Origin of the sequence: Sphingopyxis sp. YR583 (assembly GCF_900108295.1) — a bacterium.
In the GTDB taxonomy this organism is placed as follows: Bacteria; Pseudomonadota; Alphaproteobacteria; order Sphingomonadales; family Sphingomonadaceae; genus Sphingopyxis.
On sequence record NZ_FNWK01000002.1, the window covers coordinates 171,764 to 229,309 of the forward strand.

52 protein-coding genes and 2 tRNA genes (2 of these 54 only partly in view) are annotated in these 57,546 nt (G+C 63.2%); 35 read left to right on the top strand and 19 right to left on the bottom strand.

Annotated features, from left to right (window positions below):
• The 11 genes in view from nuoH to BLW56_RS12865 are tightly spaced (at most 17 nt apart) and all read left to right on the top strand, a layout consistent with a single transcriptional unit that may run on beyond the window.
• Positions 1-642 carry the 3' portion of an NADH-quinone oxidoreductase subunit NuoH gene (gene nuoH / locus BLW56_RS12815; protein WP_093511086.1) on the top strand. 402 nt of this gene lie to the left of the window's left edge, so the window shows 642 of its 1,044 coding nt (coding positions 403-1,044); the start codon falls outside the window, past its left edge; it ends in the stop codon at positions 640-642.
• Complete coding sequence (gene nuoI / locus BLW56_RS12820; protein ID WP_093511087.1) at positions 639-1,127, top strand: NADH-quinone oxidoreductase subunit NuoI; 489 nt, start codon at positions 639-641, stop codon at positions 1,125-1,127. The genes nuoH and nuoI overlap by 4 nt, the downstream gene beginning before the upstream one ends.
• A gap of 12 nt (positions 1,128-1,139) precedes the next feature.
• A complete protein-coding gene (locus tag BLW56_RS12825) occupies positions 1,140-1,751 on the top strand; it encodes an NADH-quinone oxidoreductase subunit J (RefSeq protein ID WP_093511088.1) in 612 nt (203 codons plus the stop codon).
• A complete protein-coding gene (gene nuoK / locus BLW56_RS12830) occupies positions 1,748-2,053 on the top strand; it encodes an NADH-quinone oxidoreductase subunit NuoK (RefSeq protein WP_003051614.1) in 306 nt (101 codons plus the stop codon). Before BLW56_RS12825 ends, nuoK begins: the two co-directional genes overlap by 4 nt.
• Positions 2,054-2,057: 4 nt before the next feature.
• Complete coding sequence (gene nuoL / locus BLW56_RS12835) at positions 2,058-4,115, top strand: NADH-quinone oxidoreductase subunit L (RefSeq protein ID WP_093511089.1); 2,058 nt, start codon at positions 2,058-2,060, stop codon at positions 4,113-4,115.
• The gene (locus BLW56_RS12840) at positions 4,112-5,665 is read left to right on the top strand and encodes an NADH-quinone oxidoreductase subunit M (RefSeq protein ID WP_093511090.1); all 1,554 of its coding nucleotides are present in this window, start codon (positions 4,112-4,114) and stop codon (positions 5,663-5,665) included. The genes nuoL and BLW56_RS12840 overlap by 4 nt, the downstream gene beginning before the upstream one ends.
• On the top strand, positions 5,662-7,095 hold the full coding sequence (gene nuoN, locus BLW56_RS12845) for an NADH-quinone oxidoreductase subunit NuoN (protein WP_093511091.1): 1,434 nt from the start codon (positions 5,662-5,664) through the stop codon (positions 7,093-7,095). Before BLW56_RS12840 ends, nuoN begins: the two co-directional genes overlap by 4 nt.
• 17 nt (positions 7,096-7,112) lie before the next feature.
• Positions 7,113-7,817 carry a biotin--[acetyl-CoA-carboxylase] ligase gene (locus tag BLW56_RS12850; protein WP_371262248.1) on the top strand — a complete coding sequence of 235 codons (705 nt, stop codon included), beginning with the start codon at positions 7,113-7,115 and terminating at the stop codon, positions 7,815-7,817.
• 1 nt (position 7,818) lies between these two features.
• Positions 7,819-8,604: a type III pantothenate kinase gene (locus tag BLW56_RS12855; protein ID WP_093511093.1), complete on the top strand. Its 786-nt coding sequence runs from the start codon at positions 7,819-7,821 to the stop codon at positions 8,602-8,604.
• Positions 8,601-10,235, top strand: a complete 1,635-nt coding sequence (locus BLW56_RS12860; RefSeq protein ID WP_093511094.1) for a ribonuclease J — start codon at positions 8,601-8,603, stop codon at positions 10,233-10,235. The genes BLW56_RS12855 and BLW56_RS12860 overlap by 4 nt, the downstream gene beginning before the upstream one ends.
• Positions 10,236-10,250: 15 nt before the next feature.
• Positions 10,251-10,511, top strand: coding sequence for a DUF1467 family protein (locus BLW56_RS12865; RefSeq protein ID WP_093511095.1), 261 nt, complete (start codon positions 10,251-10,253; stop codon positions 10,509-10,511).
• Positions 10,512-10,616: 105 nt separating this feature from the next.
• Here the strand turns inward: BLW56_RS12865 and BLW56_RS12870 are convergent, their stop codons facing one another.
• Positions 10,617-11,375 (bottom strand): HEAT repeat domain-containing protein, encoded by a 759-nt coding sequence (locus tag BLW56_RS12870; RefSeq protein ID WP_093511096.1) that lies wholly within the window; start codon positions 11,373-11,375, stop codon positions 10,617-10,619.
• A 119-nt stretch (positions 11,376-11,494) separates the two neighbouring features.
• On the bottom strand, positions 11,495-13,777 hold the full coding sequence (locus tag BLW56_RS12875) for a hypothetical protein (RefSeq protein WP_256203453.1): 2,283 nt from the start codon (positions 13,775-13,777) through the stop codon (positions 11,495-11,497).
• Positions 13,778-13,926: 149 nt separating this feature from the next.
• Here BLW56_RS12875 and BLW56_RS12880 point away from each other — a divergent pair, with 149 nt between their 5' ends.
• Both BLW56_RS12880 and BLW56_RS12885 read left to right on the top strand, forming a co-directional pair.
• Positions 13,927-14,223, top strand: a complete 297-nt coding sequence (locus BLW56_RS12880; protein WP_093511098.1) for an Hpt domain-containing protein — start codon at positions 13,927-13,929, stop codon at positions 14,221-14,223.
• Between the two features lie 188 nt (positions 14,224-14,411).
• Positions 14,412-15,731: a hypothetical protein gene (locus BLW56_RS12885; RefSeq protein WP_093511587.1), complete on the top strand. Its 1,320-nt coding sequence runs from the start codon at positions 14,412-14,414 to the stop codon at positions 15,729-15,731.
• Between the two features lie 74 nt (positions 15,732-15,805).
• On the opposite strand, the gene BLW56_RS12890 is transcribed toward BLW56_RS12885, so the two are convergent.
• Complete coding sequence (locus BLW56_RS12890; RefSeq protein ID WP_093511099.1) at positions 15,806-16,279, bottom strand: Lrp/AsnC family transcriptional regulator; 474 nt, start codon at positions 16,277-16,279, stop codon at positions 15,806-15,808.
• A gap of 184 nt (positions 16,280-16,463) precedes the next feature.
• Between BLW56_RS12890 and BLW56_RS12895 the strand changes: the two genes are divergently transcribed.
• The 4 genes from BLW56_RS12895 to BLW56_RS12910 all read left to right on the top strand — a co-directional run bounded on the left by BLW56_RS12895 (position 16,464) and on the right by BLW56_RS12910 (position 20,851).
• The gene (locus tag BLW56_RS12895) at positions 16,464-18,089 is read left to right on the top strand and encodes a histidine kinase dimerization/phospho-acceptor domain-containing protein (RefSeq protein ID WP_093511100.1); all 1,626 of its coding nucleotides are present in this window, start codon (positions 16,464-16,466) and stop codon (positions 18,087-18,089) included.
• 84 nt (positions 18,090-18,173) lie between these two features.
• Positions 18,174-19,151, top strand: coding sequence for a polysaccharide deacetylase family protein (locus BLW56_RS12900; RefSeq protein ID WP_256203454.1), 978 nt, complete (start codon positions 18,174-18,176; stop codon positions 19,149-19,151).
• 80 nt (positions 19,152-19,231) lie between these two features.
• A tRNA-Ile gene (locus BLW56_RS12905) sits at positions 19,232-19,307 on the top strand.
• Positions 19,308-19,375: 68 nt separating this feature from the next.
• The gene (locus tag BLW56_RS12910; protein WP_093511102.1) at positions 19,376-20,851 is read left to right on the top strand and encodes a M20 family peptidase; all 1,476 of its coding nucleotides are present in this window, start codon (positions 19,376-19,378) and stop codon (positions 20,849-20,851) included.
• A 17-nt stretch (positions 20,852-20,868) separates the two neighbouring features.
• On the opposite strand, the gene BLW56_RS12915 is transcribed toward BLW56_RS12910, so the two are convergent.
• The 3 genes from BLW56_RS12915 to BLW56_RS12925 form a co-directional block, all read right to left on the bottom strand.
• Positions 20,869-20,945, bottom strand: a tRNA-Pro gene (locus tag BLW56_RS12915).
• 16 nt (positions 20,946-20,961) lie between these two features.
• Positions 20,962-21,324: a hypothetical protein gene (locus BLW56_RS20650; RefSeq protein WP_177175965.1), complete on the bottom strand. Its 363-nt coding sequence runs from the start codon at positions 21,322-21,324 to the stop codon at positions 20,962-20,964.
• A gap of 204 nt (positions 21,325-21,528) precedes the next feature.
• Positions 21,529-22,914: a M28 family peptidase gene (locus tag BLW56_RS12925; RefSeq protein WP_093511588.1), complete on the bottom strand. Its 1,386-nt coding sequence runs from the start codon at positions 22,912-22,914 to the stop codon at positions 21,529-21,531.
• A 128-nt stretch (positions 22,915-23,042) separates the two neighbouring features.
• On the opposite strand from BLW56_RS12925, the gene ettA reads away from it, so the two are divergent.
• From ettA to BLW56_RS12965, 8 genes are all read left to right on the top strand, one after another.
• Entirely contained in the window at positions 23,043-24,722 is a 1,680-nt protein-coding gene (gene ettA, locus BLW56_RS12930) for an energy-dependent translational throttle protein EttA (protein WP_093511104.1), read from the top strand.
• 4 nt (positions 24,723-24,726) lie between these two features.
• Entirely contained in the window at positions 24,727-25,176 is a 450-nt protein-coding gene (locus tag BLW56_RS12935; protein WP_093511105.1) for a PaaI family thioesterase, read from the top strand.
• Positions 25,177-25,558: 382 nt separating this feature from the next.
• Positions 25,559-26,809, top strand: coding sequence for a lipoprotein-releasing ABC transporter permease subunit (locus BLW56_RS12940; protein ID WP_093511106.1), 1,251 nt, complete (start codon positions 25,559-25,561; stop codon positions 26,807-26,809).
• On the top strand, positions 26,802-27,479 hold the full coding sequence (locus BLW56_RS12945; RefSeq protein WP_093511107.1) for an ABC transporter ATP-binding protein: 678 nt from the start codon (positions 26,802-26,804) through the stop codon (positions 27,477-27,479). Before BLW56_RS12940 ends, BLW56_RS12945 begins: the two co-directional genes overlap by 8 nt.
• Positions 27,480-27,505: 26 nt before the next feature.
• Positions 27,506-27,982 carry a glutathione peroxidase gene (locus tag BLW56_RS12950; protein WP_093511108.1) on the top strand — a complete coding sequence of 159 codons (477 nt, stop codon included), beginning with the start codon at positions 27,506-27,508 and terminating at the stop codon, positions 27,980-27,982.
• A gap of 39 nt (positions 27,983-28,021) precedes the next feature.
• The gene (gene dnaE, locus BLW56_RS12955; RefSeq protein ID WP_093511109.1) at positions 28,022-31,507 is read left to right on the top strand and encodes a DNA polymerase III subunit alpha; all 3,486 of its coding nucleotides are present in this window, start codon (positions 28,022-28,024) and stop codon (positions 31,505-31,507) included.
• Between the two features lies 1 nt (position 31,508).
• A complete protein-coding gene (locus tag BLW56_RS12960; protein ID WP_093511110.1) occupies positions 31,509-31,919 on the top strand; it encodes a GFA family protein in 411 nt (136 codons plus the stop codon).
• Between the two features lie 143 nt (positions 31,920-32,062).
• Positions 32,063-33,667 carry a long-chain fatty acid--CoA ligase gene (locus tag BLW56_RS12965; protein ID WP_093511111.1) on the top strand — a complete coding sequence of 535 codons (1,605 nt, stop codon included), beginning with the start codon at positions 32,063-32,065 and terminating at the stop codon, positions 33,665-33,667.
• Here the strand turns inward: BLW56_RS12965 and BLW56_RS12970 are convergent.
• From BLW56_RS12970 to BLW56_RS12985, 4 genes are read right to left on the bottom strand one after another with little or no spacing between them, the layout of a single operon-like run.
• On the bottom strand, positions 33,664-34,752 hold the full coding sequence (locus BLW56_RS12970; RefSeq protein WP_093511112.1) for a PA0069 family radical SAM protein: 1,089 nt from the start codon (positions 34,750-34,752) through the stop codon (positions 33,664-33,666). The genes BLW56_RS12965 and BLW56_RS12970 overlap by 4 nt on opposite strands.
• A 46-nt stretch (positions 34,753-34,798) precedes the next feature.
• A complete protein-coding gene (moaB, locus tag BLW56_RS12975) occupies positions 34,799-35,323 on the bottom strand; it encodes a molybdenum cofactor biosynthesis protein B (RefSeq protein ID WP_093511113.1) in 525 nt (174 codons plus the stop codon).
• Positions 35,313-37,067 (bottom strand): lytic transglycosylase domain-containing protein, encoded by a 1,755-nt coding sequence (locus BLW56_RS12980; RefSeq protein ID WP_256203455.1) that lies wholly within the window; start codon positions 37,065-37,067, stop codon positions 35,313-35,315. The genes moaB and BLW56_RS12980 overlap by 11 nt, the downstream gene beginning before the upstream one ends.
• A gap of 12 nt (positions 37,068-37,079) precedes the next feature.
• On the bottom strand, positions 37,080-37,814 hold the full coding sequence (locus tag BLW56_RS12985; RefSeq protein ID WP_256203456.1) for a uracil-DNA glycosylase family protein: 735 nt from the start codon (positions 37,812-37,814) through the stop codon (positions 37,080-37,082).
• 171 nt (positions 37,815-37,985) lie between these two features.
• Between BLW56_RS12985 and BLW56_RS12990 the strand changes: the two genes are divergently transcribed.
• From BLW56_RS12990 to BLW56_RS13025, 8 genes are all read left to right on the top strand, one after another.
• On the top strand, positions 37,986-39,641 hold the full coding sequence (locus BLW56_RS12990; protein ID WP_093511115.1) for an electron transfer flavoprotein-ubiquinone oxidoreductase: 1,656 nt from the start codon (positions 37,986-37,988) through the stop codon (positions 39,639-39,641).
• A 196-nt stretch (positions 39,642-39,837) separates the two neighbouring features.
• Complete coding sequence (locus BLW56_RS12995; protein WP_093511590.1) at positions 39,838-41,295, top strand: tetratricopeptide repeat protein; 1,458 nt, start codon at positions 39,838-39,840, stop codon at positions 41,293-41,295.
• Positions 41,292-42,140 carry a 4-(cytidine 5'-diphospho)-2-C-methyl-D-erythritol kinase gene (locus BLW56_RS13000; RefSeq protein WP_093511116.1) on the top strand — a complete coding sequence of 283 codons (849 nt, stop codon included), beginning with the start codon at positions 41,292-41,294 and terminating at the stop codon, positions 42,138-42,140. Before BLW56_RS12995 ends, BLW56_RS13000 begins: the two co-directional genes overlap by 4 nt.
• Positions 42,137-42,868: an N-formylglutamate amidohydrolase gene (locus BLW56_RS13005; RefSeq protein WP_093511117.1), complete on the top strand. Its 732-nt coding sequence runs from the start codon at positions 42,137-42,139 to the stop codon at positions 42,866-42,868. The genes BLW56_RS13000 and BLW56_RS13005 overlap by 4 nt, the downstream gene beginning before the upstream one ends.
• A 59-nt stretch (positions 42,869-42,927) precedes the next feature.
• Entirely contained in the window at positions 42,928-44,787 is a 1,860-nt protein-coding gene (gene ilvD, locus BLW56_RS13010; RefSeq protein WP_093511118.1) for a dihydroxy-acid dehydratase, read from the top strand.
• Positions 44,784-45,173: a hypothetical protein gene (locus tag BLW56_RS13015; RefSeq protein WP_093511119.1), complete on the top strand. Its 390-nt coding sequence runs from the start codon at positions 44,784-44,786 to the stop codon at positions 45,171-45,173. Before ilvD ends, BLW56_RS13015 begins: the two co-directional genes overlap by 4 nt.
• 35 nt (positions 45,174-45,208) lie before the next feature.
• Positions 45,209-46,561 (top strand): NAD(P)H-hydrate epimerase, encoded by a 1,353-nt coding sequence (locus BLW56_RS13020; RefSeq protein ID WP_093511120.1) that lies wholly within the window; start codon positions 45,209-45,211, stop codon positions 46,559-46,561.
• Position 46,562: 1 nt separating this feature from the next.
• Positions 46,563-47,762 carry a class I SAM-dependent RNA methyltransferase gene (locus tag BLW56_RS13025; RefSeq protein ID WP_093511121.1) on the top strand — a complete coding sequence of 400 codons (1,200 nt, stop codon included), beginning with the start codon at positions 46,563-46,565 and terminating at the stop codon, positions 47,760-47,762.
• A gap of 14 nt (positions 47,763-47,776) precedes the next feature.
• On the opposite strand, the gene BLW56_RS13030 is transcribed toward BLW56_RS13025, so the two are convergent.
• The 5 genes from BLW56_RS13030 to BLW56_RS13050 form a co-directional block, all read right to left on the bottom strand.
• The gene (locus BLW56_RS13030) at positions 47,777-48,211 is read right to left on the bottom strand and encodes an MAPEG family protein (RefSeq protein WP_093511122.1); all 435 of its coding nucleotides are present in this window, start codon (positions 48,209-48,211) and stop codon (positions 47,777-47,779) included.
• A gap of 11 nt (positions 48,212-48,222) precedes the next feature.
• Positions 48,223-48,654, bottom strand: a complete 432-nt coding sequence (locus BLW56_RS13035) for an MAPEG family protein (protein ID WP_093511123.1) — start codon at positions 48,652-48,654, stop codon at positions 48,223-48,225.
• A gap of 66 nt (positions 48,655-48,720) precedes the next feature.
• The gene (locus tag BLW56_RS13040; protein ID WP_256203457.1) at positions 48,721-49,866 is read right to left on the bottom strand and encodes a CaiB/BaiF CoA transferase family protein; all 1,146 of its coding nucleotides are present in this window, start codon (positions 49,864-49,866) and stop codon (positions 48,721-48,723) included.
• A gap of 68 nt (positions 49,867-49,934) precedes the next feature.
• Positions 49,935-51,248, bottom strand: coding sequence for an MFS transporter (locus BLW56_RS13045; RefSeq protein WP_093511125.1), 1,314 nt, complete (start codon positions 51,246-51,248; stop codon positions 49,935-49,937).
• A 99-nt stretch (positions 51,249-51,347) separates the two neighbouring features.
• Positions 51,348-52,541: a type III PLP-dependent enzyme gene (locus BLW56_RS13050; protein WP_093511126.1), complete on the bottom strand. Its 1,194-nt coding sequence runs from the start codon at positions 52,539-52,541 to the stop codon at positions 51,348-51,350.
• Between the two features lie 242 nt (positions 52,542-52,783).
• On the opposite strand from BLW56_RS13050, the gene BLW56_RS13055 reads away from it, so the two are divergent.
• Both BLW56_RS13055 and BLW56_RS13060 read left to right on the top strand, forming a co-directional pair.
• The gene (locus BLW56_RS13055) at positions 52,784-54,442 is read left to right on the top strand and encodes an FAD-dependent oxidoreductase (protein ID WP_093511127.1); all 1,659 of its coding nucleotides are present in this window, start codon (positions 52,784-52,786) and stop codon (positions 54,440-54,442) included.
• A 55-nt stretch (positions 54,443-54,497) separates the two neighbouring features.
• Positions 54,498-55,238 carry a hypothetical protein gene (locus BLW56_RS13060; RefSeq protein WP_143043461.1) on the top strand — a complete coding sequence of 247 codons (741 nt, stop codon included), beginning with the start codon at positions 54,498-54,500 and terminating at the stop codon, positions 55,236-55,238.
• Between the two features lie 25 nt (positions 55,239-55,263).
• On the opposite strand, the gene BLW56_RS13065 is transcribed toward BLW56_RS13060, so the two are convergent.
• The 4 genes in view from BLW56_RS13065 to BLW56_RS13080 are tightly spaced (at most 17 nt apart) and all read right to left on the bottom strand, a layout consistent with a single transcriptional unit that may run on beyond the window.
• Positions 55,264-55,659, bottom strand: coding sequence for a hypothetical protein (locus BLW56_RS13065; protein ID WP_093511129.1), 396 nt, complete (start codon positions 55,657-55,659; stop codon positions 55,264-55,266).
• A gap of 8 nt (positions 55,660-55,667) precedes the next feature.
• Positions 55,668-56,840 carry a carboxynorspermidine decarboxylase gene (locus tag BLW56_RS13070; protein ID WP_093511130.1) on the bottom strand — a complete coding sequence of 391 codons (1,173 nt, stop codon included), beginning with the start codon at positions 56,838-56,840 and terminating at the stop codon, positions 55,668-55,670.
• Positions 56,841-56,857: 17 nt separating this feature from the next.
• Positions 56,858-57,208: a DMT family protein gene (locus BLW56_RS13075; protein WP_093511131.1), complete on the bottom strand. Its 351-nt coding sequence runs from the start codon at positions 57,206-57,208 to the stop codon at positions 56,858-56,860.
• Positions 57,205-57,546 carry the final stretch of an alpha/beta fold hydrolase gene (locus BLW56_RS13080; RefSeq protein ID WP_093511132.1) on the bottom strand. Its footprint extends 747 nt past the window's final position, so only the last 342 of its 1,089 coding nucleotides appear in the window; its start codon lies beyond the right edge, outside the window; the stop codon is at positions 57,205-57,207. The genes BLW56_RS13075 and BLW56_RS13080 overlap by 4 nt, the downstream gene beginning before the upstream one ends.

The following is a 57,546-nucleotide window of genomic DNA, read 5'->3' on the forward strand; positions in this document are numbered from 1 at the left end:
GGCGTGATCCTGTCGGGCTGGGCGTCGAACTCGAAATATCCCTTCTTCTCGGCGATGCGCGCATCGGCGCAGATGATCAGCTATGAAGTCTCGATCGGTTTCATCCTGATCGGCGTCGTGCTCTTCGCCGACAGCTTCAACATGAACGAGATCGTCAAGGCGCAGCAGGGTCACGGGCTTGGCTTCGTCAACGCCTTCGGCTTCAACCTGCTGCTCTTCCCGCTCGCGGTGATGTTCCTGATCTCGTCGCTCGCCGAAACCGCGCGCGCGCCGTTCGATTTGACCGAAGCGGAATCGGAACTCGTCGCGGGTTACCAGACCGAATATTCGTCGATGAGCTTCGCGCTCTTCTGGCTTGGCGAATATGCCAACGTCCTGTTGATGTGCACGCTCAACGCGGTGCTCTTCTGGGGCGGCTGGCTGCCGCCCTTCGATATCCCGATCCTCTATGCGGTTCCGGGTATCATCTGGCTGTTCGCGAAGATCTTGCTGTTCTTCTTCATCTTCAGCTGGGTCAAGGCGACGGTCCCGCGCTACCGCTATGACCAGCTGATGCGGCTGGGCTGGAAGGTCTTCCTGCCGATTTCGCTTCTCTGGATCTTCCTGATCTCCGGCTATCTGATGCTGACGAGGTATTCATGAGTACCATTGCCCACCTCATCAAAAGCTTCACGCTGTGGGAGTTTGTGAAGGCGCACGCCCTTACGCTGAAATATTTCTTCAAGCCGAAGGCGACGATCAACTATCCGTTCGAGAAGAACCCGCTGAGCCCGCGTTTCCGCGGCGAGCATGCGCTGCGCCGTTATCCGAACGGCGAGGAACGCTGTATCGCGTGTAAGCTGTGCGAAGCGGTGTGTCCGGCGCAGGCGATCACGATCGAGGCCGAGCCGCGCGACGACGGCTCGCGTCGCACGACGCGCTATGACATCGACATGACCAAGTGCATCTATTGCGGCTTTTGTCAGGAAGCCTGCCCGGTCGATGCCGTGGTCGAGGGGCCGAACTTCGAATTCGCGACCGAAACGCGCGAGGAACTGCTCTATGACAAGGCCAAGCTGCTCGCCAATGGCGACAAATGGGAACGCGCGATCGCGGCAAATCTTGCCGCTGACGCGCCCTATCGATAAGGGCGCGCGCACATGATCCAGCTCTTTGCCTTTTACCTGTTCGCGACCATCGTCATCGCCTCCGCGGCCATGGTGATTTTCGCGCGCAATCCCGTCCACAGCGTCATGTGGCTGATCCTCGCCTTCTTCAACGCGGCTGGCCTGATGCTGCTCGCGGGCGCCGAGTTCATCGCGATGCTGCTTGTCATCGTCTATGTCGGCGCCGTCGCGGTGCTGTTCCTGTTCGTCGTGATGATGCTCGACATCGATTTCGCCGAACTGCGCGCGGGTTTCGTGCGGTACCTGCCGCTCGGCGCGCTCGTCGCGATCATCCTGGCCGCTGAACTCGTGTTCGCGGTCGGCGCATGGAGCGCGGGCGGGGTCGACCTCGCCGCACGCGCCGCTCCGGTCGTCAGCGACAAGAGCAATATCCAGCAGATCGGCGAGTTGCTCTACACGCGCTATATCTTCCTGTTCGAGGCGGCGGGCATCGTCCTCCTCGTCGCGATGATCGGCGCGATCGTGCTGACGCATCGCCAGCGCGGCGGGGTCCGCACGCAGAATATTTCGGCACAGAACCGGCGCCGTCCCGAGGACGCGACGCGTCTCGTCGATCCGGGCGTCGGGCAGGGGATGGAATTGTGATTTCGGTCGGCCATTATCTCGCCGTTTCGGCGGTGCTGTTCACGCTCGGCGTGCTCGGCATCTTCATCAACCGCAAGAATATCATCGTCATCCTGATGGCGATCGAGCTGATCCTGCTCGCGGTGAACATCAACCTCGTCGCGTTCAGCGCGGCGCTGGGCGATCTCGTCGGGCAGGTGTTCTCGATGTTCGTGCTGACCGTTGCGGCGGGTGAAGCCGCCATCGGTCTTGCCATTCTCGTTATTTACTTCCGCGGCCGCGGCACCATTGCCGTCGACGATGCCAACCGGATGAAGGGGTAAACCGGTGATTCAGGCGATCGTTTTCCTGCCGCTGCTGGCGGCAATCATCGCAGGCCTCGGTCAGCGTGTGATCGGCAATGTGCCGTCCAAAATCATCACTACGGGCGCGCTGTTCACCAGCTGCGCCCTGAGCTGGCCGATCTTCCTGTCCTTCGTGACGGGCAGCGGCGAGGCGACGGTGACCCCGGTGCTCCACTGGGTTCAGTCGGGCGCGCTTCAGTTCGACTGGGAATTGCGCGTCGACACGTTGACCGCGGTGATGCTGGTCGTCATCACGACCGTTTCGGCGCTCGTCCATCTGTATAGCTGGGGCTATATGGAGGAAGACCCGGACCAGCCGCGCTTCTTCGCTTACCTCTCGCTCTTCACCTTCGCGATGCTGATGCTCGTGACCGCGAACAATCTCGTGCAGATGTTCTTCGGTTGGGAGGGTGTCGGTCTCGCATCCTATCTGCTCATCGGTTTCTGGTACAAAAAGCCGAGCGCCAATGCCGCAGCGATCAAGGCTTTCGTGGTCAACCGCGTCGGCGACCTTGGCTTCATGCTCGGCATCTTCGGCACGTTCCTTGTGTTTGGCACCGTCTCGATCCCCGAGATTCTGGCGGCCGCGCCGGGCATGGCGGGTTCGACGATCAGCTTCATGGGCATGCGTCTCGACACGATGACGATCCTCTGCCTGCTGCTGTTCATCGGCGCGATGGGCAAGTCGGCGCAGCTTGGCCTGCACACCTGGCTTCCCGACGCGATGGAAGGCCCGACCCCGGTGTCGGCGCTGATCCATGCCGCGACGATGGTCACCGCGGGCGTCTTCATGGTCTGCCGCCTGTCGCCGATGTTCGAGACCGCGCCGGTTGCGCAGGGCGTCGTGATGTTCGTCGGCGCCGCAACCTGCTTCTTCGCCGCGACCGTCGCGACGACGCAGTGGGACATCAAGCGCGTCATCGCCTATTCGACCTGTTCGCAGCTCGGCTACATGTTCTTCGCCGCGGGTGCGGGCGCTTATGGCGCTGCGATGTTCCACCTGTTCACGCACGCCTTCTTCAAGGCTTTGCTGTTCCTCGGCGCCGGTTCGGTGATCCATGCGATGCACCATGAACAGGATATGCGTTATTATGGCGCGCTGCGGAAATCGATCCCGCTCACCTATTGGGCGATGATGCTCGGCACGCTGGCGATCACCGGCGTCGGCATCGCGGGCGTTGCGGGCTTTGCAGGCTTCTATTCGAAGGACGGCATCCTCGAGGCGGCTTATGCGAGCGGCGGCGGCGGTATCATCGCGTTCTGGGTCGGCATTTTCGTCGCCTTCCTCACCAGCTTCTATTCGTGGCGCCTCGTGTTCCTGACCTTCTATGGCAAGGCGCGCTGGGAACAGAGCGAGCATATCCAGCACGCGGTCCATGACGATCACGGCCACGGCCATGACGATCATGCGCACGCTGCGCACGACGACCATCACCACGACGCACACCATGGCGCTTCTGGGGACGGCACCGCGGGTTATCACCCGCACGAAAGTCCGATCACCATGCTGATCCCGCTGGTCGTGCTGTCGATCGGTGCGGTGTTCGCGGGTATCGCGTTCCACCACCAGTTCATCTACCCCGAAGAGGGCATGGCGTTCTGGAAGGGTAGCCTCGCGTTCGACGAGCATCTGATGCACGCCGCGCATGAAGTCCCGCTGTGGGTGAAATGGACGCCGTTCACGGTGATGGCGATTGGTCTGTTCCTCGCGTGGAACAGCTACATCCGCAACACCACCTTGCCGGCGCGCTTCGTGGCGCAGTTCAAGCTGCTTCACCAGTTCCTGTACAAAAAATGGTATTTCGACGAGCTCTACAACATCCTTTTCGTGAAGCCCGCCTTCGCGATCGGCCGCTTCTTCTGGAAGCGCGGGGATGAAGGCACCATCGACCGCTTCGGTCCCGATGGCGCCGCCGCGCTCGTCGCTGGGGGGACCCGTCTCGCGGTCCGGCTGCAATCGGGTTATGTTTATGGATATGCGTTTGTGATGCTGCTCGGTCTTGTCGGCCTCGCCAGCTGGGCCATGGTGAATTTCCTGTGAGCAGCTTTCCGATCCTTTCGTTGATGCTGGCGGTCCCCGCGATCGCCGCCATCGCTTGCCTGTTCGTCGGCGACAAGATGTCGCGCTTCGTTGCGCTGGGCGCGACGCTCGCGACCTTCGTTCTCGGCTGCATCCTCTGGGCAAACTTCGACATCGGCGGCGCGCAGTGGCAGTTCACCGAACGCGCCGACCTGTTCGGCCGCTTCCAGTGGGCGCTCGGCATCGACGGTATGGCGCTGATGCTGATCATGCTCAGCGTCTTCCTGATGCCGCTCTGCATCCTCGCGAGCTGGGACGCGATCAAAGAGCGCGTCGGCCTCTACATGGCGATGTTCCTGATCATGGAAGTCGTGATGATCGGCGTCTTCATGGCGCAGGATTTGCTGCTATTTTACATCTTCTTCGAAGCCGGCCTGATCCCGATGTATTTCATCATCGGCATCTGGGGCGGGGCGAACCGCAAATATGCGGCGTTCAAATTCTTCCTCTACACGCTGCTTGGATCGGTGCTGATGCTGATCGCGATGATCGCGATGATTGCGGAAGCCGGCACGACCGATATCCCGACGCTGCTGAACTATAATTTCCCGCCTGCCATGCAGACGTGGCTGTGGCTCGCCTTCTTCGCCAGCCTTGCGGTCAAGATGCCGATGTGGCCCGTCCACACCTGGCTTCCCGACGCGCACGTGCAGGCGCCGACCGCGGGTTCGATGATCCTGGCGGGCGTGCTGCTGAAGCTAGGTTCGTATGGCTTCCTGCGCTTCATGATGCCGATGTTCCCCGACGCCTCGGCGCAGCTGATGTGGATCGTCTTTGCGCTGTCGATGATCGCGGTGGTCTACACCAGCCTCGTCGCGCTGGTGCAGAGCGACATGAAGAAGCTGATCGCTTACTCGTCGGTCGCGCATATGGCGATCGTCACGGCGGGCCTCTTCGCTTTCAACCAGCAGGGGATCGAAGGCGCGCTGATCATCATGCTTAGCCATGGTGTCGTGTCGGCTGCACTCTTCTTCTGCGTCGGCGTGATCTATGATCGGCTGCACACGCGCGAGATCGACCGTTACGGCGGCCTTGCGGTGAATATGCCGGCCTATGCGATCTTCTTCATGCTGTTCACCATGGCGTCGATCGGTCTGCCGGGTACCAGCGGCTTCGTTGGCGAATTCCTGAGCCTCGCGGGCATCTATGAAGCCTCGAGCTGGGTCGCCTTCGTGTGCACCACCGGGATCATCCTCGGCGCGGCATATATGCTTTATCTTTACCGCCGCGTCGTGTTCGGCGAACTGACCAAGGACGATGTGAAGGCAATGCCTGACCTCAATGCACGCGAATGGACGATCATGGTGCCGCTGGCTGCCGTGGCGCTGTGGATGGGGGTCTATCCCGAAAGCTTCCTCGCGCCGATGCGCGGCGACGTGACGACGGTCGTTGCCCGTCTTGCTCCGGCGAAGCCCGCGGGTGACGCGCATCTTGCCGCTGGCAAGCCGAAGCCCGCCAAGGCGCACGGTGAAACCGCCCACGGATCGAGCCATGCAGGAGGCGTCCAATGACCGCCGACCTGATGCTCATCTGGCCCGAACTGATCCTGACGATCGGCGGGCTCGTCACGCTGATGCTCGGCACCTTCTTCGGTGACCGGAATGTTGGCCTCTATCAGCTAAGCTCGCTCCTCACGCTCGCCGCCGCGGCGGCTGCGGTCGTCGCGCTGTTCGGCATCGAAACGACGGTCTTCTCGGGCACGCTCTCGGTCGACAGCTTCGGCGGCTTTGCCAAGCTCCTGATCTATGCCGCGAGCTTCGTTTGCATCGTCATCGCGCCGCGCTTCTTCAATGGCGGAATGCGTGCCGAATATCCGACGCTGATCCTGTTCGCGGCGCTCGGCATGGGCATCATGGCCTCGTCGCGCGACCTGATGACGCTCTATGTCGGGCTCGAGCTCAACAGCCTTGCGGCCTATGTGCTCGCCAGCTTCATGCGCACCGACGAGCGGTCGAGCGAAGCGGGCCTCAAATATTTCGTCCTCGGCGCGCTCGCGTCGGGCATGCTGCTCTATGGCATTTCGCTGCTCTATGGCTTCACCGGTACGACCGATTTCGCCGGCATTGCAAAGGTGCTCGGTGGAGAGCTGAACATCGGACTGATCTTCGGCATCGTGTTCGTGCTCGCGGGCATCGGCTTCAAGATCAGCGCCGTGCCGTTCCACATGTGGACCCCCGACGTCTATGAAGGCGCACCGACCCCGGTGACGACCTTCTTTGCCACCGCCCCGAAAGTCGCGGCGATGGCGTTGATGACGCGCGTCGTGATCGACGCGATGGGCCCCGCGGTCGGCGCATGGCAGCAGATCGTGATCTTCCTGTCGCTCGCTTCGATCATCCTCGGTGCGGTCGGCGCGATCGGGCAGAAGAATATCAAGCGCCTGCTGGCCTATTCGTCGATCAACAATGTCGGCTTCATGCTCGTCGGCCTTGCTGCCGGAACGCAGCAGGGGGTCGAGGGCGTGCTGACCTATCTGCTCGTCTATATGCTGACGACGCTCGGCGCCTTCCTCGTCGTGATCCAGCTTCGCGATGAGGCGGGCAATCAGGTCGAGAGCATTCCTGCGCTTGCCGGCCTTTCGCAGCGTCGCCCGGGACTCGCCGCAGCAATGGCGGTGTTCCTGTTCAGCCTTGCCGGCATCCCGCCGCTCTTCGGCTTCTGGCCGAAGTATCTGGTGTTCGAGGCTGCGGTGAACGCGAACCTCGTGCCGCTGGCGGTCGCGGGTATCGTCGCCTCGGTGATCGGCGCTTTCTATTATATCGCGATCATCAAGACGATGTACTTCGACGACAAGTCGGACACCGAATTTCCGAAGGGTGGCGGCGCGATCGTCGAGGATGCGGTGATTACGGCGAGCGCGCTCTGGCTCTCGGTCATCGGCTATCTCTTCATTCCCGTGCTGGCGGTCCTTTCGGCCAGCGCCGCGGCGGTGCTGTTCTGATACCGCCCATCGAGCGGATCGCGCAGACAGGTTCGACCAACGCCGACCTGCTGGCGCGGCTGGCAGGCGGTGAGCATGTCGGCGAAGGCCATTGGCTGGTCGCTGACCGCCAGACCGCCGGACGCGGCCGCTTAGGTCGCGGCTGGAACGACGGGCAGGGCAATTTCATGGGCTCGACCGTCGTTCATCTGACGATCGGCGATCCGTCGCCGGCAACGCTGGCGCTCGTCGCCGGGGTCGCGCTGGCGAAGACCGTCGACGCGCTTGCGCCGGGCATCCATGCGCAGCTCAAATGGCCGAACGACCTGTTAATCGACGGTGCCAAATGCGCTGGCATTTTGATGGAACGGACGGGAAATTCGGTGGTGATCGGCATCGGGGTCAACCTGACCGCTGCGCCCGAACTGCCTGACCGCCCGACCGCGACGCTTGCCGCTAACGGCGCCGCCATCGACCGCGATCATTTCGCCAATGCGCTGGGCATCGCGATGATCGATGCACTGTGGACCTGGCGGCAGGAAGGCGTGGCGAGCATCGTCCGCGCATGGACTCCGCAAGCCCACCCCGTCGGTACGCCGCTGCGCGTGTCCGAACAGGGCATCGACGGCTTCTTCGACGGGCTTGCCGAGGATGGTGCGCTGCGCTTGCGCCGCGAGGGCGGCGAGACCATGTTGGTCCATGCGGGAGACGTCGAGTTACGGCGCCCCGTGGAGGGGAATTGAGATGCTGCTCGCGATCGATGTCGGCAACACCAACGCCAAATTCGCGCTGTTTCGCGACGCCGAACTGCTTGCTCGCTGGCGCATCGCGACCGACGATCGCCGCACCGCCGATGAATATATGGTCTGGCTCGACCAGCTGATGCGGATCGAGGGCCATGACCGGAACGATGTCGAAGCCGTCATCATCTCGACCGTCGTGCCGCGCGCGCTCCACAATCTCCAATTGCTCGCGGTCAAATACTTCGGCGTCGATGCGCTGGTTGCGGGGCGCGAGCCGGTGACGTGGGGCATCGCGCTCAAGGTCGACGAGCCGCAGTCGGTCGGCGCCGACCGTGCGGTCAACGCGATATCGGCGCAGGCGGTCGAGCCCGGCAAGGACAAGCTGGTCATCAGCTTCGGCACCGCGACGACGCTTGACCATATCGGGCCCGAGGGTGCCTATCTGGGCGGTATCATCGCGCCCGGGGTCAATCTGTCGCTCGAGGCGCTCGTCGCCGCCGCCGCGAAACTGCCGCGCATCGCAATCGAAGCCCCGGCAACGAGCAGCGTTATCGGACGGACGACCGAAAGCCAGATGCTGATCGGCGTCTATTGGGGCTATGTCTCGATGATGGAGGGCCTGATCGCACGCATGAAGGCCGAAATCGGCAAGCCGCTCACCGTCATCGCTACGGGCGGCCTCGCGACACTTTTTCAGGAACAGGCGCACCTGTTCGACCGTATCGAGCCCGACCTGACGCTGAACGGGCTGATGCATCTTTATAATCAACGAAAGCCAACGACATGACGACTCCGGGCAAGGAGCTGCTTTTCCTCGCATTGGGCGGATCGGGCGAGATCGGCATGAACGCCAATCTCTATGGCTGCGACGGCAAATGGATCATGGCCGACCTTGGCGTCACCTTTGGCAGCCACGATTATCCGGGCATCGACATCGTCATGCCCGATCTCGAATTCATCGAAGATCGCAAAAAGGATCTGCTCGGCATCATCCTTACGCATGGGCATGAGGATCATATCGGGGCGCTGCCTTATCTCGCCGCCGACCTTGGCGTGCCGCTCTACGCCAACCGTTTCACCGCGGGGCTGATCGCGCACAAGCTCGCCGAAGAGGGGCTGGAAAACGACGTTGACCTGAAGGTCGTCGACATCGACGACAGTTTCCAGCTTGGGCCCTTCGGTATCCGCCTGATTCCGCTCGCGCATTCGATCCTCGAAATGAGCGCCGTGGTGATCGATACGCCTTATGGCCGCGTGTTCCACACCGGCGACTGGAAACTCGACGACGAACCGATCCTTGGCGTTCCAGCAACCGCCGCCGCGCTGACCGCAATCGGCGACGAGGGCGTGGATGTTCTCGTCTGCGATTCGACCAACGCGTTCAACCCCGAGGCATCGGGCAGCGAAGGCGGCCTCCGCAAAGGGCTGGAGCAGGCGGTCGGCGCGGCGAAGGGCAGGGTGGTCGTCACGACCTTCGCGTCGAACGCCGCGCGGCTTGCGACGCTGGGCGCGGTGGCGAAGGCGACGGGGCGCACGCTCTGCGTCGCGGGCCGCTCGCTCGACCGTATTCTCGGCGTTGCGCGTTCGGTCGGCTATCTCAAGGACTTCCCGCCAACGGTCGATTTTGACGAGGCGATGCGGCTGCCCCGCGACAAGGTTATGGTGATCGCGACGGGCGGGCAGGGTGAACCGCGCGCCGCGCTTGCGCGCATGGCGGCCGACATCCATCAGATCAAGCTCGAAGCAGGCGACACTGTCGTCTTCTCGTCGAAGCAGATCCCGGGCAACGAGGTCGCGATCGGACGGATCATGAACCAGCTCGCGGCGAAAGACGTGCTGACGGTCACCGAGAAACAGGCGCATATTCACGTCAGCGGGCATCCGGGACAGCCCGAACTCGCGGCGCTCTATGGCTGGCTGCGTCCGAAACTGGTCCTGCCGGTGCATGGCGAGATCCGCCACATGCACGAACAGGCGCGCTTCGCGCTCGAAACGGGCGTGCCGGACGCCTTGGTGCAGGAAAATGGCGATCTTGTTCGCCTGTCGCCGGGCGCGCCCCGGATCATCGAGCGCGTCCGCGCTGGCCGCCTGATCCTCGACGGCGATGTCATCCTTCCCGCTGATGGCGAGACGATCAACGAACGGCGCAAACTCTCGCTTCACGGCCACATCACCGTCGCGGCGATCTTTTCCGGCAAGCGCTTCGTGGAAAGCGCGATCAGCTATCGCGGCGTGCCGGTCGAGGATGAGCGCGAAGCCTTTATCGACGAGATGCGCGAAGCCGCCGAGCAGGCGGCAACAGGCCCCGCACGCGACGAGGAAAAGCTGCGCGAGGCGATCCGCCTTGGCGTGCGCCGCATCGCGACCGACTGGACAGGCAAGAAACCCGTCGTCGACGTCATGCTTGTCGATATCTGAGCCGGGAGCACTGCGATGAAATGGACTTCGGCGCTCGCCATCTATCTGCTCTTCTGGGCGTTCAGCGCCTTTTTCGTGCTGCCTTTCCATGGCCGACGCGCGAGCGATGACGCGACGCCGCTGGTCAAAGGGCAGGAACCGGGGGCACCGGCAAGTTTCCGGCCCGGACGCATCCTGTTGCAGATGACGATCGCCGCGACGATCGCCTTCGGGCTCTATTATACCGCCTATGTGAATGGCTGGGCCGATCCCGACGTCCTGACCGGACGGGCTTGAGCCAGCCGCGATATTGTCGTTCCGATATGTCTGCGCTGGGGTGGGGAAGCTGAATGGCTGCAATCGGCGATTATAGTGTCCAACCAGACGCCGCTGCGAAATAGTTTAAGGCTGGAGCGCTTTTAGAGCCTGAATAATATCGCTCGACGGCGTCTTTTCAGCATCCTTTGTATTCAGCAAAATTGCCGCTGCTTCTCGTGCGAATAGGTCTTCGGGATCGGCGCGCAGCATATCGATAATGAACTTTGTTGCGCGGTTGTCTCGGCGACGCCCCAAGCCAATCGCGGCTTCGTAGCGCACATCGGGATCCCCGTCGGCCAAGTTGTTGGCTAGCACATCCCGTATCTCATTTGAATCCTCCTCGCTCAATTGACCTAGTCCAAACGTCGCCCAATCGCGGACTTCGTCGTCTCTGTCATCCGATAGCGTTAATAGTGCCGAAATCGCAGGCGGAGTCTCCACCCCTCCCAAAGCGACGGCTACGGCATACCGAACTTTCGTATCTGCATGTTCCGCATAAGGCAGGACAAATGGCGCCGCTTGTTCGCGGTCTAGGTGCTGGAGGCCCATGATGGCTGCGGAAGTCACGTCAACGTCTTTATCCGAAAGCAATCTGAGCAGATTGTCGAAACACTGATCCGGGAACGTCCGGTCCGGAATGCCGAGTTGCCCGAGGATGTCTGCGGCCCGTGCCCGCTCTTTTGCATCGCTCGATCGGGAGAGAATGATGCTCCTCTCCAGAACTTCTTCGGTGCCGCGCCAGTGAAGAGCGGTCACGGCATCCCATGCCGCATCCCCCTCAAATCTCAAAGCGACCCGGAATAGATCATCGGTCGAGCGTGCGTCGTTGACTAGATCGGTCATCCGGACAGGTACTCATAACAAGGCAGGGCAGCAATGGCCGGTAGCGGGGATCAACTATTGAGCCACTTCATGACCGGCATCGGTCGTGAGCCGCCATGTCGACACGCTATCCGGTCTGATTAATTCCGCAGCCGGTCGATAGCCTGCGCCAGCGCGACATAGAGCTTACCGATATCGGACGAGAGCAAGGTCACGCTGATCGCCGATCCGTCGCGCGCACCGATCAGCACGCGCAGCATGGCTTCGAAGTCGTGGATGAACTGGTTCACCGACGCGTGGAAGCCGTCGTCGGCCTGATAAAGCCGCAGGATTTCCTTCGCCTCGCTATTCTCGATCAGCTTGACGGCGCGGCGCGCGAATACGCCGCGATCGCCCTTCAGATAGGCGTCCCAGGCGGTGTCGCTGACTTCGCTCGACAGGATCTTGGTCACGTCGATCGCGGTCGATTTCAGCGACTCTGTCAGCAGGCCGACCTGTTTCGCGAGCGAATCGCGATCGGACGCCGCGATCGCCTGTTCGGCTTCGCTGACGCGCTGTTCGACGCTCGCGCTGGTGTCCATGATCGTGATCAGCTGGCGCATCAACCGGTCGGCGGCACCATTGGCAGCGGCGACCGCGCGGGCCGAAGCGTCCTCGATCGCGGTCAGTTGCGCCATGACCTCGTTCTTGAAGGCCGCGTTGATGGCGTCGGTGGCGGTTGCCTGCATCGTCTCGCGGGCGCTCGTCACCAGTTTTTCGAGCGTCAGCCGGGCCTCGTTGGCCGCAGAATCGGCGGTGGCGCGAACCTCGCCCAAGGTTGCGATCATACGCGCGCCGCCCTGTTCGGCGAATTCGTCGGCGCCGTCGCGCAGCTTGGCAAGCGCCGCCTCGGCATCGGTGAGCGCGCCATTGATCCGGTCGACAAGTTCCTGCTGGCTCGTCGCATGGCCCGCCATCTGCTCCTCATTCGCCTTGAGCGTCGATTGCACGGCATTGACGTGCGACACCGTCGATTGCGCGACAAGTTCCGAGGCGTCGAGGAGGGGGCGCAGTTGCGACAACGCCGTCTGCGTCGTCTTGCCGTGCAGGGTGATGCGGTCGAGCGCATGCGGAAGCGTCTCGTCGAGTTCGCGGGTGACGGCATCGAGCGCGAGCAGCAGCGATTCGGCGTGGGTGATCAGCTGGTGTGCCGAAGCGTTGCCGCTCTGCACCTCTTGCATGAAGGCGGCGAGCTGCCCCTTGGTATCGTCGATCGCACGGCCGATCACGCCGGTGCTGGCGCTGACGCTGACGTCGAGAACCTCAAGCTGCTGCCCGACCTCGGCGACATGGGCGGTGATGCGCGACGCAAGGGCGTCGCTGGCGTCGGCGTGGGCGGTGAGTTGTGCGCCCATCGCATCGCCGGCATCGCGCGCGACCGCGAGCTTCGCATCCATCAGCGCGCCGGCATCGTCGACGCCTTCGCGGAACCGTCGCCAGCTTTGATCCATCCGCTCGGTTATCGTGGTGACGGTCGAGGCCATGTCGTCGCGCGCCGAAGCCGCGGTCTGCGTCATTCGCGCAAGGGCCAGGTTCTGGGCGTCGACAACCTGGGCGGACGTGGCGAGCAGGTCGGTTTCGGTTTCTTTCGTCTGTTCCTGCAGCGCGACGATGGCTTCGAGCATCGTCGCGGTCGACTCGGTGCCCGTCTGCGCGGCCTTTGCCGCTTCTTCGCCGAGAGCGGCAAGCTTGGCTTCGAGATTCGCGCCCTGTTGATGTGCGACCAGCCCGGCCTCGCGGAAATTGACCGCAAGTCGCTGCGCGACATCGTCGATCCGCGGCAAGCCGGCGAGAAGCCCATCCATCCGCTGCAATGCGACATCGCCCGAGCGCGCGAGTTGGTCATGCGCATTGGCGATGACCGAGGCGTTGCTAGCAAGCTTGTCGCTGCTCTCATTGAGGCGCAGGACGGTGTCGAGACCGAGTTGCTGGACGATCTTCGCCTGATCGCCCAGTTGCTTCTGCGCGTCGGCAAGATGAAGCCCGAGCGAGTGCATCGACTGGTTGAGCGCCATATTCTCTTCGCGAAGCGCGGTCGCGACGCGCGCGAAACGCGCCTGTTCGGACCGCCCAGAACGGAGCAGGATCATCCACAGCACGGCCAGCAAAGTCAGCGGCATCGCGATCGTTGCGACGAGCGTCGGCCAGGTGGACAGGGCAAGGCCGCGGGTAAATCCGTCCGTTGCTACGAACAGCGCGAACGCCATCCAGCCGATCGCAAGAAGAATGAGCGATGCAGGAGCGATACGGTCACGCCATGCCGATGCTCCGTCGACATTTCCTGTGTCGGCGAGGTCGGGATCGACGAGGGCGGACGTGTCGAGCCAATTCTGGTCGGGCGAAGTCTCTGCTTCGGGCGTGCGCACGGTTTCGGGCGCCTCCATTGCTGCCGGCTCCGCGCTGTCCGCTTCCTGGTTCGCCGCGGAATTCCGCCACAAACCGACGATTTTCTTTTCCCCCGTCATTCCGCCATCTTAGCATCAAATGGCCGCCATGAAACGGAAACTTAACTACAGGATGCCAATCCTGTGGAATGTCTTTCGACAGTGGACCCCTCGACCGATATCTCAGCGCGGCGTTCGGTGACGACCCCGTGATGGCGATGGACTTGCGCAGCGCCTTCACCGGCAGCGCGCGCGACCTGTCCGATCTGATGCGCCGATCGCGTTGCGACGCGAACTGGGAAATGGCGGCAATCCGCCTCAAAAGCCTTGCCGCAACCTTTGGTATCATCCCGCTGATCCAGCTTGCCGATGAGGCAATCGAGGGCGCGCCGGGGGATCCCGCCGTGTTGCGCCAGATCAATCAGGCGATCGACGCGATCGCCTGACGGCCGCTCGGGCCGCCGGTTTGCCGACCGGCAGAACGGGTTCAATTTCCGTTCAGCCGATTCCCTCCATTGAAATATCGATACCGGCTGTCTTGCCTTGGCAACGCGACGGGTTTAGCCGCGTTAACGACGCGCGGCCGAACCTGCATGCTTGGGCGAAGGCGGCCGAGTTCAAAGGAGAGATTTCGATGTTCACCCGTTTCCGCTCGATGCCCGCAACGGCGATGGCCGCCGTGCTGGGTTGCGCGCTGATGGCGACTGCGGCGCCGGCTGCTGCCCAGAAAAAGGAAAAGCCCAAAAAGGAAGAGGCTGCGAAGGGCAAGGATCTGACCGCGAGCAAGGGATTCGCTCCCGCTTTGAAAAAGATGACCGATGCGAACAAGGCCAAGGACGCGGCGACGCTACAGGCAGCTTTGGGCGAAGGTCAGGCGAGCGCGACGACGCCCGACGACAAATATCTCGTCGGATTCTATCAGCTCCAGCTTGGTATCCTGAACAAGGATCAGGCGCTTCAGGGGCTGGGGCTCGATGCGATGCTCGATTCGGGCCTGACCCCGCCTGAAAATCTGGCGGTCTACAACTTCTTCTCAGGCAATTTTGCATACTCCGCAAAGGATTATCCGAAGGCGATCAAACGCCTTGAGGCGGCGCGGGCAGCCGGATCGACCGAAGCGAATATGCCCGTCCTGCTGATGGACAGCTATTTGAGTTCGGGACAGGTCGATCAAGGCATCGCGACGGCAAAAGCGGCGATCGATGCGAGCCGCGCTGCCGGACAGCGCCCGTCGGACGAGCTGTATGTGCGTCCGATCCGGGCATTGCAGGCCGCAAAGCGGAACGACGAGATGCTGGCCCTGATGACGCTGCGTCTGCGCGACTATGGCCAGCCGCAGGTCTGGCGCCAGACCTTGTTCTCGGTCCTTCAGGTTTCGCCGCCTGCAGGAACGCCGAAGGAACAGGAATCGTTCACGCTCGATGTGATGCGCCTGATGCGTGCTGCGGGCGCGATGACGGAACGCCTCGAATATGACGAATATAGCGCGCTTGCGGCCAGCGACGGCCTGCCCGGCGAAGCGGTCGCGGTGATTCAGGAAGGCGAGCGGAAGAAGGCCTTCCCCGCAACGGATGCCAAATTGGCCGCCCGTCGCGACGACCAGAAGGCGCGTGCCGGCAACGAAGGGTCGACCATCGTGGCCTATTCGAAACAGGCTTCGACGCTCGCCAATCCCAAGACGGCAGGCGCGACCGCCGATGCGCTTGTCGGTTATGGGCATTATACCGATGCGATTCCGCTCTATCAGGCCGCGGCCAAGGGCGCTGCCGACAAGGATATGTGGACGTACCGCCTCGGCGTTGCGCAGGCCTTGTCGGGTGACAATGCGGCGGCGAAGGCGAGCTTCGGTCAGGTGACGGGTACGCGCAAGCGGCTGGCCGACCTGTGGGTGGTCAAGCTCGATACACCCGCGTCGGCTCCGGCGGCCGCCCCGGCCGCTCCCGCGACCAACTGATCGCGCGGATCGCAAACGAAAAAGGGCGCCATCCCGCGAGGGGTGGCGCCCTTTTCTATGTCCGTCCCAAATTCTCAGAGTTCGACTGGAATTCCGGCCAATTGCTTTGCGGTCCGGATCGTCAGCGACGTCTTCACGCTCGTGACGTTGGGCGCCGATGTCAGATGTGCGGTGAGGAAGGACTGAAAGCTCTGCAAATCGCGCGCGACGACCTTGAGCAAAAAGTCGATCTCGCCGTTCAGCATGTAGCATTCGCGCACTTCGGCCAGCCCGCCGACATAGTCCTCGAACGCCTTCAAATCCGATTCGGCCTGACTGCGCAGGCTGACCATCGCAAAGACGGTAATGCCATAGCCGAGCTTCGATGCGTCGAGGTCAGCGTGATAAGACCGGATCACCCCCGATTCTTCGAGCGCGCGGACTCGGCGGAGGCATGGAGGAGCCGTCAGTCCCACCATCTGTGCCAGTTCGACATTCGTCATCCGCCCGTTTTTTTGCAGCTCGCCCAATATCTGCAAATCAATCTGATCGAATTTCTGACTAGCCATCGTTGAAACATCCGTTTTCCAAAACTGTGGAGACCATAATAATATTTCAGGCGATTGCAATTGTCCCACAATGCGACGCGGAAGGTTAAGGCACTTTCATGACCGGGTGATTCACGCTAGCCGGTAAGCATATGCTAACCAACGACCGAGGGTGTGGGGCTCAATTCGCGTGACTGCTGACTCGATGATTGCGACCATCTTGCGCCAGGCGCCTGCGGATCGCCGTGCGAGTATCACGGCGTGGCGGCAACTCTCCGATATTCTGGCGCAGCGCGGCAATCAACTGGATGATGACGATATTCGTCGCAGCCTGCATGCGCTCGCGGTGTTGAGACCGCGCATTCCCGAAGCCGTGCGGCGCGACTGCGCGCGGGCGATCGCGCGTCATGGGCGTTTCGCCCCGCTCGTCGCGCTTTATGCCAATGATGTTCCGGCGGTGTCGGCAACGATGCTGCGCGACGCGCGCCTTGCCGAAGCCGACTGGCTGGCGGTGCTGCCGGCGACGAACGCGATGGCGCGATCGGTATTAGCTAGCCGCTCCGATCTTCCGGGCGGCGTATATCGCGCCCTTGCCAGCCTTGGCGCGGCATCGGTGGCTTTGCCGCAGCCGCAGATCCCGGCGGCCGACGAGGTGACACTCCCGCCGAAATCGACCTCCGAGCCCGCGACCGAGAGCCATCCCAGCCAGATCAGCGAACTTGTTCGCCGGATCGACAAATATCAATCGACACGCACGCAGCCCGCTCACTCGCTGACGCCGCGGGCGGCTTTCCTGTTCGAAACGGGCCCCGACGGCGTGATCCACTGGGCCGAAGGCGTGACGCGCGGCGCGGTGATCGGCCTGTCGATCGCCGATGCGGCTTTTGGCGGCGAGCCCGGGACCGATGGCGTCGCTGCGGGCGCTTTTCGCCAACGGGCCGAAATCATCAACGCGCGCATGCTTCTGGAAGGGACGCCCGCCGATGCCGGCGAATGGCGCTTTTCCGCATTGCCCTGGTTCGACCCGGCGACGGGACAGTTTCGCGGCTATCGCGCGAGCGCGCGGCGCCCGCACCGCAACGAAACGCCCTATGGGCGACCCGCAGCGGAAGATTCGGGCGATTCGATCCGCCAGTTGATCCACGAACTTCGCAGCCCGTTGAACGCTATTTCCGGTTTTGCGCAGATCATCTCGGGACAGATGTTCGGGCCGGTCAGTCATAATTACCGGGCGATGGCCGAAAAGATCGTGGCCGATGCCGCGTCCGTGCAAGCGATCATCGACGACCTGGAAACCGCGGCGCGAAGCGGATCGGACAATATTGACGTATCGCCCGAAGGGGTCGTCGATATCGATGCGATCGTAAAGCAGGTGGAAGGCGATCTCGCGTCGCTCCTCGTCGATCAGCGCGTCGACCTCAGTATCTCGCGGGTCGGAGGGCCGTTCTTCGGCCCTGCTAGCGATGCCAATGTGCGGCGCATGGTCGGCCGCTTGCTCACGGCATTGGTCGATGTATCCGAACCGGGGGCAATCCTTGTCGGGCAATTGGTGCTGGAATCGCCGCACGACGATATGCTCCAGTTGCGGATCGTGCGCCCCGCGACGATCCGCTTCGCGACGGCAGCCGATCTGCTCGATCCGGGGTTCAGTCCCGAAGGCGAAGCTCCCGGCGCCGCCGTACTCAGCCTCGGTTTCTCGCTCCGCCTTGTCGACAGCCTCGCGCGGGCGAGCGGTGGACGCCTCGATATCGGGCATAACGCCTTGACCTTGCACCTGCCCTCCGCCAACTCAAAGGCCGAAGTCGAGCTGGAAGCCCAGCAAGGCGAATAGGCCGCCGGTCGGCTGGCCTTCGGGGCAAAGGGACGCATGGTGCAGCCTGCGGGGAATTTTTTTGCATATCCGGCCGCATCGGACGTGATTACGCTGGAAGCGGGCGAACGGTCCCGCTTCTGGGTCACGATCGATACCGAGGAGGATTTCGACTGGGAGGCGCCCTTTGCGCGCACGGGCTATCGCCTCGCATCGGTTCCCGCGCTTGCCGAATGTCAGGACTATTTCGAACGCGCCGCCGTTCGGCCCATCTACCTTGTCGACTGGCCGATCGTTGCCGATGACCGTGCGGTAGCCATCCTGCGTGCGGCGCAAGACGGTGGCCGCTGCGAAATCGGCGCGCAGCTTCATCCCTGGGTGACGCCGCCGCACGATGAAGAGGTGAATGAGCGCAACAGCTACACCGGAAACCTGCCCGAGGCTCTACAGCGCGCGAAAATGACGGCGCTCCGCGACGCGATCCGCGATCGCTTCGGCATCGCGCCCACGGTCTATCGTGCGGGACGTTACGGACTGGGCCCCGATAGCGCGGAGATGCTCGCCGAACTGGGGTTCCGCTGCGATACGTCGGTCCGTAGCGGGTTCGATTATCGCGCGGGATATGGGCCCGACTATCGCAACGCGCCATTGCATCCCTGGTGGGTTCGCACCGGACAGGGGGCCGTGCTCGAAATGCCGGTCACAACGGTCTTCGATGGTTGGCTCGGCGGTGCAGGTCGCGGCATCTACCACCGGATCGCGCGTAGCGGTACGTTTGCCGGTGCTGCGCTCGCCCGTCTGGGGCTTGTCGAGCGGATCGCGCTGACGCCCGAAGGTATTCCGGCCGAGCGAGCCTGCAAAGCGATCGATCTGGCGGTCGCGGCGCGGCTGCCGATCCTCAACTTCTCGTTTCACTCGCCATCGCTGCAGCCCGGAAATACCCCCTATGTCCGCAGCGGCGAGGATCTCTACACCTTCTACCGCTGGTGGGACATCGTGCTCGATCATCTGGCGCGTCGCGGCGTCGAAGCAACCAGCGCGGCCGAAATATTGGCGATGGCCAGGCGAAAAACTCCTTCCTGACCCAGCGCCTGATCGTTGGCGCTTGCCAATGCGCCGCCGCGTCCGCTATCGCCCGCACACCCCCTTCCGGGTTGAAAAGGGGGCCTGTAGCTCAACGGTTAGAGCTGGCCGCTCATAACGGCTAGGTTGCGGGTTCGAGTCCTGCCGGGCCCACCATTTTCCTGCCATTTCCCTTGCAAATCGAAATCGATACCTCTTCACTGCGGGCATAGAAGGAGAGGGACATGGGGAAGCGGCGGACGATCTTTCTTGGCGGCCTGGCGATTGTGGCGCTGATCGCGGGAACGGTGGCGGTACGGACCGCAACATTTGCGCCAGAGAATATCGCCGATGGCAGCGATATCCGGCTTGCCGCTATCCCGTCCTACGATCTCGACGCGGCGGTCGGACATCTGAGCGCGGCTGCCCAGATCAAGACGATTTCGCATCAGGATCCGGCTCAGAACGATATCGCCGAATGGGACCGCCTGCATATTTGGCTCGCGGCGACCTATCCCGCGACGCACCGGGTCATGGCGCGCACGATCCTGCCGAACCGGACGCTTGTCTATCACTGGCCGGGCAGTGACGCGTCGCTCGCGCCGATCATCGTCATGGCGCATCAGGATGTCGTGCCGGTCACCGAAGGGACCGAAGGCGACTGGAAATACCCGCCCTTTGCAGGGACGATCGCCGAAAAGGCGGTATGGGGCCGCGGAACGGTGGATGACAAGGGCTCGCTCATCGGCCTTTTCGAAGCGATAGAGGCGCTGGCCGCTAACGGCTTCAAGCCCAAGCGCGGCGTCTATCTCGTGTCGGGGCATGACGAGGAAGCGGGCGGATCGGGCGCTGTCGCCGCAGCCGCCAAGCTGAAAGCAGAGGGCGTGCGCGCGCTCTACACGCTCGACGAAGGCAGCGTCGTGCTGCGCGACACGCCGGTGATCGACGGGCCCGCCATCCTGATCGGCATCGCCGAGAAAGGCTATGCGACGCTCAAGGTCACTGCCAACGCACCCGGCGGCCACAGTTCGATGCCACCCGCCGAAACCGGCGTGACGACGCTGGCGCGCGCGGTGCTGGCGATAACCGACAGCCCGTTCCCGATCGAGATGCGAGGACCGGGAGCGGCGATGGTCGAGGCGCTTGCCGCGCACAAGGGCGGTACGACGAAGCTGGGGGTCGCGAACCAGTGGCTGCTCGGATCGCTGGTCAGGAAACAGCTCTCGGCGTCGCCCTCATCGGCGGCGGCGTTCCATACGACGATCGCGCCGACGATGCTCGAGGGCAGTCCCAAGGAGAATGTCCTCCCGCAATCGGCTAGTGCGCTCATCAACTATCGCATCGCGCCGTGGAACAGCTCGGCCGATGTGATGGCGCGCGCGAAGGCGGCGGTCGGCGACGCGCCTGTCGAACTCAGCTGGGTGAAACCGCCCAACGAGCCGTCGCGCGTCTCGTCGAGCAGCTCGCAAGGTTGGAAATATGTCGTTGCCGCGGCCCGCGCCGACGCACCCGACGCGGTCGTTGCCCCCTATCTGGTCGTCGCCGCCACCGACAGCCGCAGTATGGAGCCGATTTCGGAGGATGTGTATCGCTTCATGCCGATGCACTTCACGCTGAAGGAAACCGCGATGATCCACGGAACCAACGAGCATATGACGATCGACAGCTTCAAGCGCATGATCGATTTCTATGCGCGGTTGATCGCGACATCCGCTGGCTGATGATTTTGGGAAGATAGTGGTCGGGGAGACAGGATTCGAACCTGCGACATCCTGCTCCCAAAGCAGGCGCGCTACCGGGCTGCGCTACTCCCCGACTACTGCCCCGCGCCTTAGACAGGGTGGGAGCGCAAGTCTATCCCGCCTGAACGCGTTCGACGAAAAAGGCAGGCAAAGAAAAAGGCGGCCTTCCCGAAGGAAGACCGCCCGTTTCTAGTTTCAGTCAACGCCCCGAAGGGCTGCGACTTACTTCTTTTCTTCAGCCGGAGCAGCAGCGGCCGGAGCAGCAGCGGCGTCAGCCGGAGCGGCCGGGGCAGCAGCGGCGTCAGCCGGAGCAGCAGCTTCAGCGCCGGCAGCGGCAGCGTCGGCACCAGCAGCAGCGGCTTCAGCGCCGGCAGCAGCGGCATCGGCGCCTTCTTCAGCAACCGCTTCAGCGGCCGGAGCTTCGGTGGTGGCTTCTTCAGCAGCCTTTTCACCGCAAGCGGCGAGGGCGAACATGCTGGCAGCAACGGCGATAGCAGCAAACTTCTTCATGATGTGTGGGCTCCCTAAAATGCCTTAACGCGTCCGGGAAAACTTCCCGTACCGCGAGCCGCGGGATTTAGCCGTTCCGCATGAATCGTCAACAAAAATAATTGAGATGGCCGGGGCGCACGGGATTCTGTCATTTCTCCGTCATACTAAGGAAGCTCTTCGTTCGTGCTGTTCGCCAGAATCGCCAGAGTCGCGGCCCAAACCGTCACATTTTGTCGCAATTGCACGGGGTCGATCTTGTCGAGTGTGTCGTCTGGCGTGTGGTGGATGTCGAAATAACGTGTCCCATCCTGCGCCAGATCGACTGCCGGAACCCCTGCCTGCACGAGCGCGCCGATATCGGCGCCGCCGTTCGCCGGCTGCTTGCCGCGCACGACGCCGAACGGCATCAGCGCGGCCGCAATCCGGTCGCCCAGTGCCTTGGCGCTGTCGGGCAGCTTGAAATCGACGCGCCACACCCGGTCCGCTCCGAAGTCGGATTCGAGCGCGACGGCGTGTTTCGCTTTGCCGTGCGCGTCGAAATAGGCTTTGCCGCCGAAAACGCCGACCTCCTCGGCGCCCGCCCACAAGATACGTATCGTGCGGCGCGGTTGGCCCGCGCTCATCACATGCTTCGCTGCCGCGGTGATAATCCCACAGCCGGCAGCGTCGTCGATCGCCCCGGTACCAAGATCCCAACTGTCGAGATGGCAGGCGACGATGACCGGGCTGGCGGCCGGGTCGCTACCGGGCACTTCGGCGATGACATTGCCTGAGCGCTGCTGCCCGAGGTTCCGCGGCGTCAGGAGCAGTTTCAACCGAAGCGGCGCGGTAGCCCGGCTCGCCTCGACGCGTTTCCATTGCCGTACCAGCTGATCGGCGTCGGGATTGGAAACCGCGCCGGCGGGGATCGGCTTGACGCCCGCCTCGAAATTGGTGCCGCCGGTGTGCGGATTGCGGTGGCTGTCGGTTCCGATCGAGCGGATCACGACCGCGATCGCGCCTTTCTTTGCTGCGACATTCGCGCCGGTGAATCGCGCGCGGCCATATTGGCCATAGCCGCTGCCGTCCTGCGCGGCTTTCATCTGATGATCGATAAAGACGATCTTGCCTTTCACGAGATCGTCCGGCGCCGCGACGAGCGCATCATAGCTCGCGAAATAGACGACATCGCCCTCCAGCCCCTTGGGGCCCGTCGAGGCGCTGTTGCCGAGCGCGGCGATGTGAAGCTTCTGCGGCTGGAACGGGCTGATCAGCGACGCCTCTTCGATGCCGCGCACCCATGTCGGCATCATGAAGGGCTCCTCGCGCACATTCTGGAACCCCATTTCGGTCAGCCGCTTGACGCCCCAGCGCCGGGCCGCCGCCTCGGCTTCGGTCGCCGCCTGCCGCGGGCCGATTTCGGTTGTCAGCCCTTCGGTGATCGCCCAAGCCGGATCGTCGCCCTGCTGCGCCAGTTCGGCGGCGCTCGGAGCGGTCTCGGCCGACGTGGCGGTTGAGAGGAGGAGCGCGGCGATCCCGGCGAGGCCGGTGGGAGCGTGGGGGATTTTCATGCTGCTTTCGTAACGGCGTGCCTTGCGCGCGCAAGCGCCGATTGCCAAGTTCGCGCCCATTCGCTAACCGGCGGCCAACATTTCTCCCGGCCGCCCCGCGCGGCCCAGCCGATACCGGAGCATATCCCATGGCCGCCCAATATAGTTTCGTGATGAAGGGTCTGACCAAGACCTATCCCGGCGCGCAAAAGCCGACGCTCAACAACCTCAGCCTGCAATTTTATCCCGATGCCAAGATCGGCATCGTCGGCCCGAACGGTACGGGCAAGTCGACGCTGATGAAGATCATGGCGGGCATGGACACCGAATTTTCGGGCGAAGCCTGGCCGGGCGAAAATATCACCGTCGGCTATCTGGCGCAGGAGCCCGAGCTCGACCCGACCAAGACGGTCAAGGAGAACGTCATGGACGGCGTCCGTCCGGTTGCCGACATGATGGACCGATTCAACGAGATCAGCACGCTGATGGCCGATCCGCCCGCCGATGCCGATTTCGACGCGCTCATGGAAGAAATGGGCACGCTTCAGGAAAAGATCGACGCTGTCGATGGCTGGACGCTCGACAACCAGCTCGAAATCGCGATGGAAGCGCTGCGCTGCCCGCCGGGTGACTGGAGCGTCGAGAATCTGTCGGGCGGTGAACGCCGCCGCATCGCGCTGACGCGCCTGCTGCTCGAAAAGCCCTCGATCCTTCTGCTCGACGAACCGACCAACCATTTGGACGCCGAAAGCGTCGCCTGGCTCGAAAAGCATCTCGTCGACTATCCGGGCAACGTCATCCTCGTCACCCACGATCGCTACTTCCTCGACAATGTCGTGAACTGGATCCTCGAACTCGATCGCGGCCGCTATTTTGTCTACGAAGGCAATTATTCGACCTATCTCGAAAAGAAGGGCAAGCGCCTCGAACAGGAAGCGCGCGAGGATGCCGGTCGCCAGAAGGCGATCAAGGACGAACTCGAGTGGATCCGCCAGTCGCCGAAAGCCCGTCAGGCCAAGTCGAAGGCCCGTATCAAGAGCTTCGACCAGCTTATCGAAGCGCAGGAAAAGCGCATCCCCGGCAAGGCGCAGATCGTCATCCAGGTTCCCGAGCGCCTCGGCGGCAAGGTCATCGAGGTCGAGGGCATTTCCAAGGCCTATGGCGACAAACTGCTCTTCGAAGGCCTGTCCTTCACGCTCCCGCCGGGCGGCATCGTGGGCGTCATCGGTCCGAACGGCGCGGGCAAGTCGACGTTGTTCAAGCTGATCACCGGACAGGAAACGCCCGACAGCGGCAGCGTCACGATCGGCGACACCGTGCGCCTCGGCTACGTAGATCAAAGCCGCGACGCCCTCGACCCGAACAAGAATGTCTGGGAAGAAGTCTCGGGCGGCGCAGAAATGATGAGCATCGGCAAGCACGAGATGCAGACGCGCGCCTATGTCGGCGCCTTCAACTTCAAGGGGGTCGACCAGCAGAAGAAGGTCGGCCAGCTATCGGGCGGTGAACGCAACCGCGTCCATATGGCCAAGATGCTGAAGCAGGGCGGCAACGTGTTGCTGCTCGACGAACCGACCAACGACCTCGATACCGAAACGCTCGCGGCACTCGAAGAAGCGCTCGAAAATTTCGCGGGCTGCGCCGTGGTCATCAGCCATGACCGCTTCTTCCTTGATCGCCTCGCGACGCACATTCTTGCATTCGAGGGCGACAGCCATGTCGAATGGTTCGAAGGCAATTTCGAATCCTATGAGGAGGACAAGATCCGCCGCCTCGGCGACGATGCGACGCGTCCGCACGCGACGTCGTACAAGAAGCTGACGCGCTGATCTGATGGCGGGCAAGGGGGCGGCGCCAATTTCGTCGAGCGCGATCCGCATGGATGCGGACGCGCTCAACGACTTTTTGAAGGCGGCTTTCCCGCATTCGGAACCCGGATCGCGCGGGCATGTCGTGTCCGCCGCGCCGGGTTTTGTCCAGGCACGGATGGACCCGACCGACAAGGCGCTCCGCCCTGGCGGTTTGATTTCCGGGCCGACGCAGATGGGGTTCGCCGATATGGCGGCCTATGCCCTCGTGCTCGCGCACATCGGTCCCGTCGCGATGGCGGTGACGAGCGCTCTCAACTACCAGTTTTTGCGCCCGTGCCGTCCCGGCCCGCTCTTTGCCGACGCGCATATGCTGCGCCTTGGCAAGAGGCTTGCGGTAATGGATATCCGTATCTGGACCGACGACGCCGAAAAGCCGGTGGGGCAGGCGAATGTGACTTACGCAATTCCCTGACGGAAATTGTCAGAAAAGCCGTTCGTTTTTGATCGAGGTGGAATCACAACGCCCGGGCCTCGTTCCCAAGACCCGGGCGCCTGTGACGAACACTCGCCATCCCCCTTTGTTGCAGGCCCGGCGAAAGGCCTGCACTCCCTGGAGCCGGGCCTTTGGGCCGCGTTGAACCAGAAGCCATGTCGGTAGGTCGGCAGGGGGGCTTTGTCACCCTCTGACGGGTAGTTGAGCCCGCTTTTGGAAGGCGCTGTGACCTATCGGCAACACATTTTGCAACTCATCTGCAGTTTGACGCCATGCCGGCGACCATTGCCAGCGCTTCAAGCGCCGCCTAAAGCGACGCTATGCGTGTCATTCCTCGTACGCCGCAAGGGCTTCTCATCCTATGATTCTGCGGCCTTACGAACGCACCATCTTTAAACGCTATTTGCTTCCGCAGCGCGGCGAAGGGTTTATTTTCGTCGCTGCGGCATTCAGCTTTACAGCGGTCATGCTTGGCGTCGCGGCGCTGGTGATCGTGATGAGCGTGATGAACGGCGTGCGGAGCGACCTGTTCGACAAAATCGTCGGATTGAACGGCCATGCGGTCGTGCAGGGCTTCGGCGGTCGGATCGACGATTGGCAGGATGTGCTGAAGCAGGCGAAGGCGACGCCCGGCATTGTTTCGGCAACACCGCTGATCGAGCAGCCCTTGCTGGGCACGTTCAGCGGACGGGTCGAAGGAATATTGGTGCGCGGGATGACCGTGCCTGACATCCGCAAGAATGAGACGCTGAACGGCAAGGTGCTGCAGGGAGATCTTGCGACACTGACCCCCGGATCGGGGAATGTCGCGATCGGCAGCGAGTTGGCGCGCAATCTTGGCGCCACCGTGGGGTCGAACTTGACCATCATCAATCCGGCGGGGCGGTCGACGCCCTTCGGCACGGTGCCGCGCGAAATCAGCTATCGCATATCGGCGATTTTCGAGATCGGCGTCTATGATTTCGACAAGGCCTATGTTGTGATGCCGATGGAGGATGCGCAATTGCTGCTGCTCACCGGCGACCAGGTCCAGATGATCGAGGTGAAGACAACGGACCCGGACAAGGTCGGAGAGATATTGCGGCCGCTCGCCGAGAAAGTGGCGTCAAAGGCGGTTGTCTCGGACTGGAGATCGATGAACGCCAGCTTGTTCGAGGCCTTGTCGATCGAGCGCGTGGCGATGTTCGTGATCCTGTCGCTGATCATCCTCGTCGCCTCGTTCAACATCATCTCGTCGCTGATCATGCTCGTGCGGGCAAAAACGCGCGATATGGCGATATTGCGCACGATGGGCGCGCCGCGCGATTCGGTGATGCGCATCTTCATGGCGATCGGCCTCTCGATCGGCCTCGCCGGGACGATCGCCGGGATGATCGTCGGCTTCAGCCTGCTCTATTTTCGCCAGAGCGTGCTGCGCGGGGTCGAGTTTCTGACCGGCCAGCCGCTGTGGGATCCGTCGATCCGCTTCCTCACCGAATTGCCGTCGAAGCCCGATCCGTTCGAGATCACGGCGATTGTCATCATGGTGATCGTCTTCAGCTTCCTCGCGACTTTGTACCCGGCATATAAGGCCGCCAATACTGACCCCGTGCAGGTCCTGCGTTATGAGTGATGTGGCACTGGAACTCGTCGCGCTGAAGCGCAGCTTCACGCAAGGCGACGTCACGATCGAGGTGCTGCGCGGCGTGAACGCGACGCTGAAGCGCGGCGAGATTGTTGCGCTACTCGGGCCGTCGGGATCGGGCAAATCGACGATGCTGCAAGCTGTTGGCTTGCTCGAAGGCGGTTTCGATGGGACGATCCGGATCGACGGCGAAGATGTGACCCGCTTCGAACAGGGCGAGCGGACGAAGACGCGCCGCGAGAAAATCGGGTTTGTCTATCAATTCCATCACCTGCTGCCCGATTTCAACGCGATCGAGAATGTCGTGCTGCCGCAGTTGATCCGTGGCGCGGGACAAAAAGAGGCGGAAGAACGCGCAGCGGATCTGCTCGGGCGTCTTGGCCTTGGCGAGCGGCTGCATCACAAGCCGAGTAAATTATCGGGCGGCGAGCAACAGCGCGTCGCCGTCGCTCGCTCATTGGCGAACCGGCCGCTTCTTGTGCTTGCCGACGAGCCGACGGGCAATCTTGACGAAGCGACCGCCGATCGGGTGTTCGACCAGTTCGTCAAGTTGGTGCGCGACCATGGCTCGGCGGCGTTGGTGGCGACCCATAATGAGCGGTTGGCGGCGAAAATGGACCGGGTGCTGCGGTTGCACGAGGGGCATATCGAGGCGTAGGCTGGCAATAGTGGAGGGGATCAACGATGGCGCTTTATGATCTTTCGGCAAAGCTACCGGGCGGCGGAACGCAGTCGCTCTCGGATTATAAGGGCAAGGTGCTGCTGATCGTTAACACCGCCTCCAAATGCGGCTTCACTCCGCAGTATGAGGGGCTGGAAGAGCTATACCGCGATTACAAGGATCGCGGGTTCGAGATCCTTGCCTTTCCCTGTAACCAGTTCGGCGCGCAGGAGCCGGGCGATGCTGAAGAAATCAGGAACTTCTGCTCGCTGACCTATGACGTGTCCTTCCCGCTGATGGCGAAGATCGACGTCAATGGCGACGACGCCGATCTGATCTTCAAACATCTGAAGAAGGAAAAGACCGGGCTTCTTGGCAGCGGGATCAAATGGAATTTCACCAAATTCCTTGTCGATCGGAACGGCAAGACCGTCTCGCGCCACGCGCCGACGACCAAGCCCGAGCAATTGCGCAAAGAGATCGAGGAACTTTTGGGTTAAGCCTTGGCAGAATCACCGCTGTCACTGTAGCGTCATCCGATGGCCTACAGCCCCTTTGTTCCCCTGCGCGTCTTTTCCAGTTTCACGATGCTGGAGGGGGCGATCGAGCCCAAGCTGATCGCGAAAGCGGCGCGCGAGCGCGGATTTCCGGCAATCGCGGTTGCCGATCGCAACGGGCTGTATGGCGTCATGGCCTTTGGCGAGGCGTGCAAGGCCGCCGGCGTGCAGCCGATCGTCGGCACGCTGCTCAGCGTCGCGCGTCCGGGGCAGCGGCTCGCGAACGGCGCGCCGATCATCGACTGGCTGGCGCTCTATGCGCAGGATAATGCGGGCTATGACAATTTGTGTGCGCTTGTGTCCGCAGCGCATCTTGGCCGCCCGGTAGAACAGGATCCGCATGTGCTGCTGTCCGATATCGCGGGCAAGACCGACGGGCTGATCTGCCTGACCGGCGGCGGCGAGGGCGCGCTGGCGCGGCTGCTCGCGGGTGAGCAAAAGGCGGCGGCGGAAGATTATGTCGAGCAATTGGAAGCCTTGTTCGGCGGGCGGCTCTACATCGAATTGTCGCGGCGCGGCGATGCGACCGAGATCGCCGCCGAAGCGGCTCTGATCGATCTGGTCTATGCGCGTGCACTACCAGTCGTCGCAACCAACCCCGCGAATTTCGTCGAGCCGAACTTTCACGCCGCGCACGATGCGATGCTGTGCATTGCGCAGTCGGCTTATGTCGAGAGCGAGGACCGGCGCGTATCGAGCCCCGAGGCATGGCTGAAGCCGGCCGAGGCCATGGAGGACGCATTTTCGGATTTGCCCGAGGCGATCCACAACACGTTGGTGATCGCGCAGCGATGTGCGTTCATGGCGCCGAAGCGTGCGCCGATTCTGCCGAGTCTCGCGGGCGACCGCGAGGGCGAGGCGGCGCAGCTCAAGGCTGACGCGCATGCGGGCCTTGCGGCGCGGCTCTCGCATTATCCCGAGCTCTCCAACGAGGAGCGACAGGCCTATGTCGAGCGGCTCGATTTCGAGGTCGGGGTCATCGTCCAGATGGGTTTCCCCGGCTACTTCCTGATCGTTGCCGATTTCATTAAATGGGCGAAGACGCACGATATTCCCGTGGGGCCGGGGCGCGGCTCGGGCGCGGGTAGCGTCGTTGCCTGGGCGCTGACGATCACCGATCTCGATCCGCTCAAGCTCGGCCTGCTGTTCGAACGCTTCCTCAACCCCGAGCGCGTGTCGATGCCCGACTTCGACATCGACTTCTGCGAAACGCGGCGCGGCGAGGTGATCCGCTATGTGCAAGAAAAATACGGCCGCGACACCGTCGCGCAGATCATCACCTTCGGTAAGCTGAAGGCGCGCGCGGTTCTCAAGGATACCGGCCGCGTGCTCCAGATGAGCTACGGACAGGTCGACCGGCTGGCGAAGCTGGTACCAAACCATCCGACCGACCCCTGGACGCTCGAACGCGCGCTGAACGGCGTCGCCGAGCTGATGACCGAATATAAGCAGGACGACGGGGTCCGCCGCCTGTTCGACATGGCGCGCCAATTGGAAGGCTTGCCGCGTCACAGCTCGACCCACGCTGCGGGTGTGGTGATCGGCGACCGTCCACTCGACCAGCTCGTCCCGCTGTATCGCGATCCGCGTTCGGACATGCCGGTGACCCAGTTCGACATGAAATATGTCGAAACCGCCGGTCTTGTGAAATTCGACTTCCTCGGGCTCAAGACGCTGTCTGTGCTGAAGGAGGCGAAACGCCTGCTTGCGCTGCGCGGGGTCGATGTCGATCTCGATGCGCTCGCGTGGGACGATACGGCGGTTTACGAGCTGCTCCAGCGCGGCGAGACCGTCGGGGTGTTCCAGCTGGAATCCGAAGGGATGCGGCGCACGCTGTCGGCGGTGAAGCCGACCAATTTCGGTGATATCATCGCGCTCGTCGCGCTCTATCGGCCGGGACCGATGGACAATATTCCACTGTTCGGCGCGCGCAAGAACGGGCGCGAGCCGATCGCCTATCCGCACCCGTTGCTCGAAGGCATTCTTGCCGAAACATATGGCATCTTCGTCTATCAGGAGCAGGTGATGCAGGCGGCGCAGATCCTCGCCGGCTACAGCCTCGGCGGCGCCGACTTGCTTCGACGCGCGATGGGCAAGAAGGTCCAGGCCGAAATGGACGCGCAGCGCGAAACCTTTGTGAAGGGCTGCGGCGAGCATAACCAGATTGCGCCCAAGGCCGCGAACGAGCTGTTCGACTTGATCGACAAGTTCGCGGGCTATGGCTTCAACAAGAGCCACGCCGCCGCTTATGCGCTACTGTCTTATCAGACAGCATGGCTGAAGGCGCATTATCCGCATGAATTCTTTGCGGCATCGATGTCGTTCGATAGTCACCAGACCGACAAATTGTCGATCTTCATCGACGATATGCGCCGCCTCGGCGTCGGCATCGCGCCGCCGTCAGTTAACGACAGCGAGGCCGATTTCTCTGTCGGACGCGGCGACGACGGGCTGACCGTCCGATATGCGCTTGGCGCGCTCAAGGGCGTCGGGGAAAAGGCGATGGAAGCGCTGGTCGCTGAACGTGCCAAGGGTGATTTCGCCTCTCTCGACGATTTCGCGAGCCGCATCGACCCGAAGCTGCTCAATCGGCGCCAGATCGAGGCGCTGGCGGGTGCGGGCGCGTTCGATTGTATCGAAGCTGACAGACCGCGCGCCTTCGCCGGTGCAGAAAGCTTGCTCGCCTGTGCCAACAGCTCTGCACACGAACGTTCGACGGGGCAGGGCGGCCTGTTCGGCGGCGACATTGCGATTGCCCCGGCGTTGCAACTTCCCGCCGCCGAACCCTGGACGCTCGCCGAGCGGATGACGCGTGAAAAGGATGCCTTCGGCTTCTATTTCTCGTCGCATCCGGTCGAGCAATATGAAGCGATTATTTCGGCTCGCGGTGCGCGGTCTTATGGCGATATATGCGCCAATGTCGAAATGACACCGGGCACGCGCATCCCGATGGTGATGGCTGGCATGGTCGAAAGCGCGCGGCCGCGCGTGTCGCAGCGCGGCAATCGCTTTCTCAATCTGACCTTGTCGGATCGTAGCGGACAATTCCAATCGAGCTGTTTCGACGAGATCGCGGGCAAGACGCTCGAGGCGCTGGCGGCCGACGGCGGCTGCGCAATCCTATCGGTCGAACTCGACCTGCTCGAGGGTGAGGAAACGCCTCGCGTGACGGTACGCGGCGCTCAGTCGCTGTTGGATATTGCAGCGACCGCCGCCCTGCAGTTGACGTGCCGCGTCGATCAGCCCGACGCGATACCCGAAATCGCGCGCTTGCTGGAAACGCGCGACGACGCGCGCGGGAAAGTCGTCATCGCAACGCGCGATCCGCTGACCGACGAGGATGTTCGGATCGAGTTGGGACGCGGTTTCGCACTGGGCCCCGATACGGTTTCGCGTTTCGAGATGGTCGCCGGGATCACCGAGGCGGCGCTTTCGCTGGTTGCGCAGCGCGAATTTCGCGTCCGTTAGGATGACCGAAGGCAAGACCCCGGGTAGCTGCCTTTGTGGTGCGGTGCAGTTCGAGATTTCGGGCGGATTCGATGCCTTTTTCCTGTGCCATTGTTCGCGATGCCGAAAGAATAGTGGGTCGGCGCACGGCGCCAATCTGTTTGCGACCGGCGCAACGATCGACTGGTTGTCGGGCAAGGAAATGGTGGCTCGGTTCCGGTTGCCCGAAACGCGTCATGAAAGGAGCTTTTGCAGCAGGTGCGGATCGGCGCTTCCCGTCGAGCAGATGGATGGCGCGCTGCTTGTCGTTCCGGCCGGAAGCCTTGACGGATCCGTCGCCATTCGCCCCACCGCTCATATCTGTTGCGCCAGCCGCGCGGAATGGGATGTCGACCTGATCGATGTCCCTCATATCGACGGTCTGCCCAGCTGAATCGACGATAGCCGCCGCCTTTCGGGAAAACGATGTGCAACCCTTTGCGATTGGGGGAGCGGTTGTTTCCGGCTTGGCCCTTGCGCGGCGACCGTTTCCAGCCCTATTCCTTGAGAGCAACGATAATTTGAGGATGCCTGAATATGGGAATGCAGGGCCAGCCGCTGCTCGTCACGAGCCTGATCGACCATGCCGCGCGCGAACATGCCGGGCGCGAAATCGTCTCGCGCTGGGCCGACGGCAGCATGACGCGCACGACGTGGGACGATGTCGGCAAGGATGCGCGCCGCTTTGCCGCCGCGATGACCCGGCTGGGAATGAAGAAGGGCGATCGCATCGCGACGCTGGCGATGAACCACGCGCATCATCTGGTCAGCTGGTACGGCAGCGCCGGTCTCGGTGGGGTGCTGCACACGGTCAACCCGCGGCTGTTCGACGAGCAACTCGTTTATATCATCAACCATGCTGAAGACCGCGTGCTGTTCTTCGATGCGATGTTCCTGCCGATCGTCGAGCGGCTGCGCGGCCAGTTGCCTACGGTCGAGCATTTCATCCTGTTCGATGCGCCGGAAAAGGGCGATTATAAAAGCTATCGCGACCTAATCGATGCCGAGGACGGCAGTTTCGAATGGGTGGAGCTCGACGAGCGCGATCCGGTGGGGCTTTGCTATACCAGCGGGACGACGGGAAACCCGAAGGGCGTGCTTTATGAGCATCGCTCGAACGTCATCCATGCGATTACCGAGATCCAGCCCGATGTGTTCGACATGTCGAACCGCAGCGTCATCCTGCCGATCGTGCCCATGTTCCATGCAAATAGCTGGGGTATCCCTTTTGCGGCGGCGACTGTGGGTGCGAAACTGGTGTTTTCGGCGACCAACGATGCGCAGATACTTTGCGACCTAATGCACGGCGAGGGTGTGACGCACAGCGCCGGTGTCCCGACGGTCTGGCTCGCGATGTTCGGGCATATGGATGCGACGGGTATCGATTACGGCAAATTGCAGCGGGTCATCATCGGCGGATCGGCGGCGCCGCGCGCCATGATCGAACGCTTTATGAAGGCAGGCGTAGAGGTCGCGCACGCATGGGGCATGACCGAGACCTCACCGATCGGCACGATGGGCAAGCGTCCGTGGAACTGGGACGAGATGAGTTTCGACGAACAGGTCGATGTCGTGTGCCGCCAGGGCTGCCCGCCGTTCGGCGTCGAACTGCGCATCGTAGACGATGAGGACAATGAGCTGCCGCGCGACGGGGTGACGAGCGGGCGGTTGCAATGCCGCGGACCTTGGATCATCCAGCGCTATTTCAAGGGCGACCAGGACGCGACCGATGGCGAAGGCTGGTTCGACACCGGCGATGTGTCGGTCATCCATCCCGACGGCGTCATGCAGATTACTGACCGTGCGAAGGATGTCATCAAGTCGGGCGGCGAATGGATCAGCTCGATCGAGCTGGAAAATGCCGCGGTCGGCGCGCCGGGCGTGCAGGAAGCCGCCGCGGTGGGGGTCTATCACCCCAAATGGGACGAACGACCCATATTGTTGATTGTGAGGAAGCCGGGCGCCGATACGAGCGAAGCGGCGATCGCCGATTACCTGAAGGACAAGGTCGCCAAATGGTGGCTGCCCGACGAGATCGTCTTTGTCGATGAATTGCCGCACACCGCGACCGGCAAGATTCTGAAACGCCAGATCCGTGACGATTACAAGGATTACAAGCTACGGTCGCTGACGGCCGCCTAGAACAACTCCATCTGGCCGTCGCGTTCGGGCGGCCTGAACAGGTCGCAGCGGATGGGAGGGAAACTCTTGTCCATGCCATGTTCGCGCGCCGCGCGTTTGACGCGGGTGCGGATGAGCTGCGCCCAGACGCCGTGCCCTTTCATCCGCGTGAAGAAATTCGGGTCATTGTCGCGGCCACCACGAATGTCCTGCACCATATGCATCACCTTGTCGGCGCGGTCGGGGTAATGCGCGGCGAGCCAGGCTCGGAACAGCGGGGCGACCTCGTAGGGCAGGCGCATGAGGATATAGGAGGCGCGGATCGCACCCGCTTCGGCTGCTGCTGCCATGATCGCCTCGATCTCGTGATCGGTGATCGCGGGAATGATCGGCGAAATATTGACCTGCGTCGGTACGCCCGCGTCGATCAGCTGGCGGATCGCGGCGAGGCGTCGGCGTGGATGCGGCGCGCGCGGCTCGAGCGTGCGGGCGATCTTGGCGTCGAGCGTCGTTACCGATACCGCGACGCCCACAAGATTATCGCGCGCCATGTCGGCGAGCAGGTCTAGGTCGCGCATCAGCCGGTCGGACTTGGTCGTGATGATGAGCGGGTGCCGCGTTTCGGCGAGGACTTCGACGATCGACCGCGTGATACCCCATTCGCGTTCGACTGGCTGGTAGCCGTCGGTGTTGGTCCCGATCGCGATCGGCGCGACCCTGTAGCCCCGCTTCGCCAGTTCCGAACGAAGGAGCTTGGCCGCGTCGGGTTTGGCGAAGAGCCTGCTTTCGAAGTCGAGCCCCGGCGACAGGTCGTGGAACGCGTGCGTCGGGCGCGCAAAACAATAAATGCAGCCATGCTCGCAGCCGCGATAGGGATTGATCGAACGATCGAAGCCGATGTCGGGCGAGCTGTTGCGCGAGATGATCGTTTTCGGATGCTCGACCGTCACCGTCGTGCGCAACCTGGGCGCTTCGCCGTCGATATCCTCTGCCGCATCAAGCCAGTCGCCGTCTACGATGCGTTCGGCCGCACCGGTTCGCGTCGGGCGTAAATTTGTCGGTGCGCCGCGGCCCGCGATCGGGGGGAGGGATTTCGGCGATTCCATCGGCCAAGGATATTGCGCTGATTGGAACAAAGAAAGAACAAATGCGCTATTCGGTAAGCCGCGGTATCAAGTCTACGAAATTGCATGGCCTATGGCGGCTGTCGAGCTGGGTCGAGAGGATGCCGTTCCAAGCGTCGGACACCGCGCCGGTCGAACCCGGCAAAGCGAAAATATAGGTGCCGCGCGCGACGACCGCACAGGCGCGCGACTGGATCGTCGAAGTGCCGATCGTCTGATAGCTGAGCCAGCGGAACAACTCGCCAAAGCCTGGAATATCCTTGCCGTCGAGCCGGTGCAGCGCCTCGGGCGTCACGTCTCGGCCGGTGAGGCCGGTGCCGCCGGTCGTGATCACGACGTCAACCTGGGGGTCGTCGATCCAGTTGTGCAGGCGCGAGACGATCAGGTCGGTCTCGTCCCTGATGATCGCGCGCGCGGCGAGGGTGTGGCCGGCGTCGGTCAGCAGTTCCTCGAGCTTGTCGCCCGAATGGTCCTCCGCCGCGCTGCGGCTGTCGGAGATCGTCAGGACGGCGATGCGAACCGGTTTGAAAGTCAGGCTCTCGTCAATCGGCATTGGCTAGGGTGCCGGCATAGGTCAGGCGGGTGCGGTCCTTGCCATCGGGGAAGCGCGGCCATTTGCCCTGTGCGAGCGCGGCGCGGCTGACCGATGGTTTGCCCTGCTGCGCTTCGTACATCCAGTAATTGCGCAGTACGATGCCGACATAGCCGCGCGTTTCCCAATAGGGGATCGATTCGATGTAAAGCAAAGGATCCCCATTATCGCGGATCTCCGTTTGCCAGCGCGCAATCGGCGCGGGCCCGGCATTATAAGCGGCGATCACCTTCGGGAGCTGGCCGCCGGTCGAAGGATCCTTGCTGAGATATTGCAGATAGCTCTGTCCCATATCCATGTTGACCGCGGGAATGCGCAGGTCGCCCGTGCCGCTGTCACCGCGCCAGCGCGCAATGTCGCGTGCGGTGCCGGGGCGAACCTGCATCAGGCCGAACGCGCCCGCAGGGCTGACGACTGTGCGCCGGAAACGCGATTCCTGCAGCGTGTGGGCGAAGACGAGCGCAGGGTCGACCTTCCAGCCGCCGTTGGGCTCCCATTTCGGCTGCGGATAGCGGGTCTGCGCCGCTACCTTGCGCCCCTGCGGGGTATTGTGGGCGAGGTAGAGCTGCGTTTCGGGCAGGCTGAGCGCGCCGGCCATCGCGAGCAATTGTTCATGCTGGCGTGGATCGCCGATCAGCGCCTGATGGTGTAAAGCCGCACCCGCATAATTATCCTCGCCGATCTCCGAGAACGCCATTGCAATGCGGACGTTCGGCAGATCCTCGAGCGCGCGCCACGCGCTGCGGTCGGCACGGACATTCTCGCGCTGCGCTGTCGTCTCGACGCCGAGCATCTCGGCAGCGAGCAGGCCGTAGAGCGTTTCTTCATTGCCGGCGGCAGCGCGAAGGCGCGACTGCACCGAAGCGGGTTCACCGGCAGCGACGGCGGCGCGTGCAGCCCAATAATAAGCGGCAGCACGCAGTTCGCTGTCGGGAGCTTCCTTCGATACGCGGTCGAAAGCGGTGAGTGCGGTGCGGTAGTCGCGGGTGCGCCAGGCGGCGAGCCCCTTGACCCATGCGCCCTGCGTCGACCACGCGCCCCGTCCGTCGCTGCAGTCACTGGCGAGACGCAGCGCATTCGCGTCGTCATTCTCGATATAATAGGACCAGGCGACCTTCTGACGCCATTCATTGCGCGCTTCCGGGCTCAGCCGGTCGGCGACGGCGTTGAGCAGGGCTTCGGCGCCTGCGGGATCGTCATTCTTGATCCGGTCGGGTATCGTTCGTGCAAGGCTCGCCGCGACGGGGTCGCTGCTCACGGCATCGGCGCCGAGACGGCGCGGCGCGCTGCCCGACCAGGCAAGTCTCGACTGAATCGGCATTGTCGGCACATCGGTTGCGCCGCGTTTCACAGCGAGACGGCCAAGTTGTGCGGCTTGCGGCAGGAAAGGCGAGCGCGACAGGATCGGCATGATGTCCGAAACTTCGGCGCGCGGGCTATTCGCGGCGGTCAGCAATTCGGCGCGGAGGAAGTCGTTCAGGGGGCCGTTGTCGGCCCCGTCGAGCAGCGATTTGGCTTCGGCCCAACGCTGCCCGCGGATCGCGGTGAGCACTTGGGTGTAAAGCTGTTTCTGCTTCGACGACAGTATATCAGGCACCGTTTGCGGCGCGGATATAAGGTCGCGGTTGCCGGCATCGGCGGCGAACGCCGGTATCGCGCCGATCGAAAGCGCCATTGCGGCGCATGAAATCAATGTTCTGGTCATATTCTGCATCCGTCAACGTCCCCGGTTGAACAGTTTCAGGCTATCCCATGCCGCCGCTTTCTGGGCAGGGCGGGCCAGCAGCATCGCGGGATGCGCCACAGCCACAGCCTCCAGATTGCCGCCATCTTGGTTAATATTCAGTAACCGTCCGCGCGCGTCGGGCAGCGCGGTCGCAGCCGCCATGCGCGCGATGTCGCTGCCGATGAGCAAGAGGCGGCCGGGTTTCGCCAGTCGGAGGTGATGCCACAGCAGGCGGACGAGTTCGGCGGCGTCTTCGCCGTCGCAGCGACCGCCCGCGGGCCGCGTCACCGCCAAGCTTGCCACATAGCAATCGCCGCGTGCCATGCCGATCGCCTGCAACATCGCGTCAAGCAGCTTGCCTGCGGCGCCGGAAAACAGCGTTCCGCTTTGCTGGTCGTCGATTTCTGGCCATGCAGTAAGCAGCATCAGCGGGGCCCCCGCCTCGCCGACGGGAAGGACGCGGCGTGCATCCCACTGGCTACCCGGCACCTCGTCGCTCTCGGCAAGCCAGTTCCTGAATTCGGCCCATTCATCCGGAAACACGACGGGGCCCTTGGGTTCGGCCGTTTCAGGCGCTTCCTGACGCTGGAGTGCCGCGGGAAGTGGAGGGGGTTCGGGTTCGGCATGAACAACGCGTTTCGGCTTGGCGGCCGCAGCGTCATTGGCCGGCGGCGTAACAAGCCAGCCCGCCGGTTGTTCGCCGACAAGCGCATCGACGCCGGCCATCGACCACCAGTCGCAAATGCTTTCCGCAAGCAACCCAGAGTTTCGCCCACCCATGAGATAATTCAAACAGGCAGTTGACGGACGCGTCAATTGGCGGGCATCGCAAATCGTGACAGAATGAGCGCAGGGCACGATGAATGTCCGCGCAGGGACGGCAGAAAGGTATTTGCGGTGAGCGAACGGGAATCGATGCCCTATGACGTGGTCATCGTCGGCGCAGGTCCGGCGGGACTTTCGGCGGCGATCCGCCTCAAACAACTGGCGAATGAGGCTGGCAGCGAACTGTCGGTCTGTATCCTGGAAAAGGGATCGGAAGTCGGTGCGCATATCCTGTCGGGTGCGGTGGTGGATCCCAAGTCGCTCGACGAACTGATCCCCGACTGGCGCGAACAGGGTTGCCCGATGGCGCAGGTGCCGGTCAACGACAACCAGCATTGGGTGCTGACCAAGACGAAGAAGTTCGGCCTCCCTGAAATTTTCATGCCGCCATTCATGCACAATGCGGGAAAATATACGGGAAGCCTCGGCAATCTTTGCCGCTGGCTCGCCGAGCAGGCCGAAGGGCTGGGCGTCGAGATTTTCCCCGGATTTCCGGCCGCCGAGATTCTTTACAACGACGACGGCTCGGTCAAGGGTGTCGCGACCGGCGATATGGGCATCGCGCGCGACGGCAGCCACAAGGGCGATTATGCGCCCGGGCTGGAACTGCACGCGAAATACACCTTCTTCGGCGAAGGCGTACGCGGGCATCTGACCAAGATGCTGAAACCGCAATTCGCACTCGACGGCGATTGCGAGCCGCAGGTTTATGGCCTCGGCATCAAGGAACTCTGGGATGTGAAGCCCGAGAACCACGCCGAAGGCCGCGTGATTCATACGCAGGGCTGGCCGCTCGACAATAATGCCAATGGCGGCGGGTTCCTCTATCATCAGGCGAACGGACAGGTCGCGCTGGGCTTCGTGACATGGCTCAACTATCGCAATCCGCATATCTCCCCATTTCAGGAGATGCAGAAGTGGAAGACGCACCCCGAGATCGCCAAGATCCTTAAGGGCGGAAAGCGAGTCTCCTATGGCGCGCGCGCGATCAGCGACGGCGGTTACCAGTCGGTGCCGAAGCTCGCCTTTCCGGGCGGCGCGCTGATCGGCGACAGCGCCGGTTTCCTGAACGTCCCGCGTATCAAGGGCACTCATACCGCGATGAAATCGGGCATGATGGCAGCCGAGGCAGCCTTCGCGGCGGTGACGGCGGGGCGGACGAGCGATACGCTGACCGCCTATCAGGATGCCTATGACGACAGCTGGGTGAAGAAAGAGCTCAGCGTCGTGCGCAACGTGCTGCCGCTGGTCGAGAAATATGGTGACTTTGCGGGAACGATACTTTCGGCGATCACGATGTGGGCGGAAACGCTCAAGATCAAAATGCCGTTCACGATGAAGCATCATCCGGACAATGAAAGCCTGTACCGCGCCGATATCATGCCGAAGCCGGACTATCCCAAGCCCGACGGTGTGCTGACCTTTGACCGCCTGTCATCGGTGTTCGTTTCGAATACCAACCATGAGGAGGATCAGCCGGTCCACCTGCAGCTCAAGGATCCGTCGATCCCGGTTGCATACAACCTGCCGCTCTATGACGAGCCCGCGCAGCGATATTGCCCCGCTGGCGTGTACGAAATCGTCGGCGAGGCTGAGGGTGATCCGAAATTCGTGATCAACGCGCAGAATTGCGTCCATTGCAAGACGTGCGACATCAAGGATCCAACCCAGAATATAAATTGGGTCACCCCCGAAGGCGGCGGAGGCCCCAATTACCCCAATATGTAAGCCCGCCCGTTTCCTGCTGGCCGTTGCCGCATTCGCGGCAGCGGTTCCGGCACAGGCCGTCGATGACAGCGGCGCGGCGCTGAACGCGCTGGTTCGCGCGCGACTGGCGGAGGAGGGTGGCGATCCCGCTGCGGCGCTTTCAGCCTTGACCGCCGTTTCAAGCGTCGCGCCCGATTTGCCGGGCCTCCGCGGTCGGATGTTGGAACAAGCGATCGAGGCGGGCGACCTTGAGGCCGCACGCTCGGCCGCGCTTCGACTGTGGTTATCCGGCGATCGCCGTTTCGATGCACAACTGGTCCTGATGGTCGATTCGATGCGCCGGTCGGACTGGAAAGCGGCGCGCGACTATATGGCTGGCCGCGCCGACAAGTCGGGGGCCGACACGATCACGCGGCTGATCGTGCCGACGGTACACGCGTGGATCGATGTTGGCGCGCGACAAAGTTTCCCCGAGCGCCATTTGCTCACCGCAAACAGTCGGATGCGCCCCGAACCTGCGCTGACGCTTCAGGTCGCGCTCGTCCAGGCTGCGACGAAACGTGCTGCGGCGTCGGCAATGCTGGCCGATGGCGTGACCTTGACGGACCGCACAAGCCAGTTGGTAGGCCTGCGCCTTGCGGCGACGCTCGACAAGGCGGGCGAGCACGATGCGGCGCAGCGTCTTCACGGACGGATCGCGCTGGCATCGGGCCAGCGCGAGGATCCAATGCTGCTTCTGCCCGATCAGCCGGTCTCGACCCCGCGCGCGGGAACCGCGCAATGGCTCGGGCTGCTTGCCGACGGGTTGGCGCGCACGCCCAACGGCAGCGCGAAGCTTCCGCTGCTTTTCGCGCGCGCCGCTTATTGGCTGAACGATCAGGATATGGCGGTACGGACGACGCTCGTCGAGGCGCTCGATCGCAACGGACAGCAAGGCGATGCCATCGCGCTACTCGACACAGGACGGACGGCGCTGACGCCAGTGTTGATGATGCGCCGTGCCGAATTGATTGCTGACGCGGGTGATCTGTCCGGCGCCGCCAAGCTCGCCGAAGCTGCGGCGAACGGAAATCCCGCTCGCAGCATGCTCGTCCGCCTCGCCGACATCGCGCGCCGCTCGAATGATCCGGCGGCAGCGGCACGCGCCTATGAGCGGCTCGAAGCGTCGCTTGGCGATGATGAAGATGACAAGTCGCTGCGCGGCACCCTGCTGATCGCGCGCGCCGAGTTGCTGTTGCAGGCCGAGCAATGGGACGCGGCCGTGCCGCTGATGGAAAAGGCGGTGGCGCTTAGTCCAGATGACGCCTCGATCCTGAACTTCGCCGGTTATTCGGCGCTGGAACGCCGCAAGGATGTAAAGCAGTCACTCGCCCGGATAGAAGCGGCGTGGGCACGGGAACCGCAGAATGCGAGCATCGCCGATTCGCTCGGCTGGGCCTATTTCCTGACCGGACGCACCGACGACGCGATCAAGCTGCTTGAAAAGGCGCAGGCGGGGGAGCCCGAAAATGCAGTGATCGTCGAGCATCTGGGCGATGCTTATTGGCAGGCGGGGCAGAAGTTTCGCGCACGTTACAACTGGCGCGCCGCGGCGCTGCTCGCCGATGCCGACATGGCGACGCGGCTGGAAGCAAAACTGCGCGACGGGCTGACGTCGGCGACGACCGCGCCGTGACGGCGTTCCGCGAGACCGGCTGGGCGAAGATCAACCTCGCACTGCATGTCAGGCGGCGGCGCGCCGATGGCTATCATGAGATCGAGACGCTTTTCGCTTTCGTGGATGGCGGCGATCCCATCGCGGCTGAACTTGCCGGTGCCGATAGTCTCGTCATCGATGGCGATTTTGCCGAAGGGTTGAGTGCGGGTAGCGATAATCTGGTGATGCGGGTGCTAGCGTTGCTGCGCAGCCGTTATGACGCGGCGCGCATCCCCCCGCTGTCGGTTAGGCTGACCAAGATGCTACCTGTTGCGGCGGGAATCGGTGGAGGATCAGCCGACGCTGCAGCGATGGCGCGGCTCGTCCGCGCGAATTTCCTTCCCGAGCTTGGCGATGCGACGCTGGCGCGGATTATCAGCCCGCTCGGGGCCGATATTGCCGCCTGCGTGACGAGCGAGACGTGCCTCGGCGTTGGAGTGGGCGAAGAACTCAGCCCCGTGCCCGAACTGCGGCTCGGCGGAACGCCTGTGCTGCTCATCAATCCGCGCCGCCCGGTGGCGACCGGACCTGTGTTCGCCGCATGGGACGGGATTGATCGCGGGCCGCTGTTCACCGGCGCGGACATGCGCGCGCAATTGTTCGGGGCGCGCAACGATTTGCAGCGCCCTGCCATTGCGCAATGCCCGGCGGTCGCCGACATATTGCTCGAACTGGGCGGGCTCAAGCCGTGGCTGACGCGCATGTCAGGATCCGGGGCGACCTGCTTTGCGCTGTTCGACGCGGCGGCGGAGCGCGATGCCGCTGCCGCCTCGCTTGCCGAGCGGCATCCGGGCTGGTGGCTTATGACAGGAGTGTTGAGGTGAGCGAAGCGTGGCGGCAGTTTGGTGAAGCGCGCGCGGGCGGTATCCTGCTGATCGCAGATCATGCGTCGAATTTCGTGCCCGATGACATCGATCTCGGCGTCGAACCCGCGTTGCTTAACAACCATATCGCGATCGACATCGGGGTGGCCGAGGTGGCGGCATTGCTCGTCGAAGGCGGCGCGGTCGACGCCGCGATCCTCGGTGGCGTGTCGCGTCTCGTCGTCGACTGCAATCGTGACGAGGATGCGCCGGGGGTATTGCCCATCGCGAGCGACGGCCATGCGGTTCCCGGCAACGCGCTCGACGATGGTGCGCGCGAAGCCCGGCTCGCGCGCCTTTTTCGCCCCTATCATGCCCATATCGCCGCGACGATCACGTCGCATCGTCCTGCGATGATCCTGTCGCTGCACAGCTTTACCCCGTCGCTTGCGGCACACCCCGATCAAGCTCGGCCTTGGCATGTCGGCGTCCTGTATAATGAGGACGACCGCCTCGCGGCGGCGGCAATTGCGGCTTTGGAAGCCGAAGATATGATCGTTGGCGATCAGCAGCCCTATTCGGGCAAACTGCTTAATGCGACGATGAACCGGCATGCCGAGGCGAACGGTGTACCCTATATCGGGATCGAGATGCGGCAGGATCTGGTGTCCGGCGCGGCAGGGCAAGCGTTGTTCGCGGAGCGGCTTTCGCGCATGTGCAGCAAAGTTGCATTGAATCTGCCCAAATAGGCGTGTAGAGGCGCGTTTCTTCGCATATTTTTGAAATAAAATTATCAGGACTGTCGAAAATGCCTTCATATCGTTCGCGTACCACGACCCATGGCCGCAATATGGCCGGCGCCCGCGGCCTCTGGCGGGCGACGGGGATGAAGGACAGCGACTTCGGCAAGCCGATCATCGCGGTGGTCAACAGCTTCACCCAGTTCGTCCCCGGCCATGTTCACCTGAAAGACCTGGGCCAGATGGTCGCGCGCGAGATCGAGGCGCATGGCGGCGCCGCCAAGGAATTCAACACGATTGCGGTCGATGACGGGATCGCGATGGGGCACGACGGCATGCTTTACAGCCTGCCGAGCCGCGACCTGATCGCCGACAGCGTCGAATATATGGTCAATGCGCACTGCGCCGACGCGATGGTCTGCATCTCCAACTGCGACAAGATCACCCCGGGGATGCTGATGGCGGCGCTGCGGATCAATATTCCCGTCGTATTCGTCTCGGGCGGGCCGATGGAAGCGGGCAAGGTCGTCATCAAGGGCAAGGAGGTCGCGCTCGACCTGGTCGATGCGATGGTCGCCGCCGCCGACGAGAAGTACAGCGACGAGGAGGTCACCGCGATCGAGCAGGCGGCGTGCCCGACCTGCGGCTCGTGCTCGGGCATGTTCACCGCCAACTCGATGAACTGCCTGACCGAAGCACTGGGGCTGTCGCTGCCGGGCAATGGCTCGACGCTGGCGACGCACGCCGACCGCAAGGCGCTGTTCCTCAACGCCGGCCGTTTGGTCGTCGACATGTGCCGCCGCCATTATGAGGAGGACGACAAGAGCGTATTGCCGCGCAACATCGCAACTTTCGAGGCGTTCGAAAATGCGATGAGCCTCGATATCGCGATGGGCGGATCGACGAATACGGTGCTGCACCTGCTCGCCGCGGCGTTCGAAGCCGGGGTCGATTTCACGATGGAGGATATCGACCGCCTCTCGCGCCGCGTGCCGTGCCTGTCGAAAGTCGCGCCTGCCAAGAGCGACGTTCATATGGAAGATGTCCACCGTGCGGGCGGGATCATGGCGATCCTCGGCCAACTCGAGCGCGCGGGCTTGCTCCATGCGCACCTGCCGACGGTCCACAGCGCAACGCTCGGCGATGCGTTAAACAAATGGGATATTTCGCGCACCAACGATCCCGATGTGCAGAAATTCTTCATGGCCGCGCCGGGCGGGGTGCCGACGCAGACCGCATTCAGTCAGGATCGCCGCTGGGACAGCCTCGATCTGGATCGGGAAGGCGGCGTGATCCGTTCGGCCGATCACGCGTTCAGCAAGGACGGCGGGCTTGCCGTTCTGTCGGGCAATATCGCGCTCGACGGCTGCATCGTGAAGACCGCGGGGGTCGACGAAAGCATCCTCAAATTCTCTGGTCCCGCGAAGGTTTATGAAAGCCAGGATGCGGCGGTTGCGGGTATCCTGACCGGGCAGGTCGAGGCGGGCGACGTCGTCGTTATCCGCTACGAGGGGCCGAAGGGCGGGCCGGGAATGCAGGAAATGCTCTATCCGACGAGCTATCTCAAATCGAAGGGGCTCGGCGCGGCGTGCGCGCTGATCACCGACGGGCGCTTCTCCGGCGGCACGTCGGGCCTCTCGATCGGCCATGTTTCGCCCGAAGCAGCCGAAGGCGGCACGATCGGGCTGGTCGAAAATGGCGACCTGATCAATATCGACATCCCGTCGCGGACGATCATGTTGGCGGTGGCGGACAGCGTGCTGGCCGAACGCCGGGCCGCGATGGAGGCGAGGGGCGATCTGGCGTGGCAGCCCGAAAAGGCGCGCCCGCGCAAGGTTTCGGTAGCACTTCAGGCCTATGCCGCGATGACGACGAGCGCCGCGCGCGGCGCGGTGCGCGACCTGTCGCAGTTGAAGGGCAAGGGATGAAAAGGTTCGGGGGGGTATTGCTGACGCTGGTGGCGCTTGCGGGCTGCGACCGCGCACCCGACAATAGCGACCTCGCCGACGCCGAGGCGCGCGGGTCGCGCGAAGCGGCCGAGAATGGCCGGATCGAATGCGCGCTCGAGGGCACGAAGCTGTTCGACCGCACCTGCACGGTCGAGGAAATGAGCGGTGAGGGCGGAACGATCCTCGTCGTCGGGCGCGGCAATGTCGGTTATCGCCGCCTGCAGATCACGACCGACGGGCGCGGTGTCATCTCGGCCGACGGCGCCGAGCCCGCGAAGGTCAGCATTGTCGGCAACAATATGATCGAGGTCGCGATCGGCAAGGACCGCTATCGACTGCCCGCCAATACGGGCGGCGTGAAATAGCGGAAATTTGGACGCGCTCGTGCTAGGGAAAGGCGATGTCCGTTCCCGCCGATGCCCCGATCCTGACCACCAAGGCGATGCGCGAGGCCGAGGCGGCTTGCGCGATTCAAGGGACTTCGCTGGCTGAACTGATGGAACTTGCGGGCGCGGCCGTCGCCGACACGGCGTGGCGCATGGCCGCGGGCGCGCCGATACTGATCCTTTGTGGCCCCGGAAACAACGGCGGCGACGGCTATGTCGCGGCGCGCCGGCTGGCCGAACGCGGCGCCGAGGTGCGCGTTGCCGCGCTGGCCGAACCCGCGACCGACCTGGCAAGGGCGGCGCGCGCCGGGTGGAGCGGGCCCGTGGAAGCGCTGAACGGGCGTCTGCCCCCTGCGCCCCTGATCGTCGATGCGCTTTTCGGGTTCGGGCTGACGCGGCCGATTTCGGACGAGTTGGCGACGATCCTTGGGCATTTTGCGGACCGGCGCATCCTGGCGGTCGACGTCCCCAGCGGTGTCGACAGCGACGGTTCGACCGACTGGATGCCGCCGCTTCGCGCCGATGTCACGCTGGCACTGGGCGCGCTGAAGCCCGCGCATGTGCTCTTGCCGACAGCGCCGACCTGCGGGCGCGTGTTGCTTGCACCGATCGGGATATCGGCGAGCAAGGCGATGCGAACGCTGCCGAAGCCGCAAATAGGCGAACCCGATGCGGCGGCGCATAAGTTCACGCGCGGCACGGTGCTCGTCTTTGCGGGGCCGATGCGCGGTGCGGCGGGGCTCTGCGCTGCGGCGGCACTTCGCGCAGGAGCGGGCTATGTCGTGCTCGAAGGCGGCGCCCCGCCGCCTTTCGCCGCGATCATAGCCGAAAGCGACGCCCGGATTGGCGAACGGCTGGGCGATCCCCGTGTCGGCGCTGTCGTCATCGGCCCGGGATTTCCCGCGGGAGACGAATTGCTGTTCGACGTCGAGGCCGTGCTCGATTCGGGCAAACCGCTCGTCCTCGATGCGGCCGCCATCGACGCCGCGCTGCCGCGCCTGTCCGAAACGCCGCGCAGGGCGATCCTGACCCCGCATGAGGGCGAGCTCGCGCGCGCCTTTCCGCAGCTTTACGGCAACAAGATCGACCGCGCGAAAGCCGCGGCGGTGCGGACACAGGCCGTCGTCGTCTATAAGGGTGCCGACACGATTATCGCGGCGCCCGACGGGCGCGTTGCTGCGGCTTGGCCGGGCAGCCCCTGGCTTGCCACGGCGGGGACGGGTGATGTGCTTGCCGGGGCGTGCGGCGCGATGCTCGCAAGCGGGATCGATGCCTTCGACGCGGCTGCGGCGGCAGTGGGGTGGCATATCGCGCAAGCCGCGCGTATAGGCCCCGGCCTTGTAGCCGACGATCTGGTTAGGGACTGAAATGAGTGAAGCTGCGCTGATCGAGCGCATCGCCGCGCGCGGCGATGGCGTGACGGGCGACGGCCGTCATGTGACGGGCGGCGTACCGGGCGACCGCGTGCGCGCCGACGGGATCATCATTCCGGGCCCGAACCGGACCGAGCCGCCGTGCCGTCATTTCGGCAAATGCGGCGGCTGCCAGTTGCAGCATGTCGCCGAACCCGCGCTCGCCGATTTCGTGCGCGACCGCGTTGCGGGTGGGCTTGAGGGGCAGAATGTGACCGGCGTAGAGGTGCTGCCTGCGGTGCTGTCGCCGCCGGAAAGCCGCCGCCGTGCCGTTCTGACCGCGCTTCGTACCGGCAAGCAGGTCGCGATCGGTTTCAACGCCGCGCAGAGCAACCAGATCGTCGATATGCGGATGTGCCCGCTGTTGCTGCCCGAACTCTTTGCGCTGATCGCCCCGGTGCGCGAACTGCTGGTGATGATCGCGCAGCCGCGGCGCCCGGTGAAGGTCAAGATGCAGATGCTCGATCAGGGCGTCGAACTAATCCTCGAGGGCGTGAAAGCCGAGGGGCTCGACGCCGCGATGGCGCTGCAGGATTTTGCCGGCGCGCACAATTTGGCGCGCTTCGCGATCGATCAGGGGGACGGGCTCGAGATCCTCTGGCAGCCCGAGCCGCCGACGATGCGCTTTGGCGATATCCTCGTCGAAGTGCCGCCCTTTGCTTTCCTGCAGCCGACGAGCGCGGGACAGGCGGCGCTGGTCGAGGCGGTGGGCAATGCCATCGGCGATGCCGGCGCGGTCGCCGACCTGTTTGCGGGTGTCGGCACCTTTGCCCTGTCGGTGCAGGCGGGGCGCAAAGTCTATGCCGCCGAGGGTGCGCGCGATGCTATCGCGGCGCTGACGGGAGCGGCGAACCGCGCGCGGGCGCTCGTCGCGACCGAGCATCGCGACCTGTTCCGGCGGCCGCTGGTGCCCGCCGAGCTGAATCGCTTTGGCGCGGTCATCCTCGATCCGCCGCGCGCGGGCGCCGAGGAGCAGGTGAAGCAGTTGGCAATGTCGGCTGCGCCGGTCATCGCCTATGTCAGCTGCAACCCAGCAAGTTTCGCGCGCGATGCGAAGACGCTGATCGACGCCGGCTACGCGCTCGATTGGGTCCAGCCCGTCGGCCAGTTCCGTTGGTCGACCCATGTGGAACTGGCCGCGCGCTTTTCACGCTAAAGGCTCAAAAAGGCTCAGTGCAGCACGAAGCCCATGAAGGCGTGGATGCAGAGCGCGAGCAGCGCGAGGCTCGCCAGCGCGAAAATGACGAAGCGCCACATCACGCGGTTCACCGTCGCCTGGATGAGGCTGTGCAGGATGCGCAGGGCGACATAGGCCCAGGCTAGCTGGCTATTGAGCCCGCCGCCCATGCCGCCGACCGCCAGTGCCAGCGCGACGGCGTAAAACACCGTAGGCTGTTCCATCAGATGGTTATAGTTATGCGCCTTCCACTGCACTTCGGGCGGCAGCACCTCGTCGAGCCCGCGGCCCGTCGTTCCGACGAGATTCTTCGCGTCGATCTTGGCGCGCTGCATCGCCGGGATGCGCGTTGCGTACATCCATAGCCACATGATCATCGACCAGAGCGCCAGCGTTGCGACCGGCCCCAATATCGCGTTCGTATCCATTGTTTTTCCCCTCAACCCAAAGTGGCGATCACGGCGAGCAGCGACAGCGCGAACAGGCACAATGTCGCGACCGAAAAAATCACGAAACGGACAGGTACCCGGTTCACCGTCGACTGCCACAGGCTGTGAACGATGCGCAGCACGACATAGGCCCAGGCCAGCCCGCGCGTCAGGTCGGTGCTGCCGCCCGACAGGTGCAGGAAGATGATCACCGCATAGAAGATCGTCGGCTGTTCGCAGAGATGCGTGTAATTGTGCGACTTCCAGTTGGTGAGCGGTGGCAGCACCCCTTCCAGATCGACGCCGCGTCCGCCCGGCGGTGCGGCCTTCAGGTCGATACCGACCTTTGAAAAGGCCCGGAATCGCGTCACGCCGGCCCAGACCAGTACGATCAGCGTCCACAGGACAAGCACCGCACCGGGTGCAAGAAGACTTTCGGACATGTGGCTCCCCCCTGTCTGTTTTGCGGCGATGCTAAGCCGCGATGCCGACAATGCAACCGGCGAAGTTCAGCGCGCCAGCTCGTCGCGGATGGCCGCGCCGTCGCCATCGACGCGCGGTGCGAAACCCAGGTCGCGGCGCGGCATCGCGCCATATTTTACCGGGGGCTGCATTTCGTGGAAGGCGCCGACATCGGGGTGCGTGCGGGGGCGGAAGAATTGGGTCGCGACGAAATGCGGATCTTCCTTGATGTCCTGAAGGTCGCGCGCCGCCATCGCCGGGATATCGTTGTCGGCAAAAAGCTCCAGCCATTCGGCGCTGGTCTTGGCGGGCGTCTTGCGGGCGATCTCGCTGTAGATCATCGGCATATGCCGTCCCTCGGCTTTCGCTGCCTCATATTCCGGGGTTTCGAGCAGCTCGGCGCTTCCAAGCAGGCCCATCAACCGCATGGTCGATTCGGCCGTATAGGGGACGATAGCCAGATAGCCGTCGCTGGTCGGGAAGGGCTGGCGTGTCGGGTCGAGCTGGCGCGGATAACCTGCGGGCCCGATCGGCGGGTCGAGCGCGGCATCGCGCAGATGCTCGGTCAGCATGAAGGCAGCGAAGCATTCGAACATCGGCACCTCGACCTCTTGTCCCTCGCCGGTGCGCAGCTTGTGGACCAGTGCGGCAAGGATCGCCTGCGCCCCGAACTGACCGGCGATCTTGTCGGCGATCAGCGACGGGAAATAACGCGGGCTCGGGTTGCCGTCGACGCGCGGGAGCAGGCTTGTCGTGCCGGTCGCTGCCTGGATGACGTCGTCATAGGCCTGAAGATCCGCATAGGGACCGTCCTGCCCGAAACCGGTGCCGTGGACATAGATGATGTCGGGCTTCAGCGCCTTGCAGCCGTCATAGTCGAAACCGAGCCGCGCGATCGCCTTGCCCCGGACATTGTGGAAAAACACGTCGGCGGTCGCGATCAGGTCGCGCAGCGTCGCGGCATCTTCCGGCTTTTTGAGGTCGAGTGCGATCGATCTTTTGCCGCGGTTCACGGTCAGGTGGATCGAGCCCATCGTCGGATCGGGCACGCCGCTGCCGAGATAGCGCGAGATATCGCCAAGCCCCGGCGTTTCGACCTTGATCACCTCCGCGCCAAGGTCGGCGAGCATCTGCGTCGCATAGGGGCCGAAGATGACCGTTGTCAGGTCGATGATGCGAATGCCGGACAGCAAGATTGTGCCACTCCCTTTTGTCGTTTCGGGGAGGATAGAATGATTTCGAAGTGAAACGGAAGAGGCGTTTATGCGGTCGCTGTCGAATCCGCGCCCGCGGCATAGGCGGCGGAGATCTGGCGATAGGCGCGCGAGCGGAAGGCGATGATCGTCAGGACGACGCCGAGCAGCCCGGTGATCGTGAAGACCAGCGCGATGCCGCGCTCGGGGCCGCGGCCGAACCAGTCGCCGATTGCGGCGGCGCCCGCGCCGTCGGTCATGAAGGGAACGAAGACGAACTGCGTCAGCGGGGCGATCAGAAAGGCGGTCAGCGGCGAGGCGGCGAGCTCCACCGACTGTGCGAAACCGAAGACGCGGCCCTGCCGTTCATAGGGGACGACCTTTTGAAGCGCCGTCTGTTCGGCCGCTTCGGCATAGGGGCCGAGGAACAGCCACAGGAAACAGCCGATTGCGAGCAGCGGGATCGACGACTGAATCGTGAAGATCGCGGCGACGATCCATTCGGCGAGGCAGACGAACAGCAGGGTCCGGATCGGATTCGCGCCAAGGCCGGTGCGCGCGATCACCGCGCCGCTGAGGATGAAGGCGGTGGAGGTGACCGCCCATAGCATTCCCCATTCCTCGACCTTCATAAGCGACAGGCCATAGGCGTCCATCAGCGCCATGAACACGCCACCGAGCAGATTGTTGAAACAGGAAAAGAGGATCAGCGCGAAGAGGCCGGGGATGGCGAGGACGACGCGAAAAGTACCGGCAAGGTCGATGCGGTGCGGCTCGGCCTCCTCGGTGGACGCGCGCGCTTCGTCGATGCGAACGAACGACAGGTGAAGCGCGACGAGAAGCGACAACGCGATCGCGATGGCGAGCGTGGCGACCATCCCGCCCCACGCGACGAGGAAGCCGCTGATCGCCGATGTGGTCAGGAACCCGATGCCGCTGACGACGCCGACCAGCCCGTTCGCCTTGTCGCGGCGGTCTTCGGGCACGAGCAGCGTGACGAGCGTCGGCAGCGCGATCATGCGGATATTACCGACGATCATCCCGAACATGCTTGCAAGGATGAACAGCCACAAGGTTGGGCTGGATATCTCCGCGGCGCGGATGGACGGATCGAGCGCATAGCCGCCGAGTGCCAGCGCGTAGAAGGTGCATGAGGCGAGGCTCGATACGATCATCATGACGCGCTTGCCATGATGATCGACGAGACTGCCGAACCAGATGCCGAGCGCCGCCGTCAGCACCAGATAGATACCCGCGATCATCCCCGTCGCGAACACCGACTGGGTTTCGAGGAAGGTCCAGAAGGTCAGCGCGAACCACACCGTGAAATTGGTGACGTTCGCGACCAGATTATTGGCAAGGAGATGATGGAAGGGCTGCATGGGCCGGGCAATCTAGCGTCTCGACCCGGCAACGCCAGCCCATAGAAAAGGGGCCGGCACATCGCGGCGCCGGCCCCCGTTCGAATGGTCAATCGTCAGTCAGAACAGCTTGGTAACCGTCGCGCTGCGGCGTTCCTTTTCGACTTCGCCGGTGTAGAGGCTGGTCATCGGCTCGTCGCTGACGACATGCGTTTCGTCCGCGCCAAATCCGTTGAACTTGGTGCGCATCGCGCAGCCATAGGCACCGAGCATGCCGATTTCGATGAAATCGCCAGCCTTGATGTCCGCCGGCAGGAAGAAAGGGCCGGCCATATGGTCGAGATCGTCGCAGGTCGGGCCATAGAAGCTGAACGGCACCATCTCGGCCTCGCTGTCGGGCTCGCGCTGCAATGAAACGGGGAAGCGCCAGCCGACATGCGCGGCGTCGAACAGCGCGCCATAGGCACCATCGTTGATGTAGAGTTCGTCACCGCGGCGCTTTTCGACGCGCACGATCAGCGAGCTATACTCGGCCGACAGCGCGCGGCCCGGCTCGCACCAGAGTTCGGCCGAATAGCTGATCGGCAGGCTTTCGAAGCTGCGGTGGATCGTCTCGAAATAGGCGTCGAGCGGCGGGGGCTCCATGCCGGGATAAGACGACGGGAAACCGCCACCGACATCGATGATGTCGACCGTGACCGACGCCGCGACGATCGCCGCGCGGACGCGTTCCATCGCCTGTGCATAGGCGTGCGGCGTCATCGCTTGACTGCCGACGTGGAAGCAGATGCCGAGTGCATCGGCTGCCTGACGGGTCGCCATCAGCAGTTCGACGACTTCGTCGGCTTCGGCGCCGAACTTGGCGGCGAGGCTGAGCTTCGAATGATCGGACGAGACGCGCAGACGCACGAGCAGATTCAGATCCTGCGCGCCCTCGGTCGCACGGACGATCTTTTCGAGTTCGTCGAGCGTGTCGAGCGAGAAGGTGCGCACGCCATGCTTCCAATAGGCTTCGGAAATCGCTTCCTCGGCCTTTACCGGATGCATGAAGCAGAGCGTCGCTTCGGGAAGCGTGCGCGCAACGAGCCGGACCTCGGCGATCGAGGCGACGTCATAATGCGTGACACCCGAATCCCACAGCACACGCAGCAGGTCGGGCGACGGATTCGCCTTGACCGCATACATGGTCGTGCCGGGAAATCGCTCGATGAAGAAACGCGCTGCGCGCCGCGCGGCATGCGGGCGGACAAGCGTAACAGGTTCGACCGGCGAAAGTGCCTGAATCAGCCCGTGGGCGCTATGATGCTGGTGCAACTCAAGGGACCCCCAAAAATAACGTTAAACATCCAAGGCTGCCTTGCGGTTATTGGAAGTCCCCCTGGGGCAGCGGAGGGCGATATATGCAGGGGGGTCCCCCCTGTAAAGACCCTATCGCGCAATTTTGTAATAGGGCGGTAACAGTCGCGCCGAAGCGGGGCTGACGCGCGGTAACCGGGGGACAAAGCCGCGCTTTGGCGCTATCGATGACGCCTTCTCCCGCCGAAGGACCGCCGCGCATGAACCCGCCCGCCGACGTTAATCACACCTTTTCCGACGCCGAGATCGAAGAACTGATCGCATTCGGTACCGTCGAATCGCATCGGGCAGGCGACCCGATCCTCGCCGAAGGGACGATGGCGCCCGATTGCATCCTGACATTGTCGGGGCACACGGACATTTTTGCGGCGACTGACGAAGGGGTCAAGCGCGTCGGCTGGATGGAGCGCGGGCAGTTCGCGGGCGATCTGTCTGTGCTGACCGGCGAGCGCCATTCGTCGCGGATCGAAATGGGCGCGGACGGCGAGATATTGCGTATCCGGCATGCCGATTTCCAGCGCCTGATCGCGGGTAACAGCCACTTTTCCGACGTCTTTGTGCGCGTGTTCGCGGCGCGGCGTGAATTCGGGAACAGCCGCGGCTTCGCGGCGATCATCGTGATCGGCGCGGCGATGGACCGCAGCGTCTATGCCTTGCGCGACCTTTTGATGAAGCATGGCGTCGCGCACCGCTGGTTCGACCCTGCCGACGGGCCGGTAGCGGCGCACCTGATCGCCGAGCGCGGGTTGACCGAGGCGCAGTTGCCGTTGGTCATATTGGGCGCGGCCGACGTGCTTGTTCAGCCGACCCCCGAACAACTCGCAGCAGGGCTCGGGCTCGATTTGCTTCCCGACGGCGCGACCGCCGATGTCATCGTCGTCGGCAGTGGCCCGGGCGGACTCGCGGCGGCGGTCTATGCCGCGTCCGAGGGGCTAACGGTGATCGCACTCGACTCGCTCGCGCCCGGCGGACAGGCGGGCACATCGTCGAAAATCGAGAATTATCTGGGCTTTCCTACCGGTATTTCGGGGAACGAACTGGCACGGCGAGCGACGGTGCAGGCACAGAAGTTCGGCGCGCGTCTGGTGTCGCCCGTGCGCGCAACATCGATCAATCGCGACGGCGATGCCTATTGCCTGCATCTCGCCGACGGCCGCAAGCTGCGCAGCCGTGCGGTCGTGGTGGCGAGCGGCGCGGAGTATCAGCGCCTGCCGATCGACGGCATCGAATCCTATGAAGGCCGCGGCATCTATTATGGCGCGACGCCGATGGAAGCGCAGCTTTGCGGTAACGCCGAGGTGACCGTCGTCGGATCGGGCAATTCGGCGGGGCAGGGTGCCATCTATCTCGCGAGCGTCGCGAAGAAGGTCCATGTTATTTTCCGGCGCGGAAGCCTGCGTGAGACGATGTCCGAATATCTGGTCAAACGGCTGGAAGAACATCCGAACATCGAGATCATTCCCGCGACCGATGTCGTCGGTCTTCATGGCGAGGAACATCTCGACGGCCTCACCTATCGTTGCCGCGAGACAGGGGCCGAGGATCATTGCGATTGCCGCTTCCTGTTCCTCTTCCTCGGCGCGAGCCCCAACACGCGCTGGCTGCCGAAGGAGATGGTGTGCGACGAGCGGGGTTTTGTTAAGACCGGCGCCGATATCGCGCCGATGGAACTTGTGAAGGCCGGCTGGTCGCTGGACCGGATGCCAAGTCGCCTCGAAACGAGCTGGCCGCGAATCTATGCCGTCGGCGACGTGCGCAAGGGATCGGTGAAGCGCGTCGCGTCGTCGGTCGGCGAGGGGTCGGTGGTGGTCAGTCACATTCACCAGGCGCTGGCCGAAATCGCTTCGCTCGTCGATTGACGTTGGCGCCGTTCGCGCGATAAGCTGCTGTCTTCGAACCAAAAAGGAAGTTTCGATGAGCTTGTTCGCGTGGGTAATGATGATCGCAGTGCAAGGCGGCGGGGAACCGCTGCCGGCGAAAACCGATATCCCGAGCGATTATTCGACCGTCATTTGTCCGAACGAGACGGCCGCGCGCGAGATGTTGGGCACCTATTATAGCGTGCAGCCTGCTCCGCGGAATCATACGATCGATACAAGCCTGTTCTTCAAGGGATTGGCTGCGACCGGTTGCACGCAAAACAGCCCGGACGCCAAATCGACAATCACGATCCAGCAGGCCTTGCAGCGCCGGACATTGACGCTTGCGCCCGGGCGGGAAACCTATCTCGTCTATCGGGGAGTGAATGCGAGCGGCGCCAAGCTTGTCGGGATCGTCGACGAGACGGGCAACGCCAAACATCCGCGTACCGATTTCGAGCGCTGGCTTGCCGAATTTATACCCGATGGCGTGCTGGACCATGACCCGGCGTCGACGAGCAAACTCTATCTGTGCGCGACCACTGACGGCGCGCGGGCGGCGGTTCGTGCGATTCCGGCCAAAGGCAAGGAGGCTCCGCGCAACGCCGCTTTCGCCAAGGCTCGAACCGCCAATGGCTGCCGCGATGCGGCCGCCGGGCGCTACAAGGTCACGGCACGTTACGAAAACCGCACGATCTCCTGCGGTTTCGAATGCGAAGATGTCTGGAACGCACTGGCCGCAACCGACGCACGTGGCCAACCGGTTGCGCTGATCTTTAACGGTTCGCACTTCTGAGCCGGTCTCCAGCGGAGGCGCTCTTTTAGGTCACATCAATCTCTGCGGACTCTTCCAGTTCTTCGTGCTGAACGGACTGGAGGTTGCGATACATGAGAAACGCGCCCGAGTAGTCGTCGATTGCCCAATGGCCCTCGACCTGCTGCCCATCCCGGCTCAGGACGCCGTCGTAGGTTACCGAATGGCCATAGGCGCCGTCGCCGTCGTAATATTTGTGAAAGCTCACAGCAGTGCCAACCCGTATGCCGCGAATGTCGGCGCGTTCATCACCATCGATCAAATCGGAAGCTTCGGTCGTCGTGCCGGATAGCGAACCCGCATTGTCATTGATCGTGGCGACAAACCCGGTCGCAGGTTCCCAAGGCTCTGGATACCAATATCGACCAGTCCAAAGTCCGGTCATGTCCAGCGGATCGGGCATCGCTCGTCTCAGCTCAGCCGCGTCTTGAAATCCTCGTAACCGAATTCGCGGACCAGGTTCAACTCGTCGGAATCGCTGTCCCACAGCCAGATCGACGGCAGCGGAACCCCGTTGAAGGTGTTCGTCTTGACCATCGAATAATGCGCCTGGTCCAGAAAGGCGAAGCGCTGGCCGATGCGTGCGCCGCCGGGCAGGCGATAATCGCCGATCACGTCGCCTGCGAGGCATGAAGGGCCACCGAGCCGTGTCGGCATGCCTTCATCGCCTTCGTCCAGCATCGCGGGCCGATAGGGTGCTTCGATCACGTCGGGCATGTGGCAGGTCGCCGAAATATCGGTGATGCCGATCGCCATGCCATTGTCGAACAGGTCGAGGACTTCGCCGACGAGGATGCCGGCGTCGAGCGCGATGGCCTCGCCGGGTTCGATCATTACGTCGCAGTCGGTCGATGCGCGCACCTGCTTCAGAAATGCGATCAGGTCTTCGACCTGATAATCGGCGCGCGTGACGTGGTGGCCGCCGCCGAAGTTGATCCATTTGAGCTGGCCGAAGAAGGGGCGCAGCATCGGCTGCACCGCGTTCCAGGTACGCTGGAGCGGCGGAAAATCTTGTTCGCACAGGCTGTGCAGATGGACGCCGTCGACACCCTCCATATGCTCGGGCAGCAGCTGGCTGATCGGGAAGCCGAGGCGGCTGCACGGTGCGGCCGGATCATATTTCGGAACCTCGCCCTCGCTGTGCATCGGGTTGATGCGCAGGCCGATGTCGAAGACCTCGCCCTTTGCGCGCAATTCGTCGAGCAGCGGACGGAAGCGCGCGATCTGGCCGGGCGAGTTGAAGATGAGATGATCGGACAGCGCCGCGATTTCGGGAAGGTCGGCTTCCTTGTAGCCGGCGCAATAGGTTGCGACTTCGCCGCCATATTCGCTGCGCCCGAGCTTGGCTTCATAAAGGCCCGAAGCACATACGCCGTCGAGATAATCGGTGACGGTCGATCCCAGCGACCACATCGAAAAGGCCTTGAGCGCCGCGAGAACGCGCGCGCCCGACGCATCGCCGATGTGTCGGAGCACCGACAAATTGGCGCGCACTTTCGCGGCATCGACAACAAAGGCGGGAGAAGGGACGCGGGTCAGGTCGAAGCGGGCAAAGGCTCCGGGATCGCCGGCACGGGTTTCCATGTCGCTGTAAAATCCTGTCAGACCGCAATCGGTCCCTTGAAAATGAAGAACGCCCCCGCCGCAATCAGACCGAAGCCGACGAGATGGTTCAGGGTCAGCTTCTCACCGAGCCAGAAGACCGCGAACCCGGCGAATATGACCAGCGTGATCACTTCTTGCAAGGTCTTGAGTTCGGCGGCGCTGTAAACGCCATATCCGATGCGGTTTGCGGGAATGACGAGGCAATATTCGAAAAAGGCGATTCCCCATGCGATCAGCACCGCGAGCCAGATCGGCCGCGAGACCGCGCCAAGCTGTCCGTACCAGGCGAAGGTCATGAAGATGTTCGAAACGAACAGCAGGCCGATGGGTGCGAGATAGGCGGTCATCTTGGGTCTTTCGTCAGCGGCAGCACGTCGGAAAGCAGCGCGGCAAAGAAATGCCCCGGCTCCTCGACCATCGGCATATGCGCCGAATGTTCGAGCCAGACGAGTTTCTTCGAAGGTGCATCAACCTGTGCGAACCACTGGGCCGCCACAGGCGAAGGAACAGTATAGTCATGCCGACCGAGCAGGAAGACGAGCGGCACCTTCATCTTTCTCACCTTGGTGAAGCTGACATCGGCAAGGCGCGGCCAGAGCGTCGTGACGGAAAATTCGCTGCCCTTGCCCCACGCCTGTCGGTCGGCTTCGCTATATTCGGGTGAGAGGCGCGGCGTCTGGAAGTA

Excerpts from the sequence above, each read along its gene's own strand:
- nuoI (WP_093511087.1), top strand. The coding sequence starts at position 639 with ATGAGTACCATTGCCCACCTCATCAAAAGCTTCACGCTGTGGGAGTTT.
- BLW56_RS12825 (WP_093511088.1), top strand. The coding sequence starts at position 1,140 with ATGATCCAGCTCTTTGCCTTTTACCTGTTCGCGACCATCGTCATCGCC.
- nuoN (WP_093511091.1), top strand. The coding sequence starts at position 5,662 with ATGACCGCCGACCTGATGCTCATCTGGCCCGAACTGATCCTGACGATC.
- BLW56_RS12855 (WP_093511093.1), top strand. The coding sequence starts at position 7,819 with ATGCTGCTCGCGATCGATGTCGGCAACACCAACGCCAAATTCGCGCTG.
- BLW56_RS12860 (WP_093511094.1), top strand. The coding sequence starts at position 8,601 with ATGACGACTCCGGGCAAGGAGCTGCTTTTCCTCGCATTGGGCGGATCG.
- BLW56_RS12865 (WP_093511095.1), top strand. The coding sequence starts at position 10,251 with ATGAAATGGACTTCGGCGCTCGCCATCTATCTGCTCTTCTGGGCGTTC.
- BLW56_RS12870 (WP_093511096.1), bottom strand. The coding sequence starts at position 11,375 with ATGACCGATCTAGTCAACGACGCACGCTCGACCGATGATCTATTCCGG.
- BLW56_RS12875 (WP_256203453.1), bottom strand. The coding sequence starts at position 13,777 with ATGGAGGCGCCCGAAACCGTGCGCACGCCCGAAGCAGAGACTTCGCCC.
- BLW56_RS12880 (WP_093511098.1), top strand. The coding sequence starts at position 13,927 with ATGTCTTTCGACAGTGGACCCCTCGACCGATATCTCAGCGCGGCGTTC.
- BLW56_RS12885 (WP_093511587.1), top strand. The coding sequence starts at position 14,412 with ATGTTCACCCGTTTCCGCTCGATGCCCGCAACGGCGATGGCCGCCGTG.
- BLW56_RS12890 (WP_093511099.1), bottom strand. The coding sequence starts at position 16,279 with ATGGCTAGTCAGAAATTCGATCAGATTGATTTGCAGATATTGGGCGAG.
- BLW56_RS12895 (WP_093511100.1), top strand. The coding sequence starts at position 16,464 with ATGATTGCGACCATCTTGCGCCAGGCGCCTGCGGATCGCCGTGCGAGT.
- BLW56_RS12910 (WP_093511102.1), top strand. The coding sequence starts at position 19,376 with ATGGGGAAGCGGCGGACGATCTTTCTTGGCGGCCTGGCGATTGTGGCG.
- BLW56_RS12925 (WP_093511588.1), bottom strand. The coding sequence starts at position 22,914 with ATGAAAATCCCCCACGCTCCCACCGGCCTCGCCGGGATCGCCGCGCTC.
- ettA (WP_093511104.1), top strand. The coding sequence starts at position 23,043 with ATGGCCGCCCAATATAGTTTCGTGATGAAGGGTCTGACCAAGACCTAT.
- BLW56_RS12935 (WP_093511105.1), top strand. The coding sequence starts at position 24,727 with ATGGCGGGCAAGGGGGCGGCGCCAATTTCGTCGAGCGCGATCCGCATG.
- BLW56_RS12940 (WP_093511106.1), top strand. The coding sequence starts at position 25,559 with ATGATTCTGCGGCCTTACGAACGCACCATCTTTAAACGCTATTTGCTT.
- BLW56_RS12945 (WP_093511107.1), top strand. The coding sequence starts at position 26,802 with ATGAGTGATGTGGCACTGGAACTCGTCGCGCTGAAGCGCAGCTTCACG.
- BLW56_RS12950 (WP_093511108.1), top strand. The coding sequence starts at position 27,506 with ATGGCGCTTTATGATCTTTCGGCAAAGCTACCGGGCGGCGGAACGCAG.
- dnaE (WP_093511109.1), top strand. The coding sequence starts at position 28,022 with ATGGCCTACAGCCCCTTTGTTCCCCTGCGCGTCTTTTCCAGTTTCACG.
- BLW56_RS12960 (WP_093511110.1), top strand. The coding sequence starts at position 31,509 with ATGACCGAAGGCAAGACCCCGGGTAGCTGCCTTTGTGGTGCGGTGCAG.
- BLW56_RS12965 (WP_093511111.1), top strand. The coding sequence starts at position 32,063 with ATGGGAATGCAGGGCCAGCCGCTGCTCGTCACGAGCCTGATCGACCAT.
- BLW56_RS12970 (WP_093511112.1), bottom strand. The coding sequence starts at position 34,752 with ATGGAATCGCCGAAATCCCTCCCCCCGATCGCGGGCCGCGGCGCACCG.
- moaB (WP_093511113.1), bottom strand. The coding sequence starts at position 35,323 with ATGCCGATTGACGAGAGCCTGACTTTCAAACCGGTTCGCATCGCCGTC.
- BLW56_RS12980 (WP_256203455.1), bottom strand. The coding sequence starts at position 37,067 with ATGACCAGAACATTGATTTCATGCGCCGCAATGGCGCTTTCGATCGGC.
- BLW56_RS12985 (WP_256203456.1), bottom strand. The coding sequence starts at position 37,814 with ATGGCCGGCGTCGATGCGCTTGTCGGCGAACAACCGGCGGGCTGGCTT.
- BLW56_RS12995 (WP_093511590.1), top strand. The coding sequence starts at position 39,838 with ATGTTGGAACAAGCGATCGAGGCGGGCGACCTTGAGGCCGCACGCTCG.
- ilvD (WP_093511118.1), top strand. The coding sequence starts at position 42,928 with ATGCCTTCATATCGTTCGCGTACCACGACCCATGGCCGCAATATGGCC.
- BLW56_RS13015 (WP_093511119.1), top strand. The coding sequence starts at position 44,784 with ATGAAAAGGTTCGGGGGGGTATTGCTGACGCTGGTGGCGCTTGCGGGC.
- BLW56_RS13020 (WP_093511120.1), top strand. The coding sequence starts at position 45,209 with ATGTCCGTTCCCGCCGATGCCCCGATCCTGACCACCAAGGCGATGCGC.
- BLW56_RS13025 (WP_093511121.1), top strand. The coding sequence starts at position 46,563 with ATGAGTGAAGCTGCGCTGATCGAGCGCATCGCCGCGCGCGGCGATGGC.
- BLW56_RS13030 (WP_093511122.1), bottom strand. The coding sequence starts at position 48,211 with ATGGATACGAACGCGATATTGGGGCCGGTCGCAACGCTGGCGCTCTGG.
- BLW56_RS13035 (WP_093511123.1), bottom strand. The coding sequence starts at position 48,654 with ATGTCCGAAAGTCTTCTTGCACCCGGTGCGGTGCTTGTCCTGTGGACG.
- BLW56_RS13045 (WP_093511125.1), bottom strand. The coding sequence starts at position 51,248 with ATGCAGCCCTTCCATCATCTCCTTGCCAATAATCTGGTCGCGAACGTC.
- BLW56_RS13055 (WP_093511127.1), top strand. The coding sequence starts at position 52,784 with ATGAACCCGCCCGCCGACGTTAATCACACCTTTTCCGACGCCGAGATC.
- BLW56_RS13060 (WP_143043461.1), top strand. The coding sequence starts at position 54,498 with ATGAGCTTGTTCGCGTGGGTAATGATGATCGCAGTGCAAGGCGGCGGG.
- BLW56_RS13065 (WP_093511129.1), bottom strand. The coding sequence starts at position 55,659 with ATGCCCGATCCGCTGGACATGACCGGACTTTGGACTGGTCGATATTGG.
- BLW56_RS13070 (WP_093511130.1), bottom strand. The coding sequence starts at position 56,840 with ATGGAAACCCGTGCCGGCGATCCCGGAGCCTTTGCCCGCTTCGACCTG.
- BLW56_RS13075 (WP_093511131.1), bottom strand. The coding sequence starts at position 57,208 with ATGACCGCCTATCTCGCACCCATCGGCCTGCTGTTCGTTTCGAACATC.